We start from the raw sequence: 55,918 nt of genomic DNA on the forward strand, positions 1-55,918 counted from the left end.
TGTTTTTTTACAAATAATCTAGTAATCCCAATGGTTTGCGGGCAATTTTATGGTGCGAAGTTTGAGTTAGTCAGATTTATCAAAGCTTTGTTACCCAAATTGAACATTGCTGTTTCACTCACTTATTGAAAGTTTAGAAGCAGCCCTCGTTTTTTTACTAGAAGCAAATTTGAGTAGCATCAAAACTATTGGATGACTACTGTTTGCTGAAGTATCTCGAACAGGTACATCATACGTATAATAAAGAACACTCTAAATGTTCGAACCTGCCGCAATTTTATCAAGATATTGACTTAAAACGAATGAACAGCTATCGCGCATTTAGTGGCGGCCTTATGTAGTGGCAAAATTGTATTCATAACTGGTGAGTCATTGTGATCAAGAAACCCGTGATCGACCATCCTTAAAATCAACTTTGGTTACCTACATGTTCTTAGCTCATTACTATGTGGTAAGTTTCCACAAGAGATCAATAACACACCTTTTCTTTACAGAAGTGACTTATATCGGACAATCAAATAACCAAAAAAAGGAGTATTAAGAATATGCTTTTATCTTACTTAGGACTTGTTTTAGGACTAGGATCGATGCTTTATCTTACCGTTCAGAAACGCTGGTTCATCCTTATGGCTGCATGGGTGGCTACTGTAGTAATCGCAATATTTAATGGAGCATATACACCAACTGCAATGTGGGCTTTCTTCACGCAATTCGGTAGTGGAATGGGAGTTGCTGCGAATTATCTTATGATTATGCCACTTGGAGCTCTATTCGGACGAGTCATGCAGGTTTCAGGATTTGCTGAATCGATAGCAATAAAGTTTTCGAATGCATTCGGTCCAAAATATGCTGGCATCGGACTTTTTGTTGTAACTGCACTTCTAACATGGGGCGGTATCAGTGTTGTTGTAGCAATATTCACAATTTATCCAATAGTTATGGCAATTGGTAAAAAGCTAGATTTACCAAGACCCTATCTTCTTGGCACCTATATTGCTGGATCCTGTACATTTACTACAGGAATGATACCAGGTGTACCTTCCGCTCACAATCTGATTCCTACAACCTTTCTAGGAACTACAGCAACTGCTGGTGCTTTTCAGGGTATAGTTGCATCATTGATTACAGTTGTTTTAAGCGTCCTTTGGCTCCTATATGATTTGAAGCGTATCCGGGAGAAGGGATTGCACTTTACACCGAATCCAAACGATAAGATAGAAAATTTTGAATCAATAATTGATAAAAAGCTGCCACCTTGGCAAATTGCAGTAATTCCACTCGTGATTTGCATCCTTTCGGTATTATTGTTCAACCATATCGTAAATGCTTTTGCTCTTGTAAGTATAGGTATCTCGATTGCCGTTATTCTCACCTGGATATATTCCAGAAAAACATACCCAGAATCAATGAGGGATACGATATCCATTGGTTTTACAAACGGATTTACTGGATTGCTGAGTTTTGTAGCAATCGTGGGATTAGGCAAAGCTATGGCAAACACCATTGCCTATAAAGATGTAATTGCACGTGTTATTAACCTAGACATGAACCCCTACGTTCTTGTTGCAGTTGGTGTCTCAATCATATGTTTAGTGACTGGTTCCTCATCAGGAGGACTTACCTTGGCTATGCAAGGCCTTTCAGAGAAGTTTCTACAATTATCCGGTGCTGGTGCGAATCTTGGTGCAATACATCGTATAGCTGCTACAGCCGGAGTCGGTTTTGATGCAATGCCTTGGAACCTTGGTGTCTGTCTCTTCCTAAGTATATTTAACCTTAGTTATAAAGAGGGTTATTCTTACTTTGTGAAATACGCAATAGTTATTCCTGTCATATCACTAATTGCTATTACTGCGCTTTCATATGTCGGTATTGGTGTGTAATACCAAACGCACTCCAATTGCATTCTACATGAAGTACTCATTGGTTAATCCTGCCAAATAGATTGATTTTTATGTGATCCTTAGAGGTTTAAGCCATGTAATAACTGGGTTTAAATCTCTCTTTTATTTAAGTGTTAGAGCCTTTCACGACTGATAATCAATCCACATCAAATTAGTTTATTTGCTCAATCACAATAAGTCTTAACTTAATCGATAGAGAAGCCAAAATCTTATAAGAAACTTCAAGGAAAGGCGATATTGCCTGCAATTTGGTGAAAACAATGTGTTTGTACTATATGAATTTCCAATGATGTGTTACTCAATTCAGATCAGTCATATTATGGAAACTTATATATAGTTACATTCAATATTTAATATATATAATTCCCCATTTATGTACCGCCGCTTTATACTTCAAATTACTCAAAATGATTACATTAGTGTACTTACTTATTACAAACAAAAGTAAAAAATCTGAGCCGTCTAGCTCAGATTTTATTAGATTATGTTTCTATACTCGATTCAAAGTAATACACATTTGGTAACCATGTCATTTTTAGGCCGTCTATTCATGGCTTTCAAGATGATTGGAAATACGTGTCAAGTATTTTTTAAACTGGACCTGTTCATGGGGTGAAAGGCATGATAGCGTTTCAATATTGCTCTGTTCTATCACCTCAAGAATGTCCGGAACTATCATCTCTCCTGATTTTGTAATGCAGATGTCAACTTGACGCCGATCCTCGGTACTATGCTGACGCTCCAGGAGATTTTTCTTCTCCATACGTGTAAGAATACCTGTCATGGTAGAGGCATCCATTTTGCACAGTTGCGAAAGGCCTGACGGAGTCAGTCTGCCCTGTGACTTGAGAAAATATAGAACCATATATTGTGCTGGTGTCACATCAAATTGCTTTAGCATCTCCTTAAAATAGAGATTCACAGAATTCTGCGCATCGGTGAGTAGAAAATTGATACATTGGGTTGGATCCATTTGGTTACCTCATTATTTAGTCATATTTATTTTATCAATTATACTCCATTTTATTTGCAAGATTAAAATATGTCAACAAATAGTACGTATACAAAATATTAACTTATAAATAATTTGATAAATAATTATTTATCTTCAAATATCTATTGTGCTCAAATAATTCATGCGCTATAGTGTACACATCAGATAAACCTAACAGGAGTGAAAAGCTTATGGATTTTATGTTGTCACCATCCCACCAGTTACTCAAAGACCTTTATCATGATTTTACAGAAACGAAAATCAAACCGCTATCGCATGAAATGGATGAAGCTGAGATGCTTTCCATGGGATTGCTGAATGAGATGCAGAAAAGCGGTTTTTTTGGAATACCATTCTCAGAAAAATACGGAGGAGCCGGAGCAGACTACCTTGCATATGCGCTTTGCATGGAAGAAGTTTCAAAGGCAGACGCCAGCTGTGGAATTACAATCTCTGTTCACACCTCACTATGTTGTGGCAGTATAAACGAATTTGGAACCGAAGCACAGAAACAGGAGTTTCTCCGACCTTTGGTTAATGGCAGCAAATTCGGTTGCTACTCACTGACTGAGCCTAATGCAGGTTCTGATGCTGCTGGGATCCAGACGTTTGCCCAACGCATTGGAGACGAATACGTGCTGAACGGCACCAAGGTATTTACGACTAACTCCGGTTTCGCTGATACTTTTGTAGTGTTTGCCTATACTGACAAAGCAATGGGAATCGAAGGGATGTCTGCCTTTATTCTGGATTCCAAAACTGAAGGAATACATGTCAGCGCAAATATACCCCGCATGGGCATTCGTGCGTCCTCGAACTGTGAAGTTGTATACGAAAATGTGCGCATACCTGCTTCAAATTTACTGGGTAAGGAAGGAAAAGGATTTGATATCGCAATGGCAGCACTTGATGGCGGACGTATCGGTATCGGTGCCCAGGCCGTTGGGATTGCTCAAGGAGCACTGAACGAAGTCATTAAGTATGTGAAAGAACGCAAACAGTTCGGCAAAGCGATCGGCTCGTTCCAAAACACCAAGTTTAAAATCGCTGAAATGCAAACGAAAATAGATGCTGCCAGACTCATGGTTTGGAGGGCAGCTTTGGAAAAAGATGCTCATAAGGATTACACTACATATGCTGCGATGTGTAAGTTATTTGCATCCGATGTAGCAAACGAAGTGACACGTGACTGCGTGCAACTTTTCGGAGGTTATGGTTATTGCCGTGAATACCCGGTGGAGCGAATGATGCGTGATGCCAAAATCACTGAGATTTACGAAGGTACTTCTGAAGTTATGAAGATGGTCATTTCCAGTAATATTAAGGTTCGTTGAGGTGAAGTTAATGAAAATCATTGTCTGTATAAAGCAAGTACCTGATACTAGTGAGGTAGAAATTGATCCTGTTACAAATACCCTGGTCAGAGTCGGTATCCCAGTAATTATGAATCCAGATGATAAAGCAGGAATTGAATTGGCACTCACCATTCGTGATGCCGTTGAAGGTTGTACAGTATCTGTTATTACGATGGGGCCTCCACATGCAGATATGGTCCTGTTAGAAGCTCTGGCAATGGGGTGTGACGAGGCTTATCACCTCAGCGGCAGAGAGTTCGGCGGCTCTGATACATTGGCGACATCTTCAGCATTGGCAGCTGCGCTTAAGAAAATCGGTTATGATGTCATTGTTACAGGGCGTCAGGCTATTGATGGTGATACAGCACAGGTTGGCCCTCAGATTGCAGAGCATCTGGAAATTCCACAAGTCAGTTATGTTGAGAAGATTGAATATGAATATGAAAATACCTTTTTGGTGAACCGCCGTTATGAGGATAGGATTCACAAGCTCAGAATCAATACACCTTGCCTTTTTACCGCAATTGCGCAAGCTTCTGAACCCAGATTCATGACAGTCTCAGGTGTAATCAATGCCAGCAAGAAGACAATCACCAAGATGGGGTTTAGCGACCTAGCTGACGTATTAGATATTGCCACAGTCGGATTAAAGGGTTCACCAACAAATGTTGTACGCTCTTTTACCAAAGAACCTAAGGGTCAAGGGCTGTTGTTGGATGGATTAACCGCTGATCAGGCTGTAAGCGCCATCATGTCACGATTGCACGAAAGTCATATAATATGAGGAGAATCAAATCATGAGCAAGAATGTATATGTGGTTATTGAGCAGCGAGATGGCAGAGTCCAGAACATAGGATATGAACTGTTAGGAGAAGCATCCTCGTTAGCATTTGACTTGAAACAAGAAGTTGTAGCAGTACTAATCGGCGGCGTTGGAATCAGTAAGATTGCACAGGAACTTATCTATTGGGGTGCAAACCATGTAATTGTAGCAGAGGATTCCCGACTTCAGGAATATTCCACTCTTCCCTATTCAAGGGTGTTGACACAGATTATACTGACAGACGAGCCTGAGATTGTTCTTTTTGGAGCTTCATCCATTGGACGTGATCTTGCACCTCGAGTATCGGCAAGGTTGAAAACTGGTTTGACAGCAGACTGCACAGGTCTTAGCATTAATTTGGACAATCAGCTTCTGATGATGACAAGGCCTGCCTTTGGAGGCAATCTGATGGCTACAATCTGCTGTAAGCATCACAAGCCTCAAATGGCTACAGTACGTACTGGTGTCATGCAGCCAATTGAAAGAGATGACAATAGAACAGGCACTATTCGTTCCATAGAAATTGCCTTCCAGAGAAAAGACTTTGCTGTTGAGCTTGTTGAAGTGATACCGAATGATAACATATCTGCAGATATTACAAAAGCAAAGTATCTGGTCGGTGGTGGTCGAGGCGTTGGTGGACCTGAAGGATTTAAAATTGTACGAGAACTGGCTAATACCCTAAATGGAGAAGTTGCTGCCTCAAGAGCAGCTGTGGAATCAGGATGGATTGGAAATGACCACCAAGTCGGTCAGACAGGAAAAACAGTTCGTCCCGATTTGTATATTGCCTGTGGTATTTCAGGTGCCATTCAGCATCTGACTGGCATGGAAAACTCCGGAACGATAATCGCAATCAATAAAAATGCCAGTGCGCCGATTTTCAATGTAGCAGATCTTGGAATTGTAGGAGACCTGCATGTTATTCTACCTAAGCTTAATGATGCTCTAAAGGAAGCGAAAACCTCTGAAGGAATTTATCACTCACCTAAAGAAGCGAATGATTTTGTAAGCATGCGCAACATCATGTTCCATATCGAAAACAATATCGCATATATGACAGTAAACAGACCTAATGCCCTAAACGCACTTAACCAGGACACTCTGATTGAGATTGGAGCTGTGGCCGACATACTAGCACATGATAAATCAGTGAAGGTCGTGATTGTCCGTGGAACTGGTGATCGTGCATTTGTTGCAGGCGCTGATATCGCAGCCATGCAGGAAATGAATGAGGTTGAAGCTCGAAGGATTTCTGAATTGGCTCAAACTGTATTCAGCAAATTAAAAAATCTACCGCAAATAGTAATAGCTGCAATCAATGGATTTACATTGGGGGGAGGAAACGAACTCGCTATGGCTTGTGATATCCGCGTTGCAACCTCACGTTCCAAATTCGGTCAACCAGAAACAAATCTGGGTCTGATACCTGGATTTACGGGCACACAGCGACTTCCACGTCTAGTAGGCGAGAGTTCAGCAAAAATGATGATTTTCACATCAGAAATGATTAGTGCCGATGAAGCTTTGCGTATCGGATTAGTGAATAAAGTTGTGGCGCCTGAAGCTCTGATGCGTACAGTTCTGAGCTTAGCGATGCAGATTACCAGCAAGAGCATGTTCGCTGTTCAGCAAGCAAAAAAATGCATTAATGATGGTTGTGCTGTAGATTTTGAACGAGGTCTGCAGATAGAACAAGATTCCTGGACTAAATGTTTTACCGCTGAAGGCGAAGGTCGTGAGGGCATGACCGCTTTTGTGGAAAAACGGAAACCAAATTTTATGACTTAATAGTTGGAGGTTAAAATGGAATTTACGAAATGTGTTAGCGGAAGAAGAAGTATTCGTATATATAAGAAAAATACAGTAGACCGTGAGATTCTGGAGAAAATTGTTGCTACTGCAATCTTTTCCCCTTCCTGGAAAAACTGTCAGGCTATTCGGTATACTGTCATTGATAATTTAGATTTAAAGAATCAAATCGCTGATCAATGTATTTTGGGATTTGCTCCGAACCAAAATGTTATTAAAAGTGCACCAGTATTGGTTATCCAAACTATCATTGCATCACGTTCCGGCTTCGAAAGGGATGGTTCTTACTCAACTGTCAAAGGTGATGGTTGGGAGATGTTCGACGCAGGAATATCAGCACAGACATTCTGTCTTTCAGCGTACAATGAAGGTCTTGGCACCTTGATTATGGGACTTTTCGACGAATCCAGGCTAATCGAGCTGGTCAACATTCCCGAAGGTCAGAAGGTAATATCATTGATTGCACTAGGGTACCCGGACGAAACACCCACAATGCCAAAACGAAAAGATGTTAGCCAAATTCTAACTTTTGTGTGACTCAAATCCAATTAAATAAGCTTGCGCAATAAAAATAAAGGAGCTGATGCAACTCGTATTTTGAGATGCATCAGCTCCTTCAATTTTACACAAGCTATCTCACTGGTTTGTACCTCTTCATTATGCTTTCAGCTGCCTTAATGCCGTCAACTGCAGCTGAAACTATGCCGCCCGCATAGCCTGCACCTTCCCCTGCAAGGTAAAGGCCTTCGCAGGATATGCTCTGAAGCTCATGGCTTCTTATGATCCTTACAGGTGCTGAGGTCCTTGTCTCCACTCCAGTGAGCACAGCGCCGTTTTCAGCGAAGCCCCTGACCTTTACGTTGAAGTCGGTTAGAGCCTCCCTCAGTCCCCTTGTAACCGGGGCCGGGAGGATGCCCCCAATGTCAGCGAAGCTCACAGAAGGCACATATGTGGGTGTCACCGCACCAAGGGCTGCTGAGACCTTCCCCTCTATGAAGTCTGTAACAAGCTGCACTGGTGCGGTATAATTTCCGCCGCCTGCCCTGAAGGCTTTCTCCTCTATCATCCTCTGGAACCTTATACCGTCAAGAGGATGGCTTCCGTAGTCGTCAGGAGTTACAGAAACAACAATTGCGGAATTGGCATTCCTGCCATCCCTCGCATGGTAGCTCATGCCATTCACAACCAGCCTTCCATCCTCGCTGGCAGCGGGTACCACGAAGCCGCCGGGGCACATGCAGAAGCTGTAGGCCCCCCTGCCGTCAGAAAGCTTCCTTGTCAGCTTGTATTCTGAAGCCCTGAGCCTTTCATGGCCTGCCCATTTCCCATACTGGTTACTGTCTATGAGTTCCTGCAGGTTCTCCACCCTGGCACCCACTGCCATGGACTTGGCTTCCATCTCTATCCCCTTATTGAACAGCATCTCATAGGTATCCCTGGCGCTGTGTCCTATGGCAAGGACAAGCGCCTCTACCGGCAAATCCTTTCCTGATACCCTTGCTGACCTGACTCTTCCGCCTTCCATACCGATATCTTCAAGCTTCTGCCTGAAGGTTATCTCCCCACCGAGGGACTCGATCTTCTTCCTCATGTTCCTTACCACATTCTTAAGGATATCTGTGCCCACATGCGGCTTTGACAGGTATGCTATCTCAGCAGGCGCGCCTGCTTCGATCAGTTCCGAAAGGACTTCCTTCACCCTCTGGTCCTTTATCCTCGTGGTAAGCTTTCCGTCAGAGAATGCACCGGCTCCGCCTTCACCGAACTGGATGTTGGATTCAGTGTCCAGCGGTCCCCCTGCCATGAATTCATCCACAGCCGCAGTCCTCTTGTCCACATCATCTCCACGCTCACATACAGACGGCTCGTATCCGTGCTTTGCAAGGGTCAGTGCGCAGAATATCCCGGCAGGCCCGAATCCCACTATAACCGGTCTTTCATCAAGGACCTCCGTCCCGTAGACTGCAGGAACCCTTGTTTCCTCGACATAAAGTGAAGCATCCCTGTTCCTTGCCCTCTGCAGCACCCTCTCATCATCATCTGTCTCAACCATGACACTGTAGGAAAGCCTGACCTCGCTTCCCCTTGCATCAATGGATTCCTTGAGTATCCGAAATGACAAGATATCCTGAGGTGACAGCCTCAGGGCCTTTGCCGCCTTTGACCTTAACGCCTCCCATGGCTCATCCAGGGAAAGCCCGATTGAATTGATCCTGATCATATTTCCTCCACAGAAAAAGCCCTCACGGGCTTCTTCTTCAGTTTTCTGCTATTCTTATCGTAACACTCACATTTTCAGGGTCGATCTTCTCAAGTACGATACCCTGCGGGAGCTTCACCTTTGGAACAAGCTCATGCCCCCCCTCTTCAAGACCTGCAAGGTCAAGCTCTGCGAACAGGCTTCCCTCTGTAATGGCATCAAGCGCGCTCTGCGGTCCCCTCAAGGATAAGTTTATGCTTTCCGGCGTTACTTCGGCCTCGAGGCCTTCGCCCAGGTTGATCGTCCTTACCTCTGCCTTGAGGTCCTTTGTTCCCTGAACCTCAACAACCGCTGTAACCTCAACACCTGATTCTCCATCCACCACATAGATGCCATCCGGAACTGAAATTGGTACAATGAAGCTTCCGCTTGCTGTTATCCCCCTAAGGTTTATCTTATCGGTGTCAATCCTTGCTATTGTCCCAAGAAGGTCAGAAGGCCCTGCTATGACAATTGACTGCTTGACAGGAGTTAGGGATATGAGGCTTAATCCTTCGCTTATGGTACCTGTTGTTACAGGATTAAGGGTTACGCTCTTTGTCTCGTACACTTTTGCTGAAAACTGCACAGACCTTGGAGTCGCCTCCACATACTGGACAATGCTTCCACCTTCATCCACAGGGATAAGGTCAACAGGCAGATTAAGCTCTTCTGTCAGGCCTTCGCTGGTTCCCCTGACTATCATCTTCATTACCTTCTCAACGTACTCAGAAGGGCCCTTGATCTTTACCGTCGAAGGATTGACCGATGACGGTGCAGCAAAGTAGCCTCCAGCTGCCTTGACAATGTACTCGCTGCTTACCTGGACTTCCTTCTCAACCAGGTCATCGAGCCGGATAGTTGCCTTAAGGCCCCTGCTCTTGGTTATGTCCACATTTTGCGGATAAAGTGTAATATCTATGGGAAGCTCATTGATTCCCTTGACAAGGTCATATCCGCCCATGTCCACCTCCACCCTGAAGTCAGTGGGAAGCGCCCGGTATACTGTAGATGCAGGTCCTGTGATCGACAGGTTTACTGTTACTGTCTGTCCCGGCACGAGCACAAGTGACTGGTCAGCGAGACTTTCCGTATTAACGAGCCTGACACCAACATTGTTTATCCTGACTGTCTTGGTGGGATTCTCAACGTTAGTCAGATATATCCAGAGGGCGAATGACATGATGAGGGAAATCACTTTGATCAGGATGTCGTTTTCTTTGTTCTTAGCCATTCCCTGACCCTCCCTCTTATCGATTCGTCCTTTCCTTCCTCCTTCTTCAATATCTTGGTGAGTATGGCCTGAAGCCTCTCCCTGTCGTAGTTCCTTACAAGCTTTCCATTGACCGCGAGACTTATGGTCCCTGTTTCCTCAGACACTACCAGCACCACTGCATCAGATACCTCACTTAGGCCTATTGCAGCCCTGTGCCTTGTCCCCAGCTTCTTGCTGATCTCCTGGCTTCCTGTAAGCGGCAGCACACATCCTGAGGCCAGTATCCTGTTCATCCTTATGATCGTGGCTCCGTCATGGAGCGGAGTATTGGGTACGAATATGTTCTCCAGAAGGCTTGCAGAAACAACTGCATCGACTATTGTGCCAGAGCCGAGTATCTCACCTAGGCCTGTGGTCCTTTCGATGACTATGAGCGCTCCTGTCTTCGATTCTGACATGTTGTCCACAGCAGTGGTGATTTCCCTGATTACCTTCTCAATGGATTCATCCTGCCTGGGGACTCCCCTTTCCGTGAAGGTTGACCTTCCGATATGCTCGAGTACCCTCCTTATTTCAGGCTGGAATATTATGATTATCGACAGTACGCCGATTGTAATGGTCTTCGAGATAATGGTGTATACCATGGTAAGGTTAAGTATGAAGCTGACGGGTATCAGGAGAAGTATGAGAAGGATGCCCTTAAGCAGCTGCTCAGCCCTGGTCTCCTTGATTATCTTATATGCCCTATATATCAGGTAGGCAACCACAAGGATGTCTATTGCCGATGTAACATTGATGTTCTTTACAGTATTAAGTATCACATTCAGATTTTCCAAGCTGCCACCTCCCCGGTAAAAAAGTATACAAATAAATTATACATTATTTGATTCCCGTTTGCTCCATTTTGGAAGAAAGTTAAGGCAATGATTAGAAAATTAAGGTAAAAAAACAAGCTGCGCATCTTACGCAGCCTGTTAGATTCCATATCCTATCTGTTCCTTGTTATGAATCCCTCAAGGTCTGACTTTGGCCTGAAGCCTATCATCTGGTCCACAAGGTCTCCGTTTCTGAAGGCAAGGAGCGTCGGTATGCTTCCGACCCTATACCTTGAAGCCAGCTGCGGGTTGTTGTCAACATTGACCTTAAGGAACTTCACATCGTCGTTCTCCCTGTCAAGCTCTTCAAAAAGAGGTGCCAGCATCTTGCAGGGCCCGCACCACGGTGCCCAGAAATCAACAAGAACCAGGTCCTCTGTGCTTGAAAGCTCATCAGCGAATTCTACATGGCTTACATCATTTATCATCATACTACCTCCGGATTTTTCTCATGTCATCATTATACATGACTTGATAACTTTGTGAACCCCAAAGATTTTTCCAAAGTACCATCACTTTCCCTCAGGAGCCCTCTACATCAACGATTAGAATATTTCCGCCCCTTGACCCCACTGTAAAGTCGAGCCTGAACTCACGGTTACCCAGAAGCTCCCCAGAAGTCCTGAATATGGCAGCACCTGTCACACCCTGGTAATCACGGAATTCCCTGAACATAATACCAGTGATCCTTGAGACTGGCTCGCCTTCCGTAAGCATTAGAAACTTGTCATAAGCCTCAGGAGTCATATGACCGCTTATTGTCTCGAGACTCCCGCCCTTCCATCGGACTATGAAATCGCTTAGGAAATCCTGCCTTGATGATACGAGCTCCCTTCTCGACATGCCTGTCATTACAAGTGGTACCGTAACCAGTAGCAGGAATGCCGCAATGATAAGCAATGTCCTGGTGTTCTTCGACAATCCCGGACTTTTCCTGCCGTTTTCAAGGAGTCCCGACATCATTTCCTCGCGGGATAAATACTCCCTGCAGGACGGGCAGGCTTCGGTGTGCTTAAGCACAGCCTCTTTTTCGGTCTTGCTGAGGTCCGCTCCCCTGTATGCAGTTATTTGCTGTCTGGCTGACACGCAATCCACAAGATCACCTCAAAATCATTCATCATTATGATGATAAGTCATATTTAGACAACATTCAACAAACGGCGCGAATTTTGTCAGGCCATAAAACATAAAAAATAGACACTGCAATCCTAAAATCGCACCGCCTTCATAAAACGTTTTCATAATATGCGTGGAACCGATCGAGTCGGTTCACTGTCAGCCTAGTTAATGTCAAGCCATTTCAACGCGTCAGCCTTCATGATCATGTCAATGGATTCTCCCGGGCAGTGACTTCTTTCGCCACCCTTTCTTACAAGCACATACCTGTTGTTCTTTGTCCTCATGAGAATCTCTTCATATCCGCAAGGATCACCGAAGGTTCCTGACGTCACCTTTTTAATAAGTGTCGCGTTGTCAAGGTTTGGTATCTTCTTTTCCGCCATAGTTCATCCCTCCTTTCAATCATAGCGATGCCCCTATTATACCATCAACATCAAAAAAACGAAAGCACCTTATATTGCAGCACTTGTAAACGTATACTACATGTATATGGAAAAGAGGTTTCTGCTATGAGAAACCTCCCTTCAAAGTCATACTATTCTTCGTTCATTATGAGCTGCTTGGCCCTCAGTATTGACGATGCGGACATCGAGAATTCATCAAGTCCGTACCTTACGAGCGTTGATATTGCAGTTTCATCCCCTGCCATCTCGCCGCACATTCCACACCACTTGCCCTGTGAATGAGCGCCGTCTATTGTCATCTTAATGAGCCTCAGCACTGCCGGATGCATCGGGTCGTAGAGGTAGGAGACCTTTTCGCTCATCCTGTCAGCTGCAAGAGTGTACTGTATGAGGTCGTTAGTTCCTATAGAGAAGAAATCAACATACTTTGCCAGTTCATCAGCCATTACAGCAGCGGCAGGTATCTCGATCATTATTCCCCACTCAACGTTTTCGCTGTATTCCTTGCCTTCAGCCTTGAGCTCGGCCTTGCATTCATCAACTATCTTCTTGGAATCAAGGAATTCGTCAAGTGACGAGATCATCGGGAACATTACCTTGAGGTTTCCGAATACGGATGCCCTAAGGAGCGCCCTGAGCTGTATCTTGAATATGTCGGTCCTGTCCAGGCATAGCCTTATTGCCCTGTAGCCAAGGAAAGGATTCATCTCCTCAGGCATCACGAGGTAAGGAAGCTTCTTGTCACCACCGATGTCAAGTGTCCTTATGACAACAGGCTTCTCTCCCATTTTCTCAAGGACGAACTTGTAGGACTCATACTGTTCATCCTCTGTCGGCATCTCTTCACGGTCCATATAGAGGAACTCAGTCCTGAAAAGACCTATTCCGTCTCCGCCGTTCTCGATAACCTTCAGGACATCCTCAGGCTTTCCAATGTTTCCTGCAACCTCTACCCTCTTTCCTGATTTGGTCCTGGTCTTGATATCCCTGAGCTTCATCAGCTCCTCTTTTTCCTTCTCGAATACAAGCTTGAGAGCCTTGTATTTCTCGATAGTCGCATCATCCGGATCTATTATGACAGTTCCTTCTATTCCGTCCACTATCAGCAGGTCTCCAGACCTGACAGCCTCGGTGATGTCTCCAAGCCCGACTACTGCAGGGATTTCAAGAGTCCTTGCCATAATTGCGCTGTGGGAGGTCTTTCCCCCGATGTTGGTAAGGAAGGCTGTAACCTTTGTCCTGTCAAGCTGAGCCGTATCGGATGGTGTGAGGTCATGTGCAATGACTATGGTATCAGGCTCGTCTATCTCAATCGTCTCATCGATTCCCGCCAGATTGTTCATGAGCCTCTTTGCTACGTCCTTGATGTCCGCTGCCCTCTCCCTCATGTACTCGTCTTCCATTGATTCGAATATGGCCACATATCCTGAAGTAACGTCATGTGTTGCCTTAAGTGAGTTTATGGAGTTGTTTTCGATTTCGCTTTCTATGGCTCCGATGAATTCAGGGTCATCAAACAGCATCAGATGGGCATCGAATACCTGTGCCTTCTCCTCGCCCAGATCAATAAGAGCTTTCTCCTTTATCTTGTGCAGCTGGTGCTTCGATTTGTCACAAGCTCTCCTAAGGATTTCCTTTTCAAGCGGTATGTCGCTAACTCTGGAATCACTGATTTTAAGCTCCACATGTTTCTTGATGTATGCTTTGCCGATTGCGTACCCCTTTGATGCGGCAATTCCTGTCTTCATCGATATTCCTCCTAATATTTTTCTGTTGTTGTATTGCATGGATTGAAAATCCAATCCATTTTACCATAAAAGCATATTGTTTGATACTGTGCCGTTTCAGCTGTTTCCCGTAAGATACCTGTCGATCTCCTGCCTTATGTAAGAGGCGACATCAGCATCCTTGTGCCTCTTCTCAGTGCTGCATCTGGAACGCTCAGAACCACAAATACAGCATTCCCTTGGAGCATATCCCATCTCAAGCCTTGATATCGGAAATTCCTCCTGACACTCATAGATGTCAATATCCGCGAAACGTCCAAGAGGATGACTCTCTTCAGTGAAAACAGCATTCTCCTTGTAGATGTGGGCATCACCCCTGACAACGAAAAGTATTTCCCGGGTAACCCCGGACTCGTAGGTCTCTTCAAATAGCAGCCTGCTTCCTAAAGTCCTCTTAAATGCCTTCTCAAGCTCTGAAAGGATGACCCCTTCCTCCGGGCTTCCCTTCATGGAAACTGGCAGGTCAGCCCTGAGTGCCACCACAGGCATCTGAAACATTTCATTCAGGCTTTCGATCCTTTTATCCTTGACCTTCCTGATGTAGATTAGTGGCGAGGCTGAACCTTCCATGACCTTCATGCTTCTCTTTTCATTTTCCAAATTAGCTCTTTCCCTTCTTCGCTCTCCAGGTATTTGACCGTATTCTCAGGTATCATCCCATAGGCTTCCACGATCCTGTCCTCAGTGAGGAACTTCCTCACCACCGACGCGCTGACGGGAACGCCGTTTAGCTCCAGCCTTTCTACAGTCCTTGATTCCAATGAGCTTTTTTTCATAAGTTCCCTGAGTTTGCTGTTGTAGACTTCAGTGACTTCATCCGTAGGCTCGGATCCGAAGAATCTGACATCTATTTCCAGGTCTCTGGCTATCTTGTCTATGAAAAGGCCACCGTCCAATCCGGTATAGACATCCAGCATTTCATCACGCTTCTTGATGAAGTACGTCGGGAAAGTCGCCTTTGATATGATGTAGGGTCCTCCCATGAGGACATGGACATTTGGAAATTCCTTGAGCTCGTTCTTTACTATCCTGTACCTGTCCTCGAATGGGAACAGCGAACTGTCCTCCTGGACCACGAATACAAGCAGGTCGGAAACCTCTTTTGATGCGGTCTCGACAAGATACCTGTGACCGTTCGTCATAGGGTTGCAGTTCATGACCACGGCGCCTCTTTTGCCTTCCTTTTTCGGAATCTTCTTCTGGATCCTTGAAATCCAGTTGGAATAGCTTCCGAAACCACCCTCCATGAGGCACGCCCTCTCGGTGTTGTACACAAGTACCATACCCAGAGCCGCAAATATCAGGATGTTCTCAGGAGTTGTGAACGCAAAGTAGGATACATATCCCTTATCAGAAAGATACTGCACAAGCCCGTTGAAGATAAGGCGTGCAAGCCCTTCATGCTGATGGTCAGCATGCACGAAGAAATACTTCAGCGTATTGCCCTCCGCCGATCCGGTCGCCACTATGGCACCTTCGTGCCTTACAACCATCGTAAGGTCGCACCTTGAGTAGACCACATCGAAAGACTTCAGGAAATCGCTGACTTCCTCAAATTCAGTTTTGTCATTGATGTTGACTTCTTCTGCGAAATAAATCATTTTCACCACCAGATTTGCAGCAGTTTGATCGGAAATGAGTTCAGCCCTTTCCAACTAAAAAAGCAGGAATACGGACTTCATCCCTCTAATTATATCACAGCAGCCGTACAATGTTGCAAAAAGGAAATGTAACTAAACTGCTAACACTGCAAATTTTCAAAGCCTGCAAATGAAACATAGAAACCACTCCATGAATTTAAGTAATGCCAATCATCAGGATACCTTGTCCCAGATAAATGTCAATTCATCTGACTCATGCACAACAGACAATCAGGATATCATCGCCCTAAAATTATCACATAATCATAATTAAGTATATCGTAATTAAGTATATTATGATTTACTTAATCAGTCACATGTTACCGCGCTATCCTCATGGATGCCAACTGCATTTAGTTCTTCATAAATTCAAAAGTGCTGGCTATCATCCACCAGCACCCTCATCCTATTCCATACAATTATCCTTCAATGCCACTTTACTCTGAGCAAAACCGCCTTGAATCCAGAAATTTCTATTAACGTGAAAATTTAAGTTCCATCAGTTCCTATTCCAGAGACTTGAGGTAAGCAGCCCTTCCGGTCTCATAAAGGTCTTCGCCCCTAGAATCTATTATTACAGTAGCTGGGAAATCAACGACCTCGAACTCCCTTATTGCTTCGGGTCCCAGTTCCTCGTAGGCTATGACCCTTGAAGCTGCTATGGTCTTCTTGATAAGTGCTCCAGCTCCTCCAATGGCAGCAAAGTACACTGCACCATGCTCCCTTATCTTGGCCTTTACCTCTTCGTTCCTCTCGCCCTTCCCTATCATACCGAGAAGGCCAAGGTCAAGAAGCCTTGGAGTGTAGGCATCCATCCTGAGGCTTGTGGTTGGTCCTGCTGAGCCTACAGGCTCGCCTGGCCGTTCCGGTGTCGGTCCCACATAGTATATCGCAGCCCCTTTGATGTCAAACGGAAGCTCTCCGCCATTGTCAAGAAGCTCAATCATCTTCTTGTGAGCAGCATCCCTTGCGGCATACAGCTTTCCTGATATCAGGACATTGTCTCCGGGCTTCAGGCTTTCAAGCGACTCCCTTGTGAATGGGGCAGTAATCCTTATGTCCATTACAGGATCACCTCCTTGTGCCTTGTGGCATGGCAGTTTATGTTCACAGCCACCGGAAGCCCTGCTATATGGGTCGGGAAGGTCTCGATAGCTACCTTAAGCGCCGTTGTCCTTCCTCCGAAGCCCTGTGGGCCTATACCGAGGCTGTTAATCTTCTCAAGGAGCTCGTTCTCCAGGTCACAGTAGAAAGGTTCAGGATTGCACTCATCAAGGCTCCTCATGAGGGCTTTCTTTGCAATATAGGTCACCTTATCGAATGAACCGCCAATTCCGACACCGACAACCAGCGGAGGGCATGCATTAGGACCTGCCAGCTCGACTGTCTCGATGACGAAGTCCTTGACACCCTGAAGCCCGTCAGATGGCTTCAGCATCTTTAACCTCGACATGTTCTCAGAGCCAAAGCCCTTTGGAGCCACCATGATCCTTAGCCTGTCTCCAGGTACTATGCTGTAGTGTATTATCCCAGGTGTGTTGTCACCTGTGTTCTTTCTCGCAAGAGGGTCCCCTACAACTGATTTCCTGAGAAGTCCGTCCTTGTAGCCTTCCCTTATGCCCTGGTTTATGGCGTCATCGAGGCCTCCGCCTGCTATATGGACCTCCTGACCTATCTCCACGAATACCACCGCCATTCCCGTATCCTGGCACATGGGCACATTCTCGGTATCCGCAATCTCAGCATTTTCTATTATCCTGCCCAAAGTGTCAGTTGCAAGCAGCCACTTCTCATTCTCCTTGCTCTTCCTAAGTGCATCAGCGACATCCTTTGGCAGATGGTAGTTAGCTTCCATTACAAGCCTTCTGACCTCAGACGTGACCAGACCGGCATCAATTTCCTTCATAAGGCACCTCCTGATTTCTCCCATGATTATACTATAACGCTTCCTGTTTTTACACAGGACAGAGTAAAGCCGGCTGCAAAATCTGCAGCCGGCTTGAACTATCTTCTTCTTCCAGCCAGGGCAAGAACCCTGTTCATCTCGTTGTTGACTATCATATAGCCCTCGTCGAAGCCCATGCCGGGCTTAGCCAGAGTCTGCCTTGCACCGCAGGCCATGGCTATGTTCACGCATATTTCAGCGCTCCTGTTGGTCTCGTTGCAGGTGCCTCCCAGATATGCTCCTATACCCTTTTCCTTGCAGTAGAGGATCGCCTTGATGGAGTTGTTTACGCCGCCAAGGTCGGGAGTCTTCACCTGAATCATGTGCCCCGCACGGTTATCAGCGAAATAGATAACATCCTCATAGGTATTGCACCATTCATCAGCTACCAGCTCCACGTTTATGCCACGCTGGTCAAGGAGCGCGGTGAGGTCCCTTAAGGCCTCCATCTGTTCCTTCCTGCCGCCTCTGTCCATCGGACCTTCGATCCTGAGCTTGAATGGGCTTGCAGCCTCCTCAAGGGTCTTCAGGTAGTCAGCCATCTTATCCATATCCTGGTTGAAGAGCATCCCTATCGTGCCATAGACATCAATGTGGAATATGGGGCTGTACTCTTCCTCCTCCCTGTGCAGGAGAACCCTGTCCCTCAGCCACTCTATGTAGGCCTTTAGTATTTCACCATGCCTTCCGAGCTTCTCGTCAATGTTGTTTATTAGTGCATGGGGCATGACGTCAGCACCCTTGATTATCATCTTATCGGCATTGGTGTATCTGTCGTCTCCGCTCTGGGCAAATATGGGTATCCTTCTCAGCTCGACGCCAGTGGAATATTCTTCCTTTACCACCTCTGCCATTGTGATCCTTCTGCTCCTTGAGGCAGCATCAAGAAGCGCCTGGGTGACACCGTACCTTACAGCGGTATGGAGTCTCTTCCCATCGATCTCAATGGAGTCTATCTCGTCCGCAAGCTCCCTGAATGATGAGGCATCCCTGTGCAGCAGCCTTTCCCTAACCTGGCCTTCAATTATGGGTATGAAGTCCTGTGCGATGAACAACGGGTCCCTTCCGCCGGCCCCTGAATACTGGACCGCAGCGCAGTCTCCGTAGGCAACCTCACCATTTTCTAGTATCAGCATCACTGATATGCTTTCCCCCGGGACCCTTATGCTTCTGAATCCATCTGTTGCAGGATCCCCTGTATATATGAACCCATCATGTCCGGCTCCGCTGACAATAGCCTTCTGGTCATCGAAATAGAATCCGGTCTTTCCTTCTGAACATATTAAGTCTGCGATCCTCATTTTTCTCCATCCTCCGGTCTTCCTATCAGCATTCCCTTACCCACTGCAAATATGTCATCCACAGTCATCTGGAATCCGACCTTCCTGTGTTCATAGTTTCCCCTCTCCTCAAGCTTCGCCTTGTTGAAGTCCAGAAGCTCCTTGGTGAGAGGAACGTTCCCGGCATTCAGGTACCTGACTGCCCCTGTATTGTCCCTTGCAGGCATCATCTTGCCATAATTGTACTTTGATGGCGCAAACGGTACATCTATAAGGCCGAGCCTGAAGCCTTCCACGGTCCCTCTAGCAAGGTCACCCTTCCCCACTTCGAGTACCTTCTCTATCATGCAGGCAGTCTCAGCCTTTATGATCGTAATCTCATCAGCAAGCTCCGTGCTCATGGGCATCCTCTGCCCCTTCAGCATGTTGAGGGTCATCTTCGTATCCCTTATCCCCTGTGCGTTTGCTTCCTTGGTGGGTATTCCGAGAGCCTCATGGGGAGTCTTTACTATGACCTTGGTCGCACCGGCAAGCGCAGCAGCAGTTGAACCCAGTGATATGACTCCGAATGCCTTGGCTTCATCCTCCGGGAATCCACCCATCCATTGATGGAACACAGTCGTGACGTACACCCCTTCATACCCGAACCTCTTCAGGTACTCATCGGTCTGGCTCTCCAGTGCCCTTATTGCAGCTATGTCCTGAAGAAGGTTACCACACTGGCCATAGCCTACTGTGATGTTCTTCACTCCCTGCTCCGCAGCGAGAAGAGCCTCGATGACCGCCACCGCATTTGATGTTGATGGTGGTACCAGCGTCCCTGTAAGGGGTCCGAAGGGTTCCCTGTTGAGCTCAATCCCTCTCTCCTCGTAGTACCCGACAAGCCTGTCGCAATACTGCCAGTCAGTTATGGTCTTCTCCATTGAAACGCTCTTGGCATAGGGTATGTTGTAGCTTATGCCGCCGCCTTCGTTCGAGGTCCAGCCCGAAGCATGGATTATCTCGGAAAGGAGCCTCGCATCCGGAGTACCATGCCTTGCCTGAAGCGGCACGTGGATTGCCTCGAACACCCTCCTGCAGCCTGCCACTCCGTGGTTCACCGCAGGGAATCCATTAAGCATGGACCTTCCGAGCCTTATGGATTCCTCGATACCCACCTGGCATTCAGCATATCTGTTCTGCCTGGTATAGGAATCTATGGTTGATGGCAGAAGGTCAGCTCCCCCTTCCTTCTCAAGATGCAGGAGAAGCTCTATGTGGTCTTCGATAAGGGCGACTCCGGCCCTTGGCTGAGCCAGTGTTACCCCTTCTTCTTTGGCTTTCCTCAGCTTTTTAGCCACGTTCTTTTCGTCAGGCACCTTTTTGAGGTATTCCACAGCCTCATCCAGGTCCACATCTTTTCCGGTCGGCCAGTGCGTCAGCACATCCGACCTTATACCCATGAATTCTTCCTCTGTAAGTTTCCTGTTCCTTAGATTCATATCCCACTCCTAACAGCTGACCATATATTTCTTCAGCATCCTTAACGCTTTTTCACTGTCTATCATTGCAAGCAGGCCCATGGCTGACAGGATGTATTCCCTGTCATAGAGGAATTTGGGATGCCTCGGTTTGAGCGAATCAGGGTCATCCATCGTAAATACCGAAGATTTGAGGATCTCTCCTGGATTCCTGCTGTATACGATGATCCCTCCGGTCCCGATGACATAGGGAAGTTCTGAAAGGTCCTTCCCCTCCTGGGCGAACATCATCCCAAGAGGCGAATATATGGCGGTGACCGTTCCCGCATGTCTCTTCATTGACATGTCGCAGCATATCCTGGCCATTCCCTCGTCAAACAGGATATCAGACTCTTCAACCGATACGAAGGCCGTATTGTCATGCCGCCTTGAAAATTCCTTTTCAAAGTCGTACTTCCCCTCGTCAAGATATTTCCTGACAAGCCTTCTTCCAGCGGCTTCGTAAAGCGACATGGCAGAATATCTCATCCCCAGGTCACCCTCAACCGTCCTTTTTGACATAGGCTCCTCAAGTCCGCGCAAAATAACAGAGGGCTTGCTCGGCGCCCCTTCGGCAATGGTGTGGACGTCTGTCGTCGCACCGCCAATGTCGATTATCGCAAGGTCGCCTATACCCTCCATATCCCTGGTACCCATGGAAAGGACCTCCGCTGCCTTTAGGACCGCAGCCGGAGTCGGCATCAGTATGCCGCTTATCATGCCTTCCATTCCTGACATCCCCTTGGCCTTCACTATCCTCTTCATGAAGATGGTCCTGATGGTCTCCCTGGCAGGAAGAACATTGATGTCGTTAAGGCTCGGCATGACATTTTCCGTTATATGGTAATCTATGGCATCTTCAAAGATATCCCTTATCTCATCCACCGCGCTCTTGTTGCCTGCTACAACAACCGGTACATCTATTTCAAACTCCCTGATCATCTTCGCGTTATGGAGGATGACCTCAGAATTTCCACCGTTGGTGCCGCCAGCAAGCAGTATCATGTCAGCATTGGACCCTTTGATCTCCCGCATCTCGTCCTTGTTGAGCCTGAAGCTGTAGACCCTTGTGACCCTGGCACCTGCGCCGAGTGCCGCCCTCTTGGCAGCTTCAGCCGTAAGCTCAGGCACCAGCCCTATGGCGATTATCTTCAGTCCTCCGGCCGCAGATGAGCATGCAAGCCTCTTTATGTAGTTAAGCTCCCCTGTCTTACCCTCAAGTTCCTTCATCGCATTGAGATAGCCTTCCCGGACATCTGTCTCAACCGTGGTATATGCCTTTCCGGTTGCAATCACCTCGTCGGCATTCGCATCAACAGCAGTGAGCTTTGTGTATGTGCTTCCAAAATCGATGAAGAGATACGCATCCCTCATGCTATGCCCCTATCGCTTCTTCTGTAACTCCCAGGTCCTCCCTGAGGTCATGGATAGCTGTATCGACAGTCGTTCCGGGAGGATATACCCTGTCGAAGCCCATGGCCTCAAACCTTGCCTTTACCTCGCTGAAGTCCTGCTTTCCAACCACTATGTTCCCTCCGACATACAGGAGGATATCCTTAAGGCCTGCCTCGTCGCATTTCTCCCTCATTCCCCTGCAGTCGATCTCGCCATGGCCATAAAGCGATGACACCATGATAACCTGCGCGTCCGTTTCGATTGCAGCATTGATGAAATCCTCCTGAGGTGAAAGGACACCAATGTTGACAACATTGAACCCTGCCTCCGTAAGGGAATAATCAAGGATCTTGTTACCGACTGCATGACAGTCAGAGCCTATTACTCCAAGTACTATTGTCTTCTTTTCCATTTCAATCGCTCCTTCTGCCTACATCAGGCTCTGTTCTGTAAGTCTGCTCTTCAGGGCCTTTACCGAGCCCTCATCCAGGTTATACTGGAACTCTATGATTTCCTTGCCATCTGCGTTGTATTTTTCAATGTCCTTCATCCTGCCCGGAGATACTATGAGAACCTCATTCTCTTCCACTAGCCTCTTAACCTCTTCCTCGTCCCTGGTGTTTGAAAATTCTATGGAGAGGTACCCGAGTCCTGCAGACTCAAGGGCCTGCCTGGTCTTCTGCATGAACTGGTCAGATATGCAGAGGAATCCGAATCTCATGCTGTCCGGGTATCTCGCTATCCTGACTATGGTCTCGAGGTCAGGATTTATAGCTATCCCAAGGACTTCCTTCCCGAAATCTCCAACAAGCTCCACCACTTCCCTTACATGGTTGAAGGTGGCTATCACCACGCTCGCTTCCCGGAGTTTCCTTGCAGTATCTTCGTCCATGGACTCCAGGTCTGAGATAGTAAGTGGCTGACATGGGATCCTTGTAAGCTCCGTGAGCTCCTTCGCGAAGAATTTCGCCTGCTCGATGTTGCACTCCAGGAACACTGACCTCGCTCCGGACAATCCGCTTGCCCTTACCCTGATCCTGTCCTCAAGCATACCTGAAAGGCTCTTGTCGTCTACACCCAGGGCGGCAGCCTCATCTATCGCCTGGTCAAGCAGCCTGTGAAGGTTCAAGTACCTGTCCCTTCCATATCCTGCGGCATCATCGGACACGAAGGTCCCCTTGCCCTGCCTGGATGTCAGAAGGCCTGAAGCCTCAAGCTCCCTGTATGCCGAGCTGACGGTATTCCTGCTAACACCAAGCTCCAGTGAAAGGTCCCTTTCAGCCGGCATCCTGTAGCCTGCTTCAAGCTCCCTCTTCCTTATCAGCTCGGAAACCTGGTCGTATAGCTGCTTATAAAGCGGTTTGCCATTGTTCTTGTTCAGGGTAATGTCCAAATCATTCACCTATTTCCTGACAGTCTTCGTCTCTATTCACCATAATATTAACACATTGGACGCATGTTGCAAGTGTTTTTTAGTCCATTAGAGTCCAATTTCATAATATCTACCTGTTATTCTGTGAATATTATGAGTCCATTAGAGTCCAATTTGATCATTTTTGAATATTAGGAAAAGGCATCCTTCATAATGTAATCGTATTTATTGAAAAACAAAGAAAAAGCTGCAGGAAATGAAATTTCCTGCAGCCATATATTCATGCGCTATTTTTACAAATTTAACATATTTATAAGCAAACTCTCATAATTATCCATCTTTCTTATGAGCTTCACTGACCCGTCTGCCTTGATAAGGACCTCGGCAGGCTTAAGCCTGTTGTTGTAGTTTGAGCTCATTGAGAATCCATAGGCTCCTGCATCCATCACTCCAAGGGTATCACCGGTCTTGATCTCCGGCAGAAGCCTTCCCTTTGCCATGATGTCCCCTGATTCACAGATATTTCCGACAACAGTCTGCTCGAACACCTCACCCAGGGCCCTTCCGTCATTGGGATATACCTCAATGTCGTGATGGCTGTCATACATCATCGGCCTTGCCAGTACGTTGAAGCCAAGGTCAGTACCTACATAGGTTGTACCTGCATTATCCTTTACTGCATGGACAGTTCCAAGCAGTATGGAAGATTCAGCCACGACATACCTGCCAGGCTCTATCTTGAACAGAGGAGTCTCGCCGGTCTCTGCCATCCATGCCTTCAGCACCTCTGTGAATTCATCCTTTAATGACGCTATGTCTAGAGGCTCCTGTCCGCTTTGCTTCTTGTAGGGTATTCCGAAGCCGCCGCCGAAGTCAATTATCTTCAGTCCCTTGAAGCTCTTTGCAATCTCAAGCAGATTCTTTACCGCAGCTATGAACGGGTCCTTCTCCATATAGAGAGAGCCTATGTGCTGGTTGATTCCTATGAGGGTGGTCTTGTTCCTGGCAAGGATCTCCTTGACCTTGTCAATGTCATCCATGGAAACGCCGAACTTGGTCTTCTTTCCGCCGGTCACTACCTTCTCGCTGTGTCCTGCTCCGACACCCGGATTGAACCTGATGGCAACTTCAAGGCCGTCAGCGATCCTTCCGAACTGGTCAAGCTGGTCAAGTGAGTCAACACTCACTATAATCCCCCTGTCCAGTGCAAACTTCATCTCTTCAGAGCTTACATTGTTTGCCACATAGAATATCTTCTCATGCTCAAAACCTGCAGCCTCGAGTGCAAGTATCTCCCCTGGCGACATGGCATCAGCGTAGAGTCCCTCCTCGTGGATGATCCGAAGAAGGCTGACATTCGAATTTGCCTTGACTGAATAGTTGGACTGGAAGTTCGGAAGGTCAGCAAGGTTCTTCATGTCCCTTGCCTTCTGCCTGAGGATCTCCTCACTGTATACGTAAAGGGGGCTTCCGAACTTAGCCAGAAGCTCCTTAGGGTCATTCCCCTTATAAAAACCTGTTGTCTGTGAATAATATGCCATATTCTACCTCCTGGCCACGATACCCGACTACAGGGCGTAAAGCCCCTGTTCCCGTTGAAACTTAATGTATTTGATTTTATCATGATTTTTTCCGCATGAAAAGCATATTGGATATTTTCAGGAAAAAAATCAGTAAATATGCACACAAAGTGATTAGCTGATTTTTCCCGCTGCCATGGGCAACCCACACGGTTGTGATATATAATTTAGGTATTGATGACAGTAGATAAGGGAGTGATTGGGTTGAAGGAAATAGATATACGGGAATTGGGCTTCAGGATAGGAAATGCGGAGGACAGGGATGCAGGTACAGGAGTCACAGTTATCATCTGCGAGGATGGTGCGGTACCGGGTGTCGATGTCAGGGGAGGTGCCCCGGGAACAAGGGAAACAGACCTCATAGATTCCCGTGAAATGGTGGAGAAGGTCCACAGCGTAGTGCTTGCAGGAGGCAGCGCCTTCGGACTTGACGCCTCCTCCGGCGTCATGAGGTTCCTGGAGGAAAAGGGCATAGGCTTCGACACCGGTGTCGTAAAGGTCCCGATAGTAACGTCTGCAGTACTTTTCGACCTTGCGTACAGGTCAGCTGTAAAAAGGCCTGACCTCGCGATGGGGTATGAGGCTTGCCTTAATGCATATCCAGGCAACTACGAGGACGGCTCCAGAGGCGCCGGAACCGGTGCAACGGTAGGCAAGGTCATGGGACCTCAGAACGCCATGAAGAGCGGCATAGGCTCAGCAGCCTATGAGGTTGGAAGCGTAAGGCTAGGGGCTATCGTAGCTGTCAATGCCTTCGGGAGCGTATATGACGATGGCAAGCTCATGGCAGGGCCAAGGGTCGCAGGATTCCCGGTATCCACCGAAGACCTTATGATAAGGGGTATGGAAGCGAAGTTCAGGGGAAATACCACAATTGGCTGCATACTGACCAATGCGAAGCTTACAAAATCACAGGCGAACAAGCTTGCAACAATGGGCCAGGACGGCTTTGCCAGGGCCATAAGGCCAGTCCATACCATGGTTGACGGCGATACCCTGTTCGTCATGGCAAACGGCAGCGAGGAAACTGACCTCAGCTTTCTCGGTACCCTTGCCGCAAAGGCTGTGGAGAAGGCCATAGTCGAAGCGGTAAGGAAGGCAGACAACCTCGGTGACGACATTCTGACCTGTTCGCAGGTCAATTCAGTAAAACTTAAGCATGGTCTTGATACGTTCTAGAACTGAAAGGACGCAGCCGAATTTCCATAGGGCTGCGTCCTCTTTCTATCTTATCTTTATGTATTTCCACTTTCCGGTCCTGAACCTGGTTATCACGAAGAACCATCTGACAAGCTGGTCCACAAGGACAGCCGCCCAGGCACCTGTCAGTCCCATGCCTAAATTGTTCACAAGCACATAGGCTATTATCAGCCTGAAAGGGAGTGCGCCTATGAAGGTAGCAAGCAGCGGCCAGAACGTGTCGCCTGCGCCTCTCAGTGCTCCGGCTAGGATAAGCTGTGAAGACTGGAAAGGCTGCACAAGCGCGATTATCCTCAGAGCGCCTGAGGCATTCCTGATGATCTCAGGGTCAGCCGAATAAAGTGACACGATCTGCTCAGCGAAGAAGAAAAATGCAGCCGCAATCAGTGATGATACTATAGAACCCATTCTTCTGGTCTCTTTGGCATATTCCTCCGCCTTGGAAGGATTTCCTGCACCCAGTGACCTTCCTACGAGCGATGATGCGGCGATACCGAAGCCCTGACCCGGTTGGAACGAAAGCCCCAGGATACTTAAGGCTATCTGATGGGCTGCATATACCACAGTGCCAAGTCCGGTAACAATCTTAACAAATATCAGTATGGCAACCCTTAAGGCCAGCGATTCAAGCGAAGCCGGAACCCCTATCTTGACAAGGTTAGTCATTATGTCACGGTTGAACCTGAACCTGTTCCTGAAGTTGAGTCTCACCACACTATCACCCTTCAGGACAAATGCCAGGAGCAGCATGCTTGCTATGATATTTGAGAGCGCTGTGGAAATCCCGGCTCCTGTGATGCCAAGCCTTGGCGCCCCAAAAAGTCCGTAGATCAGTGTTGCGTTTCCTATGACATTAAGGAAATTGACCAGGATGTTGATCTTCATGGGAACCTTAGTCTGCCCCACTCCGCGAAGAGCCGCGGTTATCGACATGTTGAAGGACTGGAAGATGAAACCGACCATTATGATCCTGAAATACAGGTTGCCTATGCCGATGACATCCTGCCCAGCGCCCATGAACTGCATGATCTGATTCGAAAATACTATTCCAAGAGCTCCCAAGGGTATTCCAAGTCCCAGAAGGTTCAGTATTATGGTGTGCTTAAGCGTGCTCTCGATCCTGTCCTTCCTGCCTGATCCCAGATACCTAGCAATCATGGCCGTCCCGCCTACGTTCAGAGCCTGTACGAGGGAAAGCCCAACGAACATCGGCTGGTTGGTTATTCCGACAGCAGCCACCGATGCCGCAGCCTCTCCCAGGTTCGAAAGCCTCCCCAGCATGATCATGTCCACCATACCGAAAAGTGTCCCCATGATGAGTTCCAGAACTATAGGCCATGACAGCCTTATTATATCGGCCTTCACTGGATTCTTGATGTACGCGTATATATTGAATTTTCCTCTGCCCTTACTTTTGGTCTCTTCCATCTCTACTAACCATCACTTTCTTATCACATAACAAAAATTATAACATAAATTAAACCTGACAAAAAAATAACTTAACTTAAAAGAGGCCTTGCGGCCTCTGCGGATCATGTTCCAATCCTACTCTGCAACTTTTACAGCAGGATATCCAAATTCCGGATAAAGGAACAGAAGTTCATTGATTTTTTCCCTGTCTGCCTTGTACCATGTTTTCCCTACCCTTATCATGTCATCCTGGACAAGGATGTCCAACGGCTCATCAGCTTTGACCCGGACCTTCATCGCCCACTCCTCGGGATTTCCTCCCAGCGGGGAATATCTCAGGTCTATTGAATTGAAGACCTTGATGAATCTCCTAAGGTCATCCGCACCGGTGACATGCTTCTCCACATCACCGGAAGCACTGATTGTCATTGTCAAGGAAGCTGCTTCTTCAGCCTTCAGCTCCGGAGTGACGATGTTTCTGAACATGACATAAGCGACAGCTATCAGCGAGACAAGAAGAAAAGAATTGATAATATTCAGCTGCCATCTCTTCAAATACATCACCCCCAATATTTATATATGTATATAGCATATACCAGCTTTGTTACCTGGACCTTAATTTTCTTTGAACATTCTGCCAAAAAAATGGACCGCTTCCAGCGGCCCTTGGTATCATCTATTCTTCATATCTTCCCAATACAGCCTCAGCTACATTGTTCGCATGGTCTCCTACCCTTTCCATGTTGGATATCAGGTCAAGGAAGAGTATTCCTGCTATTGGTGTGCATTTCCCATGGTTAAGCCTTCTGATATGAGTTTCCCTGTACTCCTTCTCAAGCTCGTCAATGCGCTTCTCGACCCTTATCATTGTCTCAGCACGCTTCTTGTCATTGTTCTTGTAGCTTTCGATTGCAATGTTCAGGGCGTCTATGCAATACGTGAACATGGATTTGAGCTCTTCGACCGCATCCTCAGTCATTTCGACTCCCTTCCTGATCTTTTCCTGGGCAAGCTCCATTATGTTCTCAGAATGGTCGCCTATCCTTTCGATATCGTTCAGGACATGGTAGGTAGATGCAATCCTTCCGAACTCATTGATGTCAATATCGCTTGATGAGAGCTCCACGAGGAAGTTCGTGATACCTTCATTAAGCTCGTTGATGGTCCTCTCGTTGCCGAATATCCTCTCAGCGTTCGATTCGTCGCTCTCAAGGAATGCCTCGAAGGAAAGCTTGAAGTTTTCCTTTGCGATCTCAGCCATCCTTACAGTCTCGTTGATTACCTGCCCTTCAGCAATGGAAGGTGTCTGGAGAAGTCTCTTGTCCAGTCTGTCAGTAACTGAAACCCTTACCTCGTCCGGTCCGATGATCTTGTTGGCGGCTGCTATGAGAATGTTCGAGAACGGCAGAAGGATTATTGTATTCAGCACATTGAACATGATATGCAGATCTGCGATCTGCATCATTATATTATCAGGCGCAGTGAAGCTTCTTACAAAGCTTATCATAAGAGGCCCAAGCGGCAGGAATATTATTGATCCGATGGTATTGAACATCAGATGGATCACAGCTGCTTTCCTTGCTATCTTGTTGGCTCCTATTGAAGAAAGGAGAGCTGTGGCACAGGTTCCGATATTAGCTCCGAGAAGGATTGGGAATGCAATCTCCATGGTGATCTTGCCCGTTGAAGTCATTGCCAGCAGTATACCAGTCGTTGCAGAGCTTGACTGGATTACAGCAGTTGCAACTACACCAAGCAGGATTCCAAAGTACCACTGGGTACCGATGGCAAGGATGATCTGCTCGAAGGCTGGTGATGACTTCAGAGGAGACATGGCAACCTTCATCAGTTCCATACCTTCCATGAGGAGACCGAAGCCAAGAAGGATGCTCGCAAGGTCCCTGCGCTTCTTTGCCTTGGAGAACATGAACATGACCGCTCCGAAGAATATGGCAACCGGAACTATCATTCCCATGTCAAGAGAAATTATGAACGCAGTGACTGTTGTACCAATATTGGCTCCCATTATGATACCGGTAGCCTGAGCCAGGTTCATCAGACCGGCATTCACAAATCCGACAACCATTACTGTGGTTGCTGAGCTTGACTGCACAATTCCAGTGACTATAGTACCTACAAGGACTGCACTAATAGGGTTTGCAGTTACCTTTTCGAGAATGAACTTGAGCTTGGAACCTGCTGCATTTTCAAGTCCGTCTCCCATCATCTTCATACCATAGAAGAACAGACCAAGACCCCCGAGTAGACCTAGTATCATTTCAAAATCCACAATTATTCCTCCGTTTACAGAAAACTACACATGTAAGTCCAGTTAACATGATACAGGAATCTTCTCCAATTGTTAATGGAGTGTAATGTGAATTAACATAGAATTAACGTTCATTTTCTTCGTAAACATTTGCAAAGGCAGGGTCAGACCTATAAGGACCTTGACTTTGCAAATATTATTATCAGATATGTTTATCCCAGGATTTCACCATCACTGTCGAAAACCGCGATCGCAGAAAGTGCAGCCTCATGTACATCATAGCTTTGAGTATCGCAAGTGGTACTGTACAGGTATGCGCGCCAGCAACCAATGCATCTGTCACCTGTGACGGCTCCTCTAAGCTTGCTGCAAGTATCCTGGTCTTTAATCCCCTGTAGTCAATGAATGAACGCATTTCCCTGATTTCAAGGCACGGGTCGCTTCTGCAGTTCTTCATCCTGTTCACGTAAGGCGCCAGATAATCGTATCCGGCAATTGAGCTTAATATACCCTGGTCCGCGGAATATTTGGCCGTACCCGGAACAGGGACAGCGCTGTCATGTTCCTTTATCCTCTTCACAAGCTCAAGGCCGATGAAGCTCATCGGAGTATTGATTACAATTTCCCTGCCAGACGATATGCCGTACTCACTTAACCTCAGGTAATCTTCTTAGAGCTCCTCTACATCACGGCATACTGTCTGAACGAAGATCATGCCTGGTCCCAGCGCAAGGATGTCATCAAGCTGCCCATTTCGTATCCTTCATTCCCTTTTCAGTATTGTGGGATTTGTCATTACGCCCTTTATTATTCCAGTACCAAGCGCTTCCCTGATTTCATTTATGTTTGCGGTATCTATGAACATGCGATCCTTACCTTCCTCTTATCATAGTTTTCATCAGATTGTCTGTTCTGTCCTGTCGCTTATGTCATACTGTGTCTTCCTCGACAGCACATTGAATAATGCCGAATAACCGGCTACCCTGACAATGAGGTCCCTGCGACTTTCAGGATGAAGCTGCGCATCCCTCAGTGTATACCTTGAAACCACATTGTACTGCACATGGAACCCACCGAGCCTGTTGAAGAAGGTCCTGAGCATCATGACTTATCCAAAATCAGTGCTATTATAACCTGTATTGCCGGGAAACATAACAATGAATTTTAGAAAAAATCGCTGAAAACCAATGGATTTAGCGATTTTTCATTGGCTTTAAACTCGTTATGCCACTCAAGTGCTCTGATTAAGCCTCGTTAGTCTTATGATAAAAAAGAGCCATTGAATATTTACCTCACTATCTCTGTAAATATCAAGGTAAAAAAATATCATAGACTTTCTGCTTGAGTAATTATTAGCCCCTTGATCGGGGCTTTTTAAGGAATAACTCCTCCATCGTTATAATTTTCGGGAATCCAGGTTATAAAGTTCTCGAATCATAAATGCATAATAAAAAACCTTCCAGGCAAATCCTGGAAGGTTCTGTAACTTTTCTTGCAATACGTGACAGGATAGTAATCCTTATCTCTTTGAGAACTGAGGGCTTCTCCTCGCCTTCTTCAAACCGTACTTCTTTCTTTCCTTCATTCTTGGGTCTCTTGTAAGGAATCCTGCTTTCTTGAGGTCTCCTCTGAGAGATACGTCAGCCTTGAGCAGGGCTCTGGAAATTCCGTGTCTTATTGCTCCTGCCTGTCCTGTGAATCCACCACCGTGAACATTTACGAGAACATCGTAGCTGTCCTTTGTGGAAGTGAGTACAAGCGGCTGATTAACTATTGTCCTGAGAGTCTCAAGTCCGAAATAGTTCTCGATGTCTCTCTTGTTTATCGTTACCTTGCCTTCGCCTGGTACGAGTCTGACTCTTGCAACTGACTTCTTTCTTCTGCCAGTTCCTATGTACTGTACTTTTGCCATAATTTTTATCCTCCCTCAGTCCTTCTAGTACTTAAGCTCAAGAACTTCAGGGTTCTGAGCCTCATGAGGATGGCTAGATCCTCTGTAAACCTTCAGCTTGAGCAGCTGGGCTCTTCCAAGGACTCCAGTCGGGAGCATCCTTCTTACCGCTTCAGTGAAAGCGAGCTCCGGCTTCTTCTCCATTACTTCCCTGTAAGGAGTCTCTTTGAGTCCTCCCGGGTAGTTGGAGTGGTGCCTCATCATCTTCTGGTCAAGCTTCTTGCCTGTAAGCACAGCCTTCTCAGCATTGATTATGATTACGAAATCTCCTGTGTCCACGTTAGGTGTGAACTCCGGCTTGTTCTTTCCTCTAAGTATGGTAGCGACCTGGCTTGCCACTCTACCGAGAGGCTTTCCAGCTGCATCAACCACATACCATTTTCTTTCTACTTCACCTGGTTTTGCCAAATATGACTTCATTTCTTTCCTCCCGAAACTCTACAATTAAGTTCCTATTGTATTTAGGTAATCCTCGACTGTAGGATCCGGGGCTAGTGGATCCTTACAGGAAATTAACAAACACGATTATTATATTTCATGTTCCACTTCATGTCAATAAAAATCGCGGTGACACTCGTGTGCCAATATATTATACTTCAAAACGGATTTGTTTTGAAGGTATAAACAACAAAAAAATCTAAAAAAATCAGGTTTATTTTCGGAATTTGCCCGGTACGGGTGTACCAAAGCAATTCCTATGGTCAATAATATACTTTTTCAAGGTAAAGTCCGCATGATGGAGCAGGCTTAGACCTTCCCCTTATGCCAGACCCAATTATTCTTGCGATTTCAGCCTCATCCATCTTCCCCATTCCGGCATCGATCAGAGTCCCTGCTATTATCCTTGCCATGTTGTATAGGAAGCCTGAGGCTGTGACAGTAAGGATTATGAAGTTTCCTTCCTCACTGAGGCTTATGTCCCTTATTTCCTTTACAGTGTTCATGTCGCTTGAGCCTGTGCTCATGAATCCGCGGAAATCGTGTGACCCCCTGAACAGTTCCGCTGCAGAGGTCATCTTCTCAAGGTCAATTGATTCCTCCACCATACAGGCGTAATTCCTGTATATGGCAGAAGGAAGGTTTCGCCTCAGCATCCTGTAGGAATAAGTCTTCCCGTCGGAGCTGTACCTCGCATGGAAGCCTTCAGGCATCTCAACGGAGGAGAGTGCCCGGATGTCATCTGGAAGCTTTGCGTTGACGGCCAGGGCTATCCTTTCAGGAGGTATCCTTCCGTTTGTCTGGAATGACACGGGATACTCCCTGGCATGGACGCCGCTGTCGGTCCTGGATGACCCATTGACTTTGATATCCTCCATGAGGAGGTCCGAAAGCGCCCTTTCAAGGTCACCCTGAACAGTCCTTGCATGCGGCTGTCTCTGCCATCCTGAAAATGCAGTTCCATCATATTCTATGAGAAGCTTAATGGTCATATCAGCTTCGTGAGTCCCAGCGCAAAGGTTGCGGCAAAAAGGACTGCAAAGGATGCGAACGCCACTCCGTCACGTTTTGTGTACTTAAGCTGCTTCATCCTTGTCCTTCCCTCTCCGCCTCTGTAGCTCCTGGCCTCCATCGCCATTGCAAGCTCCTCGGCTCTCCTGAAGGAGGATATGAAGAGGGGTACGAGAAGAGGAATGAGGCTTTGCGCCTTCTTTATGAGGTTCCTTGATTCGAAGTCAGCTCCCCTTGCCATCTGAGCCTTCATTATCTTGTCGGTCTCATCCATAAGGGTTGGAATGAACCTCAAGGCTATACTCATCATCATGGCAAGCTCGTGGGCAGGCACACCGATCCTCTTGAAGGGCTTCAGAAGGCTCTCTATCCCGTCTGTAAGCTCAATAGGTGATGTGGTAAGCGTCAGCACCGAAGTACCCATTATGAGAAACATGAGCCTGCAGGTCATGTACATGGCCTGATAGACGCCTTCCCTGTATATCTTGAAGATACTGAACTGTGCAATGAGCGTCTCGCTTGTTCCCTGGGTCACGAACAGGTTCAATGCCGCAGTGAATAGTATCAGCACGAACACAGGCCTGATTCCCTTGTACAGGTACTTTGGCGAAAGCTTAGCGACCTTGACCATGAGGACTATGAATGCGAATACCGCAACGTAGCCTACGAAGTTCCTGACCAGGAACAGGTTGATTATGAACAGCAATGAAATCAGGATCTTTGACCTCGGGTCCAGCTTGTGTATGAAGGATTCGCCCGGTATGTACTGTCCTATTGTGATATTCTTTATCATGACGAGCTTCCTCCCTTCCTTAGCAGCCTGAGAAGCTCCTTCTTCGCGTCCTTGACCGTGAATATATCTGTGGATACATCAAAGCCCTTCTGCTTCAGAGCCTTCATGAGGTAGGTTATCTGCGGTGCACCGAGTCCCACGCTTTCAAGCAGCTCAGCCTTGGTAAACACCTCGCTTGGCAGCCCCTTCATTATGACCCTGGAATCACTCATGACTATTACCTCGTCTGCGATCTCAGCTACATCCTCCATGGAGTGTGTTACAAGGATCACTGTTGATTTATAGTATTCATGAAGCCTTATTATCTGTGCAAGTATCTCATCCCTGCCCTTGGGGTCAAGGCCGGCTGTAGGCTCATCAAGTATGAGCACCTTAGGCTCCATGGCAATTACTCCCGCAATGGCAACCCTTCTCTTCTGCCCGCCTGAAAGCTCGAAGGGAGAGAGGTTCCTGTACTTCTCGAAGTCGAGTCCGACTATCTCCATTGCCTTCCTGACCCTTGACTGTATCTCCTCATCGGAAAGCCCCAGGTTCTTCGGTCCGAAAGCGATATCCTTCTCGATGGTCTCTTCAAAAAGCTGGTACTCAGGATACTGGAAAACCAGTCCAACCCTTTTCCTGACCTCGCTCATGACGGTCTTCTTGTCCGTTATGTCGACGTCGCCGATGACTATCCTTCCTGAGGTCGGCTTTAGAAGTCCGTTGAGATGCTGAATGAATGTGGATTTTCCAGAGCCTGTATGGCCTATTATCGCGTAGAACTTCCCTTCCTCCAGATCAAGGCTGATGTCATCAAGTGCTGTCATCTCAAAGGGGGTTCCCGGCATATATATGTGAGTCAGATTCTCTACTTTAATCGACATAACGCCTCCACCATTTCCTCAATGTTGAGGATGCCCTCTTCGAGTGGGATCCCTTCCTTGATCAGCTCATGGGCCAGCTCTGTCACCTGAGGGACATCAAGCCCCACTGACTTCAGGAGCTCCACATTCTTGAACACGTTCCTGGGAATATCATCAGTTATGACCTTGCCTTCCTCCATGACGATTATCCTGTCACCCTGGACAGCCTCTTCCATGAAGTGTGTTATATGGACAACGGTTATCCCGAAGTCCTGGTTGAGCTTCCTGACGGTCCTCATGACCTCCTGCCTGCCCGACGGGTCAAGCATCGCGGTGGGCTCGTCAAGTATTATGCACTTAGGCCTCATGGCAAGGATGCCTGCAATGGCAACCCTCTGCTTCTGTCCACCTGAAAGGAGGTGCGGCTCATGCCGCCTGTACTCGTACATGTTGACTTCCTTCAGTGATTCATCGACCCTCTTCCTTATCTCCATTGGAGGAACTCCAAGGTTCTCAGGTCCGAAGGCGACATCCTCTTCGACAATGGTCGCGACCATCTGGTTATCAGGGTTCTGGAACACCATTCCAGCCCTTCTCCTTACCTCCCAGGTATTCTCAATGTCTGTGGCATCGATGCCGTCAACATATATCTTGCCCCCTGTAGGCAGAAGAAGCGCATTCATGTGCTTCGCAAGGGTTGATTTACCTGAACCGTTGTGACCGAGGACAACAACGAATTCCCCCTGCTTTATAGTAAGGTCGACGCCATTCAGGGAATACACCTTCTCGGCATCCTCCCTGTCGTCATAGTAATGAGTAAGGCCTTCAGCCCTTATCATGTCTTTCTTTTCATCTATATCAGTCATTTACTTCCTCCTCATGGATAGGCACTGGAATCCTATTCCCATGGATTCCACTACTTATCCTGATATTTGGAAAAAAGGGACTAAGCGCGCTTAGTCCCTTTTGTTTCAACCAGGAACCTAAGTTCCCGGGACAATTAGACGAGCTCGAGTATCGCTACTTCTGCGCCGTCGCCTCTCCTTGGTCCTACCTTGTAGATCCTGGTGTAGCCGCCGTTTCTCTCGGCGTACTTTGGAGCGATGTTTTCAAAAAGATCACTTACTACAGCAGGCTCCTGAACGAAGGCAGCCACCTGTCTCCTCGCGTGAAGGTCTCCCCTCTTGGCGAGGGTTATCATCTTCTCTGCGATGTTCTTGGTCTCCTTAGCCCTGGTTACTGTAGTCTCTATCTTGCCATACTTGAGGAAGCTTGTTACAAGTCCTCTCAGCATGGCCCTTCTCTGGTCGGACGGACGTCCGAGCTTTCTCTGCTGAGCCATTTTTATACCTCCTTACTCGTCGCTGGATCTTAGATTCAAATCCAGATCCTTGAGCTTTCTTTCAACCTCTTCAAGAGACTTCTTTCCGAGATTCCTTACCTTCATCATGTCTTCCATGGACTTCATGGTAAGCTCATGAACGGTGTTGATTCCTGCCCTCTTCAGGCAGTTGTACGACCTTACGGACAGGTCAAGCTCTTCGATGGTCATCTCGAGGACCTTTTCCTTCTTGTCGTCTTCCTTCTCTATCATGATCTCAACATCATTCGCATGGTCTGTCAGAGTCATGAACAGCTTGAAGTGCTCTATGAGTATCTTCGCTGCGAGGCTTATTGCCTCCTCAGTCTTGATGGTTCCATTGGTCCAGATCTCAAGAGTCAGCTTGTCGTAGTCAGTAATCTGTCCTACTCTCGTGTTGTCCACTGAGAAATTGACTCTCTTCACCGGTGTGTATATGGAGTCAACTGCTATTGTCGACAGGCTCAGGTCATCGGACTTGTTCCTCTGCTGTGAAACGTATCCCCTTCCCCTGTTGATTGTGATTTCCATATATAGCTTCGCTTCTTCATCAAGGGTAGCGATATGAAGGTCCTTGTTTATGATCTCCACATCCCCGTCGGTCTTGATATCCCCGGCGGTAACTACTCCCGGTCCCTTGGCATCGATATATATCTGCCTTGGTCCGTCCCCGTTCATCTTGAGGAACAGGTTCTTGAGGTTCAGGATAAGCTCTGTGACATCTTCCTTGACTCCGGGTACCACTGAGAACTCATGCAGCACGCCGTCGATCTTTACTGATGTTGGAGCCACTCCAGGAAGAGAAGACAGAAGCATTCTCCTCAATGCGTTACCTAAAGTAATTCCATAGCCTCTTTCAAGAGGTTCCACTACGAACTTACCATAGGTGCCATCTTCATTTGTCTCTACACATTGGATTTTTGGTTTTTCAATCTCAAACATTTTGACCCTCCTTGGATAATGCAGTCTTCAAAGGTCAACTGATTCCATGATCCCCGGATCTATACGCCTGGTTTTGCCTGCGCTGTGTGCCCGGGTAATAGTGCAATCCAAGAGGATAACTAGACTCTTCTTCTCTTGGGAGGTCTGCATCCGTTATGTGGAATTGGTGTTACGTCCTTGATAAGAGTAACTTCAAGTCCTGCTGCCTGAAGTGACCTTATTGCCGCTTCTCTGCCTGATCCAGGTCCCTTGACATATACTTCTACACTCTTCAGACCGTGCTCCATTGCAGCCTTTGCCGCAGTTTCTGCAGCTATCTGTGCAGCATATGGTGTGCTCTTCCTTGATCCTTTGAAGCCATGGGCTCCTGAGCTGGACCATGAGAGGGCGTTTCCTGCCGCGTCAGTGATGGTTACTATTGAGTTGTTGAAAGTAGACTGTATGTGAGCCTGTCCGTGCTCAATATTCTTTCTTTCTTTTTTTCTTCTTACAACCTTCTTGGTGTTTTTAGCCGCTGCCATTATCTTCCCTCCTTACTTCTTCTTGTTAGCTATGGTCTTTCTCGGACCCTTTCTTGTTCTTGCGTTTGTCTTCGTCTTCTGTCCTCTTACCGGGAGACCCTTTCTATGTCTGATACCTCTGTAGCATCCGATTTCGACAAGTCTCTTTATGTTGAGGGCAACCTCTCTTCTGAGGTCTCCTTCTACTTTGAGGTTCTTGTTGACGTAGTCCCTTATCGCATTGACTTCAGCTTCGGAAAGGTCCTTGACCCTCGTGTCAGGATTCACGCCTGTAGCTTCTATTATCTTCTTTGAAGTAGAAAGGCCGATTCCATATATGTAGGTAAGTCCAATCTCGACTCTCTTGCCCTTAGGTAGGTCTATGCCTGATATTCTTGCCATATTATTTTTTACACCTCCTGTTTATACTCTTCCTATTAGCCCTGTTTCTGCTTGTGCTTAGGGTTCTCGCAGATAACCATTACGTTACCTTTTCTCTTGATGACCTTGCACTTTTCACAGATAGGCTTAACTGACGGTCTTACTTTCATCTCGTTAACCCTCCTTTATTACTTGGCTCTCCAGGTGATACGCCCTCTTGTGAGATCGTATGGTGACAGTTCTACAGTCACCCTGTCGCCTGGAAGAATCCTTATGAAATTCATTCTCAACTTTCCTGACAGATGAGCAAGAATTGTATGCCCACTTTCAAGTTCAACTTCGAACATCGCGTTCGGAAGTGATTCCTTGACGGTGCCCTGCATTTCTATAACATCTTCTTTTGACATAAGGTACTTATACCTCCTTAGCCTGAAGCCCTATGAGCTTCGCAATTTTTACCATGCACTCCTGATCTCTTGCCCTTAAGCCTTCGATCGTCCATTCCTCTGCTCCAGCTGCAACAAAAAGATGCTTTTTGTTCTTTCTCTTAGGGTTGTCAAAAGAATGCTTGTTTCCATCCACCAGAGTGACGAAATACCGGTCGGTATCTTCGAATACTATATAGTATTTTCCAAGGTCTCTGCCCTTTCTGGAAACCACCAGGCATCCCTTCATTCCATTGTCTTCCACAAACTCACCTCTTGATTACCATAGCTATAAATCAAAATCCATAACTAAGCAGCATTTTTTCAAATGCCCCGCATCAGTGTCAGGATCTCGGGTTCGCCATCTGTAATGGCCACGGTGTTCTCATAGTGGGCGGAAAGTTTTCCGTCTTCTGTAACCGTAGTCCAGTTGTCGTCTAAGATCCTTACATTGTACCTGCCAACATTTACCATAGGTTCGATGGCAAGCACCATGCCTTTGTTTAGCCTGGGTCCCCTGCCCTCTTTGCCGTAATTCGGTATCTGAGGGTCCTCATGCAGATTCCGTCCGATTCCATGGCCGGTAAAATCCCTGACCACCGTGAATCCATTGTCCTCCACATGCTTCTGTATGGCATGGGATATGTCCCCAAGCCTCCTGCCTTCATAGGCATGCTCTATTCCCTTGAAGAAGCTCTCTTCGGTAACCCTTATGAGCTTCCTTGCTTCCTCTGAAACATCACCTACTGGAAAGGTCCTTGCCGCGTCTCCATGGAACCCGTTAAGGTATGCTCCAACGTCGACGCTTATGATGTCCCCTTCCTTAAGGATGTTCTTCCGGGATGGTATGCCATGGATCACCACTTCATTTACAGAAGCGCATATGGATCCTGTAAATCCGTGGTAATTCTTGAAAGATGGTTTAGCTCCGTGCCTAGTTATAAATTCCTCACACAGCGCATCCAGCTCCTGTGTGGATATCCCCGGCCTGATATGGTCAGCGATCATCTCCAGTGTCATTCCTGTGAGCTGTCCGGCCTTCTTCATCAGGTCCAGTTCGATCCGGTTCTTAATTATTATCATTATTCCTTGCTCCCAAGCAGCTTTACTATGCTTTCGAAGACCACAGGTATTGCCTGGGTCCCATCAACCACCCTGAGTATTCCCTTTGCAAGGTAGTACTCTATGAGCGGCTCCGTCTGCCTGTCATAAATATCAAGTCTGTCCACTACTGTATCAATGGAGTCGTCCTTCCTTTGTATGACCTTCGTTCCGCATACGTCGCAGGTATCCTTTACCATCGGCGGGTTATAGACCAGGTGGTAGCTTGCTCCGCATGACGGACATACCCTTCTCCCTGTCATCCTGTCGATTATGAAATCTCTCGGCACCTGTATCAGCAATGCCGTATCAACGGCTTCGCCTTCAGCTGCGAGCATCTTTCCGAGCTCGTCAGCCTGGTATACGGTTCTCGGGAATCCATCAAGCAGATAGCCGTTTTCACAGTCAGGCTCACTGAGCCTTCCCTTGACCATTCTGATGGTAACCTCATCCGGCACAAGCAAGCCTTTGTCCATGTACCCTTTTGCAAGGGTACCCAGCTCCGTTCCGTCAGCAATGTTCTTCCTGAAAATATCTCCTGTGGAGATATGCGGTATCTGGAACCTCTTGCTTATTGACTGCGCCTGTGTGCCTTTCCCTGCTCCGGGGGGACCTAACAATATAATCTTCACGGGCTTCATCTCCAATATTCTTATTTAAGAAATCCTTGATAATGCCTCATCACGAGCTGTGATTCGAGCTGCTTCATTGTGTCCATTGCCACGCCAATCATGATGAACAGCATTGTTCCTCCGAAGGCGAGCCCCTTGAACGAAGTGTAGCCTTCAAGGACTATTGGGAATATGGCTATGGCTGCAGCGAATATTCCACCAACTATTGAAACCCTGTCGAGTATCCTCTCCAGGTATTTTGCAGTTGCCACTCCAGGCCTTATGCCTGCCACGTACCCGCCTGACTTTGCCATGTTCTCGGCCATCTCATCAGGTTTGAACGTAATGTTCGTATAGAACCATGAGAAGAACAGCACGAGCACAGCATAAACCAGTGCATATATTATCGTATTTGTCTTGAATGGGCTGTACGCACCTTCAGTCAGCCACTTTATCCAAGCCACGTTCGGGAAGAACTGGGCGAGGGTTGCAGGGAACTGCATGACGGACATCGCGAAAATTATCGAAATTACCGCTGAGCTGCTTATCCCTACAGGTATATGGGTGGACTGGCCTTTGTACTGCTTGGTCCCTACTACTCTTCCGGCATACTGGACAGGTATTCTTCTCTCTCCGAGTGAGAATCCGGTCACACCGACGAACATGAGAGCCACTACAATTACAAAGAGCGCAAGCATGACTATGTCGATGTTTCCGCCCGTATAGAGCGCAAATACCTGATACATCAGGGTTGGGAATCTGGACAATATGTTCACGAATATCAGTACGGAAACTCCGCTTCCTATTCCCTTTTCAGTGATCTGGTCACCCAGCCACATGAGGAAGGTCGAGGATGCGATAAGAGTCACTATGATGAGCACCGTGTTAAGCGGCGTATCATTTTCAACTGCCCCCGCATTGTATATTATGACATAGGTTCCATAAGCCTGAACCGCACCGATAGCTATAGCCGCATACCTCGTTATGTTCTGTATCTTTGCCCTTCCGTCCTGGCCTTCCTTGGAAAGCTGCTCCAGATAAGGGATGATGACAGTCATAAGCTGCATTATGATGGATGCATTGATGTACGGGACTACACCCATTGCAAATATGCTGAAGTTTCCGAAGGCTCCTCCTGATATGAGGTCATAGAACCCAATCAGTGTTTGGGAGTTCGCCAGACTTTTCAGTGCATCCGCATTGATGTTCGGGACCGGTATGAAGTGGCCCATCCTGAATATGAAGACAACGAACGCCGTAAAAAGAATCTTTTTTCTCAGGTCCTTTATCTTCCAGGCATTCTTAAGGGTTTGCAGCATGCTAAATCACCTCAACTTTTCCTCCGGCAGCTTCTATCTTTTCCATCGCTGATTTAGAGAACTTTGTAGCCTTTACTGTAAGTGACTTTTCAAGCGTACCGTTACCGAGTATCTTTACGCCGTCAATGATCTTTGATACTACGCCCCTCTCAAGAAGGACTGCTTCTGTTATCTCTGTGCCATTCTCAAATATATTGAGCCTGTCCACATTTACCTCTACATACTCCTTAGCGAATATGTTAGTGAATCCTCTCTTCGGGATCCTTCTATAAAGAGGCATCTGACCTCCTTCAAATCCTGGCCTGACTCCTCCGCCTGACCTGGACTTCTGGCCTTTCATACCTTTACCGGCCTGCTTTCCGAGGCCTGATCCAGTACCTCTTCCGACTCTCTTGGGAGCCTTCCTGCTGCCAGCCGCTGGCTTCAACTCATGAAGTTTCATTTAGTTTGCACCTCCTCTTTATTATGCTTCTTCCACGCTGAGAAGATATTCTATTTTCTTGATCATTCCCCTAACCTGAGGAGTGTCGTTATGCTCTACTGTCTTGCCAATCTTGGACAATCCGAGGGCCTTGGCAGTAGCAATGTGGTCTTTCTTCCTCGCGATGAGGCTTTTCTTAAGTGTTACCTTCAATGTTGCCACGATGATCCCTCCTATCCTAATATTTCTTCTACAGTCTTGCCTCTGAGCTTAGCTATCTGCTCTGCAGACCTAAGGCTCGCAAGTCCGTTGATGGTTGCCTTTACCATGTTGCTTGGATTGTTTGATCCAAGTGACTTGGCTCTGACGTCCTTTATTCCTGCAAGCTCTAGGACTGCTCTCGCCGGTCCGCCTGCAAGTACTCCTGTTCCTTCTTCAGCTGGCATTATTAGAACCTGGCCGGTTCCGAACATGCCCTTTGTCGAATGAGGAACTGTGGTTCCCTTTATCTCAACATGCACAAGGTTCTTCTTTGCATTCTCGATGCCTTTTCTGATGGCTTCAGGAATTTCTATGGACTTGCCCATGCCGACTCCGACATGACCATTCTCATCGCCTACAACAACAAGTGCTGCAAACCTGAAATTTCTACCACCCTTGACGACCTTTGTGACTCTGCCGATGTTGACTACTTTCTCTTTAAGGTCCAGTGTGCTGGGATCTATTCTCACTATTTGTTTCCTCCTTCTTAGAAATCAAGTCCGGCTTCTCTTGCTGCCTCGGCCAGAGTCTGGACCCTTCCGTGGTAAATGTAGCCGCCCCTGTCGAAAACGACTGACTTTATTCCCTTCTCGAGCGCCTTCTTGGCTACGGCTTCTCCGACCTTCTTCGCTGCCTCAAGATTGCTTCCTGCTCCGTCGAAGTCCTTCTCGACTGATGAAGCGGAAACAAGTGTAACTCCCTGTACATCATCGATGATCTGGGCATATATGTTCTTTTCGCTTCTGTAAACAGAGAGTCTTGGTCTCTCAGCAGTACCGCTGATCTTTGTTCTAACCCTTATGTGACGTCTTACTCTTGACGCTTTCTTGTCACCTTTATTGAACATTAAAGTCTCACTCCTTTCTTTTACTTCTTACCAGTCTTTCCGACCTTACGTCTTACGACTTCGCCTTCAAACTTGATTCCCTTGCCCTTGTACGGCTCAGGCTTTCTCCACTTCCTTATGTCGGCAGCGGTATCTCCTACGAGCTCCTTGTCAGTTCCCCTGATTATTATCTTGGTCTGAGTCGGAAGTTCGAAGGTAATGCCTTCTGCTGCTTCGATCTCTACCGGATGTGAATATCCGAGAGCGAGCACAAGCTTCTTGCCCTGCAGAGTCGCTCTGTATCCTACACCAACAAGTTCAAGTGTCTTTGTGAATCCAGTTGAAACTCCGACAACCATGTTGTTCACAAGTGCCCTTACAAGTCCGTGGAGTGCTCTGTTCTGCTTGTCATCGTTCGGTCTTGTAACAAGTACATTACCGTCTTCAAGCTTTATTGTTATATTCTTATGCATAGCCTTGACCAGCTCGCCTTTAGGTCCCTTTACAGTAACAACATTATCCGGTGTCACATCAAAGGATACTCCAGCAGGTATGGCTATTGGCATTCTACCAATTCTTGACATTTCTTAACCTCCTGTTTTTTGGAAATCCATCAGCTATTCTTACCAGATGTAGCAGATGACCTCTCCGCCTAATCCGAGTTTCCTTGCCTCTCTGTCGGCAACCATGCCCTTTGAAGTGGATACTATTGCTACTCCGAGTCCGTTCAATACCTTTGGAACTTCGTCAGCTTTGCAGTACACTCTGAGTCCTGGCTTCGATATCCTCTTGAGACCAGTGATAACCCTTTCCTTGTTGGCTCCGTACTTAAGGGCGATTCTCATCATCGGAACAACTCCATCGTTGTATTCCTCGATGCCCTTAACGTATCCTTCTTCGAGCAGTATATTAGCAACCGCCTTCTTCACCTTGGAAGAGGGGACTTCTACGACCTCATGTCTTGCAGAGTTTGCGTTCCTTACCCTGGTGAGCAAATCTGCGATAGGATCAGTCATAACCATTATTTGTGCCTCCTTTCAATTAATTGAGATTACCAGCTTGCTTTTCTAACGCCGGGGATCTCGCCCTTGTATGCTAGGTTTCTAAAACATATTCTGCATATTCCGTACTTCTTGAGTACTGAATGCGGTCTTCCGCACAGCCTGCACCTGGTGTAAGCCTGTGTAGAATATTTAGGTTCTTTGCTCCACTTTTCCAAAATAGCCTTACGTGCCACTTTATTCCCTCCTCTTTACTGAACGAAAGGCATGCCAAGGAATCTCAAGAGTTCTCTTGCTTCCTCGTCTGTCTTCGCGGTTGTAACGAATACGATGTCCATGCCTCTGATTGCATCTATCTTGTCGTACTCTATCTCGGGGAATATGAGCTGCTCCTTTATTCCAAGGGAGTAGTTGCCCCTGCCGTCAAAGGACTTGTCTGAGACTCCTCTGAAGTCCCTGACTCTTGGAAGCGCTACGTTCATCAGCTTGTCAGCAAACTGGAACATATGCAGCTTTCTAAGAGTTACCTTGCATCCTATTGGCATGTTCTCTCTTATCTTGAAGTTCGCAACTGACTTTCTAGCCCTTGTTATTATAGGCTTCTGTCCAGCGATTATTGTAAGCTCGGCTACTGCCGCCTCAAGTATCTTTGCGTTGTCTTTAGCTTCTCCAACGCCCATGTTGATGACTATCTTCTCCAGCCTCGGAACTTCCATTACGTTCTTGTAAGAGAACTTCTCCATCATAGCCGGTACTACTTCATTCAAGTACTTTTCCTGTAATCTTGGAACCATATCCATGAGTCCTCCTTTCTTCTATCTTATAATACTGCGTTGCAATGCTTGCAGACTCTTACCTTGGATCCGTCTTCCATTATTTTCTTGGAGATCCTGGTCACGGACTTGCACTTTTCGCAATACAGCATCACCTTGGAGCTGTTTATCGGTGCCTCAGTGTTTATTATTCCGCCCTGCATGTTTGTCCTGCTTGGCTTCTTGTGCTTTGACACCATGTTCACGTCCTTCACCAGGACCTTGCCTACCTTGGGCATAACCGCGAGGACTTCGCTTATCTTGCCTTTGTCCTTGCCGGAAATCACCATTACCTTGTCATTCTTTCTAACATGTACCTTCATTTCTGCCACCTCTCCTTCTTAAAGAACTTCAGGCGCCAGCGATAGGATCTTGGAGAATTCCTTATCCCTCAGCTCTCTGGCTACTGGCCCGAAAATACGGGTACCCTTGGGGTTCTTGTCGTCCTTTATTATTACCGCTGCGTTCTCGTCGAATCTGATATAGGATCCGTCCGGCCTTCTGACAGAGTTGACTGTCCTGACTACAACGGCCTTTACTACGTCACCCTTTTTAACAACTCCGCCTGGTGTTGCATTCTTGACGCTAGCAACTATTATATCTCCTACATGGGCATATTTCCTCTTGGATCCGCCCAGCACTCTTATACACATGATTTCTTTCGCACCTGAATTGTCAGCGACCCTCAGGATGCTCTGCTGCTGTATCATGATTATCCTCCTTTCAGGTTCTATTACTTGGCTTTCTCAACTATCTCCACAAGTCTCCATCTCTTGTCCTTGGACAATGGCCTTGTTTCCATAATGAGGACCTTATCGTTCATGCCCGCTTCATTGTTTTCGTCGTGAGCCTTGAACTTAGTAGTTACATTTACAGTCTTACCATAAAGCGGATGTCTGATCTTAGTTGCGACAGCAACCACGATTGTCTTATCCATCTTGTCAGATACAACTACTCCGATTCTGGTCTTTCTATTGTTACGTTCCACGGATTGGCCTCCTTTCACTGATTACTGCTGTATCGCCTTTATCTCTTCTTCACGGATGATTGTCTTGATCTGGGCGATGGATTTCTTTACTTCCTTGATTCTCATTGGGTTCTCTAGCTGCCCTGTAGCAAGCTGGAATCTTAAGTTGAACAGTTCCTCCTTAAGATCATGAAGCTTCTCAACTAGATCTGCCGAACCAGAGGTTCTAAGATTATTCAGGTCTCTAGCCTTCATTATTCTTCACCACCCATTTCTTCAAAATCTTTCTTAGTGACGAACTTAGCTGATATAGGAAGCTTGTGTGAAGCAAGTCTCATTGCCTCCCTGGCCTTTTCTTCGTCTACTCCTGAAAGCTCAAACAGAACTCTGCCTGGCTTTACTACTGCTACCCAGTGGTCAACAGCTCCCTTACCGGAACCCATTCTCGTCTCAGCTGGCTTAGCTGTTACAGGCTTGTCAGGGAATATCTTTATCCAGAGCTGTCCGCCCCTCTTTATGTATCTGTTTATTGCTATTCTGGCTGCCTCTATCTGGTTGGAAGTTATCCATCCGCATTCTGTAGCCTGAATTCCAAAATCTCCATATGCAAGGAAGTTACCTCTGGTAGCCTTTCCCTTCATCCTGCCTCTCTGCACCTTACGATGTTTTACTCTCTTAGGCATTAACATGTCGAAATTCCTCCTTTCTTCGTCTATTGACTATGCGTTCTTCTCTTCTGCCTTTACTTTCTTGGTTGGGAGAACTTCGCCCTTATAGACCCATACCTTAACACCTATTTTTCCATAGGTAGTGTTGGCTTCTGCAAATCCGTACTGTATGTCCGCCCTAAGTGTCTGAAGCGGAATGGTTCCTTCATGGTAAGTCTCGCTTCTTGCGATTTCTGCTCCGCCAAGTCTTCCGGCACACATGGTCTTGACACCCTTTGCGCCTACTCTCATGGCTCTCTGTATTGTCTGCTTCATAGCCCTTCTGAAGGATATCCTCTTCTCGAGCTGTGCTGCTATGTTCTCAGCCATAAGCTGTGCGTCCTGGTCAGTGTTCCTTACCTCAACGATGTTGAGAAGGAGTGTCTTGTCCTTGACGAGTGGCTGCATTTCCTTCTTGAGCGCTTCAATTCCTGAACCACCCCTGCCGATGATCACTCCCGGCTTTGCAGTGTGGATGTTGAGCTTTACTCTCTTGGCTGCTCTTTCTATCTCAACACTGGATATTCCGGCATTGAAAAGTCTAGCCTTGACGAACTTTCTTATTGCCTGGTCTTCTACAAGGTTGTCTGCAAATATCTTCTTGTCTGCATACCATCTTGCATTCCAGTCTTTTATCACGCCGACCCTGAGACCGTGTGGATTAACTTTCTGTCCCACTATTCTTTCCTCCTTCTACTAAGCTCTTTCCTTGACAACCACTGTTACGTGTGTGGTCCTCTTGAGAATCCTGAACGCCCTGCCCTGTGCATGGGGCCTGAATCTCTTAAGTGATGGGCCGGGTCCTGCGAAGGCCTCTGAAACAAACAGGTTGTCCCTTGAAAGGTCCATGTTGTTCTCAGCGTTTGCTACTGCAGACTTAAGAACCTTTGAAACCACTTCAGCGGCGTCCTTTGGAGTATATTCAAGCACTGCAAGTGCTTCAGTCACATTCTTTCCTCTGATTATGTCAAGAACTATTCCAATCTTCATCGGTGACATTCTGACATATTTTGCTATGGCTCTAGCTTCCATTAATGATCCTCCTTTCGATAACCTCTCTGATTATCTAACCTTTGACTTCTTCTCGCTGACATGTCCCCTGTAGGTTCTGGTAAGCGCGAACTCGCCAAGCTTGTGTCCAACCATGTCCTCTGATATGTAAACCGGTACGTGCTTTCTTCCGTCGTGGACAGCTATCGTATGCCCGATCATCTCCGGGAATATTGTTGAACTTCTTGACCAGGTCTTAACAACCTTCTTTTCACCGGTTTTGTTCATGTCTACTATCTTCTTCATCAGGCTTTCTGCTACGAAAGGTCCCTTTTTGATTGATCTACTCACTATTTGTTATCCTCCCTTCGAGAATTGTCTGGATCAAACAGGATAATGGGGCTCTTCCCGCAAGGGAAGAGGCCTTTATTCCTACTTTGTCCTGCCCTTTATGATAAGTCTGTCGGAATACTTCTTGTGCTTCCTGGTCTTGTATCCAAGAGCAGGCTTGCCCCATGGAGTAAGCGGAGCAGGTCTTCCTATCGGGGACTTTCCTTCTCCACCACCGTGTGGATGGTCTACAGGGTTCATGACAGAACCTCTGACTGTAGGTCTGATTCCAAGATGCCTTGTTCTTCCTGCCTTACCGAGGTTTATGATTCCATGTGTGGAGTTCGATACAGTTCCTATTGTAGCCCTGCACTCTATCCTTACATATCTCATCTCTCCCGATGGGAGTCTCAGTGTAGCGTAGTTTCCTTCCTTAGCCATAAGCTGTGCGGAAGTACCTGCTGACCTTACCATCTGTGCTCCCTTGCCGGCAGCAAGCTCGATGTTGTGGATCACGGTACCGACTGGGATGTTCTTGAGAGGAAGCGCATTACCGATCTTGATGTCGGCATTTACTCCAGACTCTATTACATCTCCAACCTTTATACCCTGTGGAGCGATGATGTATCTCTTGTCTCCATCAAGATAAACTACAAGAGCTATATAAGCGGACCTGTTCGGATCGTACTCAATTGTCGCGATCCTTCCCTTGACTCCGTCCTTGCTTCTCTTGAAGTCGATTATTCTGTAGTTCTGCTTAGCTCCACCACCGTGGTGCCTAACAGTTATCTTACCCTGAGCGTTCCTTCCTCCAGATCTCTTCTTCGGTTCGAGAAGGGATTTCTGAGGCACGTTGGTCGTGATCTCTTCAAAAGTGCTCACGGTCATGTGTCTTCTTGAAGGGGTGGTAGGTTTGTAACCCTTAATTGCCATTTGTGATTATCCTCCTTGTTTAACTTATCTGGCCGGACGATTCCGGCCAATATGGGACCATAGGTCTTAGTTCATGTTGTCGAAGAACTCTATGGTCTTGCTTGATTCGGTGAGTGTGACGATGGCTTTCTTTGTGTCAGCCCTCTTACCTATGTGCACTCCGACCCTCTTCACTTTTCCAAGTGATTTGATGGTCCTGACTTCTGCAACTTCGACACCGAATACTTCCTCAACGGCCCTCTTTATCTGGACCTTGTTGGCAAGCGGATGGACTATGAAGGTGTACTTCTTTTCCCCCATTGCTGCCATTGACTTTTCGGTTATTACCGGCTTTCTCAATATGTCATAAGCTTCGAGTTTCATTATGCGTACACCTCCTCAATCTTGGATACTGCATCCTTTGTGATTATGAGCTTCTCGTACTTGAGAAGGTCATATACGTTTATGTTGTTTACAGGCATAACTGAAACACCTTCGATGTTCCTTGCTGACTTATAAACATTCTGGTTTGACTCAAGAGTCACTATGAGGGCCTTCTTTGCTTCGAAAGCTCCAAGCATCTTGACTATGGTCTTTGTCTTTGGAGCATCAAGAGCCAGGCTCTCGAGAACCACGATGTTGTTGTCCTGTACCTTTACGGTGAGGGCTGACTTCATCGCTACCCTTCTCATGCTCTTCGGAAGGGACATCCTGTACTCCCTTGGCTTAGGTGCGAATACTACTCCACCCTTTACCCACTGCGGAGATCTTGTTGAACCCTGCCTTGCTCTTCCTGTTCCCTTCTGTCTCCACGGCTTCTTTCCGCCGCCCCTTACTTCTGCCCTGGTCTTCGATGACTGTGTGCCCTGCCTCTTGTTGGCGAGCTGTGCAACGACTACCTGGTGAAGAACTGATGTGTTGACCTCAACGTTGAATACTGACTCATTGAGAGCGAGTTCTCCAACCTTGTTACCTTCCATATTGAATAATCCTACTGTAGGCATTATGTATCCTCCTTTCTCCTAAAGATCCTTATGCCTTGACACTATTTCTGATTACAACGACGCCCTTGTTTGGTCCTGGCACGCCGCCCTTTATCAGAATAACGTTCTTCTCTGGCATAACTTTGACAACCTCAAGATTTAGAACAGTCGTATTGACATGTCCCATGTGTCCTGGCATCTTCTTGTTCTTGAATGTCCTGGACGGTGACGATGACGCACCCATGGAGCCAACGGCCCTGTGGAACTTTGAACCGTGTGTCTCAGGTCCTCTGTGGAAGTTCCATTTCTTGATTACGCCTGCGAATCCCTTACCCTTTGAAAGACCGGATACATCAACCTTCTCGCCTGCGGCGAAAGTGTCAACCTTTATTTCGGAACCAACTTCCAATGAGCTGTTTTCGAGCCTGAGCTCCTTAAGAAGTCTCTTTACAGGCACTCCTGCCTTCTTGAACTGGCCCTGTCTTGGCTTGTTCACGAGCTTCTCCCTTATTTCTCCGAAGCCTACCTGCACTGCAGCATAGCCTTCCTTTTCAACTGTCTTAACCTGGACTACCACATTCGGGATAGCTTCGATGACAGTTACTGGAACGACTTTTCCATTCTCATCGAATATCTGGGTCATTCCGATCTTCTTACCGATGATCGCTTTCTTCATTTTCTTACCTCCAAACTAATTAGCGGATCGCAACAACTTGTGCGGTCATAACAGTCCATAGAGTCATCTACAAACCATTCCTACAGCTTTATCTCGATGTCGACTCCTGCCGGCAGGTCAAGTCTCATGAGGGCGTCAACTGTCTTCGGTGAAGGATTGACGATGTCGATGAGTCTCTTGTGGGTCCTGAGCTCAAACTGCTCTCTGGAATCCTTGTACTTGTGTACTGCCCTGAGTATTGTGATGATCTCCTTCTCCGTAGGAAGGGGAACTGGTCCGACTACCTTGGCTCCTGTGTTCTTTGCAGTCTCCACAATCCTCTCGGCCGACTGGTCGAGTACGCTGTGATCAAATGCCTTGAGTCTGATTCTGATCTTCTGCTTTGCCATTTTTTTACCTCCTTTGTCTTGTACGATATACTTCTAACGCACAACAGCTGGTATCCATACACTCTTCCGGGTGTTTCATGCAATCATGGCGCACCTTAAGACATGACGATACCATCGCCCAGGTTCTCGACCCGGACATGCTCATCAAGAATTAACCTGTAAAGTCCAGCAACCTCTTGAATCATCGCTGTTCGCCTTAACCATAACATTATATGATATTACGGCTATGGATTCAATAGAATTTTTATGAATTATGGCTTTTTCATAAAAAATATACTATGGCGCATCTTTTCTATTGTACAAAAAAATATTTGACCATGCAACAAAATTTTAATTTATTTTATTAGGACTATTAAACCACACCCAACCGGTTTCCCGCCCCCTCAAATCCTGATAAACGGAGTAAAAAATCCCTGCAGCCTTCTGCAGGGAAACCTAAGTACATCTTTATCCGTTATTTTAGATCATTGCAGGACTCCAGCCCTCTCAAGCAGTGATGAGGCTCCCTTTCCTGATATCCTTATGATGTCGTCGTAAAGAGATTTGTTTTCATCAATAACCACATGGCTGACATTTATGACAGTAAGGTCCTCTATCATGAGGATGGTCCTTTCGATATCCCTCGCAGTGTTGTAGTCAAGGCTTGCAAATGCCTCATCAAGCAGAAGTATGTCAGATTTGGACAGCAGCGCCCTTGCAAGGGCTATCCTGCCCTTCTCTCCTCCAGAAATGTTCCTTCCGTTGTCTTCAAGCACCGTGTCAAGGCCCTCAGGAAGATTCACAATGAAGTCAGTGAGCCCTGCAGCACTCGCGGCTGACTCGATCGCATCAGAGTCCGCCTCACGGTATAGTGTCAGATTGTTCCTCAATGAATCGTCAAATATGAATATCCTCTGCTCCACATTTGCAATACGCCTGAACCAGCTGTCCTTGCGTATTGACTTGAGCTTCATTCCATCCACAAGTATATCTCCGCCATCCACATAGAAGTACTTCCTCAGAAGTCTCAGGAGGGTTGATTTGCCGCCGCCGCTTGGACCAACGACAAGGTACTTCCCGCCTTTCCTGAATGAAAGGTCAAGGTCCATGAAGACCTCATTTTCACCATATGAGAAGCTTGCCTTCTCTATTTCAATCGTTCCCTTGAATTCATCGATCTCATCAGTCTCAATATTTTCACTGGTGTTCTTCAGTGATTCCTCAAGCGACCTGAAAAGAGGCTTTGAAGATATTATCTTAGGATACAGCTCTCCTGCCATCTGAAGCGGCCTCATCATCCTCTCTGAATTGTTGACTATAAGGATGACTCCTCCCAGCGTTATCTCACCCTTGATGGCGTAATAGACTGACGTCGCGATTATTCCCATGAACACGAGTGTCATCGTACCGTTCTGGAATGCATATATGTAAGTTGAGTACTTGTCTATCTGGAAGCTCTTTTCCTGAAGCTTCCTGGACCTTTTACCGAAATCCTCAGTGACCTTCTCATAGAGGTTGTTTGCCCTGACTATCCTGAATGCATTGAGTACCTCGCTGGTGTATGTGGTATAGGCCTCATAAAGCTTGCTCCTTTCACCGAACAGCTTTTTCAAAGGCTTTGATACGACACTTGAAAGTATACCCATGACTAGTGTCAGTCCGATTATAAGGAACAGTATCCTTCCGCTCACCCCTGCAATGATCACTGCAAAAACAAAGAACGATGCAAATGCAAGGGAAAGCTCAAACAATGCATCTATGAAATTCGTATCTATAGTGTTCATGTCATTGGTTATATTCGAAACATACCGTGCGCTGCTCTCATTGTTGAATTCGTTGATGTTCTTCCTGAAGACCCTCTGAAGGTAATCCTTCTTCAACCTCAGGTTGGCGTCTCTCCTGTAAAAGCCCTTGAGCACGGAAAGGATCGTGTTTGTCACAAGAACCCCTGTGGCTAGTAATGATATTATTACAACTTCGCCCATGAAGCCTTCTCCGTTCCTGTAGAAGGCGACGTCTATGATGTCCTTGATATGGAGGTTAAGCAAGCCCTCGACAACGGCAGTCGCTATTCCCGACAGCAGCGCTATGGCCATGAGTGGCAAGGCCTTTAGGTATGACTTCTTCATGACTCCACCCCCGACAGGTACTCGGACGTTGTCATCTCCCTGACCTTCCCGTTGACTATTTCAATTACATGGTCGTACTTCTCCGTAACTCCCGGATAGAACCTGTGCGATACCGCGACTACAGTCGTGTCAAGTGAAAGCATGGTATCTTCCACGAGCCTTCCAAGGGTTTCATCAAGCGCTGATGTTATCTCATCAGCGAAGAGTATGTCAGGCTTCCTTATTATGGCCCTTGCTATGGAGATCCTCTGCCTCTCCCCTCCTGATATGTTCTTTCCGTTCTCCTCTATGACCTCGTCAAGTCCGTTTGCCTTTGATGAGATGAATGATTCGAGCCCTGCTCCCCTTGCCGCCTCCATTATCTCCTCGTCAGTGTATGGCTTGTAGAGTGCTATGTTGTTCCTTATGGTATCCTCGAACAGGAATACATCCTGATACACGAAGCTTGCCTTTTCATTGAAGCTCTTCTCGGAAATCTCACAAAGGTCGGTTCCGTCCACAAGCACCACTCCCTCCGATGGCTCCGCCACCTTGGGCAGGAGGTTCATCAGCGTTGACTTGCCCGCACCGCTAGCACCTTTAATAAGATACTTCCTGCCTTTCATGAGCTTGAACGACGCATCCTTTAGTATCATCCTGTCGCCATAGTAGAAGGACAGGCTGTTCGCTTCAATCGCATTACAGAAATTGAAGGGTTCAGTACCAGAAGTTCCATCCTCCACATCCTTTGACAGTATCCTTTCCACGACCTTGGCATGCGATTCAGCCTCGTTCATCAGCGGCATTGCCTCGGTGATAGGCCATATCATGGAATTCGCTATGGTCACTGTGAAGAATATCCTTGCAAGGTCAGCCCCTTCCATCATGAATGAAAGCACATAGACAAGCAGCAATATGAATACTATGGTTCCGATAAGGAACGAGAACTTCCTCTGCCAGTATGTGAATACAGCGAACCTGAACTTCTTCTTTTCAACCATGTCAACCTCCCTCATGGTGTTATGAAGGAACCTGTCCTCGATCCTGTTGAGCTTCAGTATCTCAAGTCCGGAGAAGGTGTTTGATACGCTTACAGTGAAATGCTCGCTGCTCTTCTGTACCTCTGCCTGCATTGCTACAGTCTTCTTCTGGAACAGCCTGTTGATCCAGTATACTGCAACTGACAAAGCCAGCATCATGAGAGCCAGTCTCCAGTCCATGAACAGCAGTATGAGCAATGCGGCGAAGTAAGTAGTCATGAGGAAAATGATGTTAAGTATTGAATAGAAGAATCCGTTCTCGAAGTTGTTTATGTCATTGACAAGGTTCGAAATATACTCGCTCCTGAGTTTCCTGTTGAATGACCTGTAGGATTTCGTGATTATGGTATCGAATGCTGCGTTCCTAATATAGAGTATGGTATCCTTCATGAATCCGATCCTCTTGAACCTGGAGAACACGAAGAGGACCTGGCCTAACACAGCCTGACCTGCCATAAGCCCGATAAGCAGATAGAACCTTCCCATATTCTTTGTCTGCACAAGGCCTACCAGATTGGAGAAGATGATATTGCTAACTATGACATCCTCCACAAAAAGTGTTGATGCCAGCACATATATTATGAACGCCTTCTTGTTCCTCAGCAGTATCTCCTTCATAAGTCACCCCCAGAAGAATTGTCTTTCACTATTACACCATGCATGATATCAGATTCGAGCCCGAAAATGATTACATTCCAATTTCTATTGTACATATATATCCTGCAATGTCACTCGATTCATCAGATTTTAATCTGGAAAAGAAAAAAGACAGGTTTCCCTGTCCATTAAAGAATCTCTCCCAGGAGCTCAAGTTCCTCCCTCAGGTAGTCTAGCACATACTCCTTGGACCTTGGCTCGTCATGTCCATGCAGCGCGAGTTCAAAATCCATCCATTCAAGCGCTTCAATAAGCATTCCAAGTTTTTCCCTGTGGTGGCTGCCAGTACCGTTGTGGAAATCCTCAGAGGTTATGTCTCCCAGGAACACCACCTTCTCCTCCGGTACATAGGCTACTACGCTGTCCTCAGAATGGGAGTTAGGAAGCTTCATCAGTATGCACGTAACTCCCCCGAGGTCGATCTGAAGCAATCCGTCAAACACAATGTCAGCTGTCTTTACATCAATCAGTGAGCGATCCGGATATTCCTTTCTTATGTTCTCATCACAGAAGAGGATATCTTCACCTGTCTCTATCCTCCTTGACATGGCCCTGTCGGTCCATTCCCATTCCGACATCTCTATAAGCTTGAGATTGGTTTCCAGGCTTGCAACAGAGACCGCACCGATTCCGCTCAATCCGTAACAATGGTCCCAGTGCCAGTGTGTTATTGCCACATACCTAGGATAAGCCAATCCCTTCGCAACGACTCCATCCGTAAGAATTGCAGCATGTTGCCTGGAGTTGCCTGCGTCTACCATGAGTGACGCCATATCCCCTGAAACATATCCCAGAACAGGCCTGTCAGTCCTCTCGTCTGCATCTGTATACCAAATTCTTTCTGTAAGCCTCTTCACCTTATCCATGCTGCAACCTCGAGTATTTTCGGCACCTCGGCGAGGCTCTCGACTATCCTGTACGCTGTTCTGCTTATCTCATCATCCGGCTCGGTGAAGTCAGGTATGAAAATACACCTCATGCCCGCATTGTTGGCACCATGAAGCCCGGACCTCGAATCTTCGAGAACTATCGAGTTTTCGCTCATTGTTCCAGCCATTTCTGCGGC

69 protein-coding genes and 3 pseudogenes (1 of these 72 cut by a window edge) are annotated in these 55,918 nt (G+C 46.8%); 7 read left to right on the forward strand and 65 right to left on the reverse strand.

All coding sequences use genetic code 11. From position 1 onward, the window contains the following. Window positions 1-545 precede the first annotated feature (545 nt). Window positions 546-1,883, forward strand: a complete 1,338-nt coding sequence (locus T472_RS07855) for a GntP family permease (RefSeq protein WP_023386400.1) — start codon at window positions 546-548, stop codon at window positions 1,881-1,883. Between the two features lie 565 nt (window positions 1,884-2,448). On the opposite strand, the gene T472_RS07860 is transcribed toward T472_RS07855, so the two are convergent. Next, the gene (locus T472_RS07860) at window positions 2,449-2,877 is read right to left on the reverse strand and encodes a MarR family winged helix-turn-helix transcriptional regulator (protein ID WP_023386399.1); all 429 of its coding nucleotides are present in this window, start codon (window positions 2,875-2,877) and stop codon (window positions 2,449-2,451) included. Window positions 2,878-3,089: 212 nt separating this feature from the next. On the opposite strand from T472_RS07860, the gene T472_RS07865 reads away from it, so the two are divergent. The 5 genes and pseudogenes from T472_RS07865 (at window position 3,090) to T472_RS07880 (ending at window position 7,426) form a co-directional block, all read left to right on the forward strand. Then, window positions 3,090-4,232, forward strand: a complete 1,143-nt coding sequence (locus tag T472_RS07865; protein ID WP_023386398.1) for an acyl-CoA dehydrogenase family protein — start codon at window positions 3,090-3,092, stop codon at window positions 4,230-4,232. A gap of 10 nt (window positions 4,233-4,242) precedes the next feature. Further along, complete coding sequence (locus tag T472_RS07870; RefSeq protein WP_023386397.1) at window positions 4,243-5,037, forward strand: electron transfer flavoprotein subunit beta/FixA family protein; 795 nt, start codon at window positions 4,243-4,245, stop codon at window positions 5,035-5,037. 13 nt (window positions 5,038-5,050) lie between these two features. Next, window positions 5,051-6,034: pseudogene (locus tag T472_RS20270) on the forward strand (electron transfer flavoprotein subunit alpha/FixB family protein); the annotation flags it as partial. A gap of 90 nt (window positions 6,035-6,124) precedes the next feature. Further along, window positions 6,125-6,868, forward strand: a pseudogene (locus T472_RS20275) (enoyl-CoA hydratase-related protein); the annotation flags it as partial. A 15-nt stretch (window positions 6,869-6,883) separates the two neighbouring features. Then, a complete protein-coding gene (locus T472_RS07880; protein WP_023386395.1) occupies window positions 6,884-7,426 on the forward strand; it encodes a nitroreductase family protein in 543 nt (180 codons plus the stop codon). 94 nt (window positions 7,427-7,520) lie between these two features. On the opposite strand, the gene T472_RS07885 is transcribed toward T472_RS07880, so the two are convergent. From T472_RS07885 to lysA, 17 genes are all read right to left on the reverse strand, one after another. Continuing rightward, window positions 7,521-9,110 (reverse strand): NAD(P)/FAD-dependent oxidoreductase, encoded by a 1,590-nt coding sequence (locus tag T472_RS07885; protein ID WP_023386394.1) that lies wholly within the window; start codon window positions 9,108-9,110, stop codon window positions 7,521-7,523. 37 nt (window positions 9,111-9,147) lie between these two features. Next, window positions 9,148-10,362, reverse strand: coding sequence for a CdaR family protein (locus T472_RS07890; RefSeq protein WP_023386393.1), 1,215 nt, complete (start codon window positions 10,360-10,362; stop codon window positions 9,148-9,150). After that, a complete protein-coding gene (cdaA, locus tag T472_RS07895; protein ID WP_023386392.1) occupies window positions 10,332-11,180 on the reverse strand; it encodes a diadenylate cyclase CdaA in 849 nt (282 codons plus the stop codon). Before cdaA ends, T472_RS07890 begins: the two co-directional genes overlap by 31 nt. Window positions 11,181-11,332: 152 nt before the next feature. Continuing rightward, a complete protein-coding gene (trxA, locus tag T472_RS07900; RefSeq protein WP_023386390.1) occupies window positions 11,333-11,647 on the reverse strand; it encodes a thioredoxin in 315 nt (104 codons plus the stop codon). Window positions 11,648-11,741: 94 nt separating this feature from the next. Next, a complete protein-coding gene (locus T472_RS07905; RefSeq protein WP_023386389.1) occupies window positions 11,742-12,314 on the reverse strand; it encodes an anti-sigma factor family protein in 573 nt (190 codons plus the stop codon). A gap of 185 nt (window positions 12,315-12,499) precedes the next feature. Further along, window positions 12,500-12,721, reverse strand: a complete 222-nt coding sequence (locus tag T472_RS07910) for a hypothetical protein (RefSeq protein ID WP_040907098.1) — start codon at window positions 12,719-12,721, stop codon at window positions 12,500-12,502. Between the two features lie 152 nt (window positions 12,722-12,873). Next, window positions 12,874-14,490, reverse strand: a complete 1,617-nt coding sequence (gene ptsP / locus T472_RS07915; protein ID WP_023386388.1) for a phosphoenolpyruvate--protein phosphotransferase — start codon at window positions 14,488-14,490, stop codon at window positions 12,874-12,876. 96 nt (window positions 14,491-14,586) lie between these two features. Beyond that, a complete protein-coding gene (locus T472_RS07920; protein WP_023386387.1) occupies window positions 14,587-15,129 on the reverse strand; it encodes a citrate lyase holo-[acyl-carrier protein] synthase in 543 nt (180 codons plus the stop codon). After that, window positions 15,105-16,130: a nucleotidyl transferase family protein gene (locus tag T472_RS07925; protein WP_023386386.1), complete on the reverse strand. Its 1,026-nt coding sequence runs from the start codon at window positions 16,128-16,130 to the stop codon at window positions 15,105-15,107. Before T472_RS07925 ends, T472_RS07920 begins: the two co-directional genes overlap by 25 nt. Before the next feature lie 545 nt (window positions 16,131-16,675). Further along, a complete protein-coding gene (locus tag T472_RS07930) occupies window positions 16,676-17,233 on the reverse strand; it encodes a Fe-S-containing hydro-lyase (protein WP_023386385.1) in 558 nt (185 codons plus the stop codon). Continuing rightward, the gene (locus T472_RS07935) at window positions 17,233-18,075 is read right to left on the reverse strand and encodes a fumarate hydratase (RefSeq protein WP_023386384.1); all 843 of its coding nucleotides are present in this window, start codon (window positions 18,073-18,075) and stop codon (window positions 17,233-17,235) included. Before T472_RS07935 ends, T472_RS07930 begins: the two co-directional genes overlap by 1 nt. Window positions 18,076-18,173: 98 nt before the next feature. After that, complete coding sequence (locus tag T472_RS07940) at window positions 18,174-19,415, reverse strand: methylaspartate ammonia-lyase (protein WP_023386383.1); 1,242 nt, start codon at window positions 19,413-19,415, stop codon at window positions 18,174-18,176. Further along, the gene (locus T472_RS07945; RefSeq protein ID WP_023386382.1) at window positions 19,412-20,875 is read right to left on the reverse strand and encodes a methylaspartate mutase subunit E; all 1,464 of its coding nucleotides are present in this window, start codon (window positions 20,873-20,875) and stop codon (window positions 19,412-19,414) included. Before T472_RS07945 ends, T472_RS07940 begins: the two co-directional genes overlap by 4 nt. Window positions 20,876-20,884: 9 nt before the next feature. After that, the gene (gene glmL / locus T472_RS07950; RefSeq protein ID WP_023386381.1) at window positions 20,885-22,267 is read right to left on the reverse strand and encodes a methylaspartate mutase accessory protein GlmL; all 1,383 of its coding nucleotides are present in this window, start codon (window positions 22,265-22,267) and stop codon (window positions 20,885-20,887) included. A gap of 1 nt (window position 22,268) precedes the next feature. Continuing rightward, the gene (gene glmS / locus T472_RS07955; protein WP_023386380.1) at window positions 22,269-22,700 is read right to left on the reverse strand and encodes a methylaspartate mutase subunit S; all 432 of its coding nucleotides are present in this window, start codon (window positions 22,698-22,700) and stop codon (window positions 22,269-22,271) included. Between the two features lie 18 nt (window positions 22,701-22,718). Next, on the reverse strand, window positions 22,719-23,681 hold the full coding sequence (locus T472_RS07960) for a GntR family transcriptional regulator (RefSeq protein ID WP_023386379.1): 963 nt from the start codon (window positions 23,679-23,681) through the stop codon (window positions 22,719-22,721). 272 nt (window positions 23,682-23,953) lie between these two features. After that, entirely contained in the window at window positions 23,954-25,201 is a 1,248-nt protein-coding gene (gene lysA / locus T472_RS07965) for a diaminopimelate decarboxylase (protein ID WP_023386378.1), read from the reverse strand. A 216-nt stretch (window positions 25,202-25,417) separates the two neighbouring features. On the opposite strand from lysA, the gene T472_RS07970 reads away from it, so the two are divergent. After that, window positions 25,418-26,419: a P1 family peptidase gene (locus tag T472_RS07970; RefSeq protein WP_023386377.1), complete on the forward strand. Its 1,002-nt coding sequence runs from the start codon at window positions 25,418-25,420 to the stop codon at window positions 26,417-26,419. Window positions 26,420-26,464: 45 nt separating this feature from the next. On the opposite strand, the gene T472_RS07975 is transcribed toward T472_RS07970, so the two are convergent. The 47 genes and pseudogenes from T472_RS07975 to T472_RS08195 form a co-directional block, all read right to left on the reverse strand. Next, complete coding sequence (locus T472_RS07975) at window positions 26,465-27,868, reverse strand: MATE family efflux transporter (protein ID WP_023386376.1); 1,404 nt, start codon at window positions 27,866-27,868, stop codon at window positions 26,465-26,467. Between the two features lie 117 nt (window positions 27,869-27,985). Next, window positions 27,986-28,405 (reverse strand): hypothetical protein, encoded by a 420-nt coding sequence (locus T472_RS07980; protein WP_023386375.1) that lies wholly within the window; start codon window positions 28,403-28,405, stop codon window positions 27,986-27,988. Window positions 28,406-28,526: 121 nt separating this feature from the next. Further along, complete coding sequence (locus tag T472_RS07985; protein WP_040907112.1) at window positions 28,527-30,128, reverse strand: Na/Pi cotransporter family protein; 1,602 nt, start codon at window positions 30,126-30,128, stop codon at window positions 28,527-28,529. A gap of 193 nt (window positions 30,129-30,321) precedes the next feature. Next, window positions 30,322-30,780, reverse strand: a complete 459-nt coding sequence (locus T472_RS07990; protein WP_341372045.1) for a transaldolase family protein — start codon at window positions 30,778-30,780, stop codon at window positions 30,322-30,324. A 102-nt stretch (window positions 30,781-30,882) separates the two neighbouring features. Beyond that, complete coding sequence (locus T472_RS20490) at window positions 30,883-30,984, reverse strand: transaldolase family protein (RefSeq protein ID WP_152975144.1); 102 nt, start codon at window positions 30,982-30,984, stop codon at window positions 30,883-30,885. Window positions 30,985-31,017: 33 nt separating this feature from the next. Further along, window positions 31,018-31,224, reverse strand: a pseudogene (locus T472_RS07995) (glycine radical domain-containing protein); the annotation flags it as partial. Between the two features lie 414 nt (window positions 31,225-31,638). Beyond that, window positions 31,639-32,031: a 30S ribosomal protein S9 gene (gene rpsI / locus T472_RS08000; RefSeq protein WP_023388352.1), complete on the reverse strand. Its 393-nt coding sequence runs from the start codon at window positions 32,029-32,031 to the stop codon at window positions 31,639-31,641. A gap of 24 nt (window positions 32,032-32,055) precedes the next feature. Further along, the gene (rplM, locus tag T472_RS08005; protein ID WP_023388351.1) at window positions 32,056-32,490 is read right to left on the reverse strand and encodes a 50S ribosomal protein L13; all 435 of its coding nucleotides are present in this window, start codon (window positions 32,488-32,490) and stop codon (window positions 32,056-32,058) included. 281 nt (window positions 32,491-32,771) lie between these two features. Further along, window positions 32,772-33,500, reverse strand: coding sequence for a tRNA pseudouridine(38-40) synthase TruA (gene truA, locus T472_RS08010; protein ID WP_023388350.1), 729 nt, complete (start codon window positions 33,498-33,500; stop codon window positions 32,772-32,774). Continuing rightward, window positions 33,497-34,312 (reverse strand): energy-coupling factor transporter transmembrane component T family protein, encoded by an 816-nt coding sequence (locus T472_RS08015; RefSeq protein ID WP_023388349.1) that lies wholly within the window; start codon window positions 34,310-34,312, stop codon window positions 33,497-33,499. Before T472_RS08015 ends, truA begins: the two co-directional genes overlap by 4 nt. Then, window positions 34,309-35,175, reverse strand: a complete 867-nt coding sequence (locus tag T472_RS08020) for an energy-coupling factor transporter ATPase (RefSeq protein WP_023388348.1) — start codon at window positions 35,173-35,175, stop codon at window positions 34,309-34,311. The genes T472_RS08015 and T472_RS08020 overlap by 4 nt, the downstream gene beginning before the upstream one ends. Next, on the reverse strand, window positions 35,160-36,020 hold the full coding sequence (locus tag T472_RS08025) for an energy-coupling factor transporter ATPase (protein ID WP_023388347.1): 861 nt from the start codon (window positions 36,018-36,020) through the stop codon (window positions 35,160-35,162). The genes T472_RS08020 and T472_RS08025 overlap by 16 nt, the downstream gene beginning before the upstream one ends. Before the next feature lie 134 nt (window positions 36,021-36,154). Continuing rightward, window positions 36,155-36,496, reverse strand: a complete 342-nt coding sequence (gene rplQ, locus T472_RS08030; protein ID WP_023388346.1) for a 50S ribosomal protein L17 — start codon at window positions 36,494-36,496, stop codon at window positions 36,155-36,157. 12 nt (window positions 36,497-36,508) lie between these two features. Next, on the reverse strand, window positions 36,509-37,456 hold the full coding sequence (locus T472_RS08035; RefSeq protein ID WP_023388345.1) for a DNA-directed RNA polymerase subunit alpha: 948 nt from the start codon (window positions 37,454-37,456) through the stop codon (window positions 36,509-36,511). A gap of 119 nt (window positions 37,457-37,575) precedes the next feature. After that, entirely contained in the window at window positions 37,576-37,977 is a 402-nt protein-coding gene (rpsK, locus tag T472_RS08040) for a 30S ribosomal protein S11 (RefSeq protein ID WP_023388344.1), read from the reverse strand. Window positions 37,978-37,989: 12 nt separating this feature from the next. After that, window positions 37,990-38,358: a 30S ribosomal protein S13 gene (gene rpsM, locus T472_RS08045; protein WP_023388343.1), complete on the reverse strand. Its 369-nt coding sequence runs from the start codon at window positions 38,356-38,358 to the stop codon at window positions 37,990-37,992. Window positions 38,359-38,393: 35 nt separating this feature from the next. Beyond that, window positions 38,394-38,507, reverse strand: coding sequence for a 50S ribosomal protein L36 (rpmJ, locus tag T472_RS08050; RefSeq protein ID WP_023388342.1), 114 nt, complete (start codon window positions 38,505-38,507; stop codon window positions 38,394-38,396). An 18-nt stretch (window positions 38,508-38,525) separates the two neighbouring features. Next, entirely contained in the window at window positions 38,526-38,744 is a 219-nt protein-coding gene (infA, locus tag T472_RS08055; protein WP_023388341.1) for a translation initiation factor IF-1, read from the reverse strand. 7 nt (window positions 38,745-38,751) lie between these two features. After that, the gene (locus tag T472_RS08060; RefSeq protein WP_023388340.1) at window positions 38,752-39,027 is read right to left on the reverse strand and encodes a KOW domain-containing RNA-binding protein; all 276 of its coding nucleotides are present in this window, start codon (window positions 39,025-39,027) and stop codon (window positions 38,752-38,754) included. A gap of 59 nt (window positions 39,028-39,086) precedes the next feature. Next, complete coding sequence (gene map, locus T472_RS08065; RefSeq protein WP_023388339.1) at window positions 39,087-39,845, reverse strand: type I methionyl aminopeptidase; 759 nt, start codon at window positions 39,843-39,845, stop codon at window positions 39,087-39,089. Next, complete coding sequence (locus T472_RS08070; protein ID WP_023388338.1) at window positions 39,845-40,495, reverse strand: adenylate kinase; 651 nt, start codon at window positions 40,493-40,495, stop codon at window positions 39,845-39,847. The genes map and T472_RS08070 overlap by 1 nt, the downstream gene beginning before the upstream one ends. Before the next feature lie 20 nt (window positions 40,496-40,515). Beyond that, window positions 40,516-41,793, reverse strand: coding sequence for a preprotein translocase subunit SecY (secY, locus tag T472_RS08075; RefSeq protein ID WP_023388337.1), 1,278 nt, complete (start codon window positions 41,791-41,793; stop codon window positions 40,516-40,518). Between the two features lies 1 nt (window position 41,794). Beyond that, window positions 41,795-42,235, reverse strand: coding sequence for a 50S ribosomal protein L15 (rplO, locus tag T472_RS08080; protein ID WP_023388336.1), 441 nt, complete (start codon window positions 42,233-42,235; stop codon window positions 41,795-41,797). Between the two features lie 21 nt (window positions 42,236-42,256). Next, complete coding sequence (gene rpmD / locus T472_RS08085; protein WP_023388335.1) at window positions 42,257-42,436, reverse strand: 50S ribosomal protein L30; 180 nt, start codon at window positions 42,434-42,436, stop codon at window positions 42,257-42,259. Between the two features lie 11 nt (window positions 42,437-42,447). After that, a complete protein-coding gene (rpsE, locus tag T472_RS08090; protein WP_023388334.1) occupies window positions 42,448-42,945 on the reverse strand; it encodes a 30S ribosomal protein S5 in 498 nt (165 codons plus the stop codon). Between the two features lie 17 nt (window positions 42,946-42,962). Then, window positions 42,963-43,322, reverse strand: a complete 360-nt coding sequence (rplR, locus tag T472_RS08095) for a 50S ribosomal protein L18 (protein WP_023388333.1) — start codon at window positions 43,320-43,322, stop codon at window positions 42,963-42,965. A gap of 20 nt (window positions 43,323-43,342) precedes the next feature. Then, the gene (gene rplF / locus T472_RS08100; protein ID WP_023388332.1) at window positions 43,343-43,885 is read right to left on the reverse strand and encodes a 50S ribosomal protein L6; all 543 of its coding nucleotides are present in this window, start codon (window positions 43,883-43,885) and stop codon (window positions 43,343-43,345) included. A gap of 39 nt (window positions 43,886-43,924) precedes the next feature. Beyond that, window positions 43,925-44,323, reverse strand: coding sequence for a 30S ribosomal protein S8 (rpsH, locus tag T472_RS08105; RefSeq protein WP_023388331.1), 399 nt, complete (start codon window positions 44,321-44,323; stop codon window positions 43,925-43,927). Window positions 44,324-44,352: 29 nt separating this feature from the next. Further along, a complete protein-coding gene (locus tag T472_RS19305; protein ID WP_082447616.1) occupies window positions 44,353-44,538 on the reverse strand; it encodes a type Z 30S ribosomal protein S14 in 186 nt (61 codons plus the stop codon). A gap of 15 nt (window positions 44,539-44,553) precedes the next feature. Then, window positions 44,554-45,096 carry a 50S ribosomal protein L5 gene (gene rplE, locus T472_RS08110; RefSeq protein WP_040907114.1) on the reverse strand — a complete coding sequence of 181 codons (543 nt, stop codon included), beginning with the start codon at window positions 45,094-45,096 and terminating at the stop codon, window positions 44,554-44,556. 26 nt (window positions 45,097-45,122) lie between these two features. Then, window positions 45,123-45,437 (reverse strand): 50S ribosomal protein L24, encoded by a 315-nt coding sequence (gene rplX, locus T472_RS08115; protein WP_023388329.1) that lies wholly within the window; start codon window positions 45,435-45,437, stop codon window positions 45,123-45,125. Window positions 45,438-45,455: 18 nt separating this feature from the next. Continuing rightward, window positions 45,456-45,824, reverse strand: a complete 369-nt coding sequence (rplN, locus tag T472_RS08120) for a 50S ribosomal protein L14 (protein ID WP_023388328.1) — start codon at window positions 45,822-45,824, stop codon at window positions 45,456-45,458. Window positions 45,825-45,847: 23 nt separating this feature from the next. Beyond that, the gene (gene rpsQ / locus T472_RS08125) at window positions 45,848-46,102 is read right to left on the reverse strand and encodes a 30S ribosomal protein S17 (protein ID WP_023388327.1); all 255 of its coding nucleotides are present in this window, start codon (window positions 46,100-46,102) and stop codon (window positions 45,848-45,850) included. A gap of 21 nt (window positions 46,103-46,123) precedes the next feature. After that, entirely contained in the window at window positions 46,124-46,336 is a 213-nt protein-coding gene (gene rpmC, locus T472_RS08130; RefSeq protein ID WP_023388326.1) for a 50S ribosomal protein L29, read from the reverse strand. Then, on the reverse strand, window positions 46,336-46,770 hold the full coding sequence (gene rplP, locus T472_RS08135; protein WP_023388325.1) for a 50S ribosomal protein L16: 435 nt from the start codon (window positions 46,768-46,770) through the stop codon (window positions 46,336-46,338). Before rplP ends, rpmC begins: the two co-directional genes overlap by 1 nt. 30 nt (window positions 46,771-46,800) lie before the next feature. After that, window positions 46,801-47,466, reverse strand: a complete 666-nt coding sequence (rpsC, locus tag T472_RS08140; protein WP_023388324.1) for a 30S ribosomal protein S3 — start codon at window positions 47,464-47,466, stop codon at window positions 46,801-46,803. Window positions 47,467-47,484: 18 nt separating this feature from the next. After that, a complete protein-coding gene (rplV, locus tag T472_RS08145) occupies window positions 47,485-47,820 on the reverse strand; it encodes a 50S ribosomal protein L22 (protein WP_023388323.1) in 336 nt (111 codons plus the stop codon). Between the two features lie 30 nt (window positions 47,821-47,850). Further along, window positions 47,851-48,129, reverse strand: a complete 279-nt coding sequence (gene rpsS / locus T472_RS08150; RefSeq protein WP_023388322.1) for a 30S ribosomal protein S19 — start codon at window positions 48,127-48,129, stop codon at window positions 47,851-47,853. 81 nt (window positions 48,130-48,210) lie between these two features. Beyond that, on the reverse strand, window positions 48,211-49,041 hold the full coding sequence (gene rplB, locus T472_RS08155) for a 50S ribosomal protein L2 (protein WP_023388321.1): 831 nt from the start codon (window positions 49,039-49,041) through the stop codon (window positions 48,211-48,213). A 66-nt stretch (window positions 49,042-49,107) separates the two neighbouring features. Next, a complete protein-coding gene (gene rplW, locus T472_RS08160; protein WP_023388320.1) occupies window positions 49,108-49,404 on the reverse strand; it encodes a 50S ribosomal protein L23 in 297 nt (98 codons plus the stop codon). Then, complete coding sequence (rplD, locus tag T472_RS08165) at window positions 49,404-50,024, reverse strand: 50S ribosomal protein L4 (RefSeq protein ID WP_023388319.1); 621 nt, start codon at window positions 50,022-50,024, stop codon at window positions 49,404-49,406. Before rplD ends, rplW begins: the two co-directional genes overlap by 1 nt. A 28-nt stretch (window positions 50,025-50,052) precedes the next feature. Further along, on the reverse strand, window positions 50,053-50,679 hold the full coding sequence (gene rplC, locus T472_RS08170) for a 50S ribosomal protein L3 (RefSeq protein ID WP_023388318.1): 627 nt from the start codon (window positions 50,677-50,679) through the stop codon (window positions 50,053-50,055). Between the two features lie 80 nt (window positions 50,680-50,759). Beyond that, window positions 50,760-51,068: a 30S ribosomal protein S10 gene (rpsJ, locus tag T472_RS08175; protein ID WP_023388317.1), complete on the reverse strand. Its 309-nt coding sequence runs from the start codon at window positions 51,066-51,068 to the stop codon at window positions 50,760-50,762. 464 nt (window positions 51,069-51,532) lie between these two features. Continuing rightward, window positions 51,533-53,176, reverse strand: a complete 1,644-nt coding sequence (locus T472_RS08180) for an ABC transporter ATP-binding protein (protein ID WP_023388316.1) — start codon at window positions 53,174-53,176, stop codon at window positions 51,533-51,535. Next, the gene (locus T472_RS08185) at window positions 53,173-54,813 is read right to left on the reverse strand and encodes an ABC transporter ATP-binding protein (protein WP_023388315.1); all 1,641 of its coding nucleotides are present in this window, start codon (window positions 54,811-54,813) and stop codon (window positions 53,173-53,175) included. The genes T472_RS08180 and T472_RS08185 overlap by 4 nt, the downstream gene beginning before the upstream one ends. A gap of 167 nt (window positions 54,814-54,980) precedes the next feature. Beyond that, a complete protein-coding gene (locus T472_RS08190) occupies window positions 54,981-55,718 on the reverse strand; it encodes an MBL fold metallo-hydrolase (RefSeq protein ID WP_023388314.1) in 738 nt (245 codons plus the stop codon). Then, window positions 55,706-55,918: the 3' end of an HAD family hydrolase gene (locus T472_RS08195; protein ID WP_023388313.1), read on the reverse strand. Its footprint extends 447 nt past the window's final position; 213 of the gene's 660 nt are visible here — the last part of the coding sequence; its start codon lies beyond the right edge, outside the window; it ends in the stop codon at window positions 55,706-55,708. Before T472_RS08195 ends, T472_RS08190 begins: the two co-directional genes overlap by 13 nt.

It is taken from the genome of Youngiibacter fragilis 232.1 (genome assembly GCF_000495435.3).
Lineage (GTDB): Bacteria > Bacillota > Clostridia > Clostridiales > Clostridiaceae > Youngiibacter > Youngiibacter fragilis.

Bases quoted from the DNA above. Each gene is read 5' to 3' on its own strand.
- T472_RS07985 (WP_040907112.1), bottom strand. From the start codon at position 30,128: ATGATACTAGGTCTACTCGGGGGTCTTGGTCTGTTCTTCTATGGTATG.
- T472_RS08190 (WP_023388314.1), bottom strand. From the start codon at position 55,718: ATGGATAAGGTGAAGAGGCTTACAGAAAGAATTTGGTATACAGATGCA.
- T472_RS08025 (WP_023388347.1), bottom strand. From the start codon at position 36,020: ATGACTGATATAGATGAAAAGAAAGACATGATAAGGGCTGAAGGCCTT.
- rplP (WP_023388325.1), bottom strand. From the start codon at position 46,770: ATGTTAATGCCTAAGAGAGTAAAACATCGTAAGGTGCAGAGAGGCAGG.
- T472_RS07910 (WP_040907098.1), bottom strand. From the start codon at position 12,721: ATGGCGGAAAAGAAGATACCAAACCTTGACAACGCGACACTTATTAAA.
- trxA (WP_023386390.1), bottom strand. From the start codon at position 11,647: ATGATAAATGATGTAAGCCATGTAGAATTCGCTGATGAGCTTTCAAGC.
- rplM (WP_023388351.1), bottom strand. From the start codon at position 32,490: ATGAAGTCATATTTGGCAAAACCAGGTGAAGTAGAAAGAAAATGGTAT.
- T472_RS07870 (WP_023386397.1), top strand. From the start codon at position 4,243: ATGAAAATCATTGTCTGTATAAAGCAAGTACCTGATACTAGTGAGGTA.
- T472_RS07970 (WP_023386377.1), top strand. From the start codon at position 25,418: ATGACAGTAGATAAGGGAGTGATTGGGTTGAAGGAAATAGATATACGG.
- infA (WP_023388341.1), bottom strand. From the start codon at position 38,744: ATGTCAAAAGAAGATGTTATAGAAATGCAGGGCACCGTCAAGGAATCA.
- rplV (WP_023388323.1), bottom strand. From the start codon at position 47,820: ATGGAAGCTAGAGCCATAGCAAAATATGTCAGAATGTCACCGATGAAG.
- rplN (WP_023388328.1), bottom strand. From the start codon at position 45,824: ATGATACAGCAGCAGAGCATCCTGAGGGTCGCTGACAATTCAGGTGCG.
- T472_RS08020 (WP_023388348.1), bottom strand. From the start codon at position 35,175: ATGTCGATTAAAGTAGAGAATCTGACTCACATATATATGCCGGGAACC.
- T472_RS20490 (WP_152975144.1), bottom strand. From the start codon at position 30,984: ATGTTCATAGATACCGCAAACATAAATGAAATCAGGGAAGCGCTTGGT.
- rpmJ (WP_023388342.1), bottom strand. From the start codon at position 38,507: ATGAAAGTAAGACCGTCAGTTAAGCCTATCTGTGAAAAGTGCAAGGTC.
- rplW (WP_023388320.1), bottom strand. From the start codon at position 49,404: ATGAAACTCGAAGCTTATGACATATTGAGAAAGCCGGTAATAACCGAA.
- T472_RS08180 (WP_023388316.1), bottom strand. From the start codon at position 53,176: ATGAAGAAGTCATACCTAAAGGCCTTGCCACTCATGGCCATAGCGCTG.
- rplD (WP_023388319.1), bottom strand. From the start codon at position 50,024: ATGCCTACAGTAGGATTATTCAATATGGAAGGTAACAAGGTTGGAGAA.
- T472_RS07930 (WP_023386385.1), bottom strand. From the start codon at position 17,233: ATGGACATAAGGATTACTGCCCCATTCACAAGGGAGTCGCTTGAAAGC.
- T472_RS08015 (WP_023388349.1), bottom strand. From the start codon at position 34,312: ATGATAAAGAATATCACAATAGGACAGTACATACCGGGCGAATCCTTC.
- T472_RS07925 (WP_023386386.1), bottom strand. From the start codon at position 16,130: ATGATTTATTTCGCAGAAGAAGTCAACATCAATGACAAAACTGAATTT.
- T472_RS08035 (WP_023388345.1), bottom strand. From the start codon at position 37,456: ATGTTTGAGATTGAAAAACCAAAAATCCAATGTGTAGAGACAAATGAA.
- T472_RS07935 (WP_023386384.1), bottom strand. From the start codon at position 18,075: ATGAAGGAAATTGATGCCGGTCTGGTCACGTCTGAGGTCAGAAGGCTT.
- T472_RS07865 (WP_023386398.1), top strand. From the start codon at position 3,090: ATGGATTTTATGTTGTCACCATCCCACCAGTTACTCAAAGACCTTTAT.
- T472_RS07940 (WP_023386383.1), bottom strand. From the start codon at position 19,415: ATGAGGATCGCAGACTTAATATGTTCAGAAGGAAAGACCGGATTCTAT.
- secY (WP_023388337.1), bottom strand. From the start codon at position 41,793: ATGCTGCAAACCCTTAAGAATGCCTGGAAGATAAAGGACCTGAGAAAA.
- rplO (WP_023388336.1), bottom strand. From the start codon at position 42,235: ATGAAACTTCATGAGTTGAAGCCAGCGGCTGGCAGCAGGAAGGCTCCC.
- T472_RS07890 (WP_023386393.1), bottom strand. From the start codon at position 10,362: ATGGCTAAGAACAAAGAAAACGACATCCTGATCAAAGTGATTTCCCTC.
- rplE (WP_040907114.1), bottom strand. From the start codon at position 45,096: ATGGTTCCAAGATTACAGGAAAAGTACTTGAATGAAGTAGTACCGGCT.
- lysA (WP_023386378.1), bottom strand. From the start codon at position 25,201: ATGGCATATTATTCACAGACAACAGGTTTTTATAAGGGGAATGACCCT.
- rpsK (WP_023388344.1), bottom strand. From the start codon at position 37,977: ATGGCAGCGGCTAAAAACACCAAGAAGGTTGTAAGAAGAAAAAAAGAA.
- rplX (WP_023388329.1), bottom strand. From the start codon at position 45,437: ATGAAGGTACATGTTAGAAAGAATGACAAGGTAATGGTGATTTCCGGC.
- rplF (WP_023388332.1), bottom strand. From the start codon at position 43,885: ATGTCAAGAATTGGTAGAATGCCAATAGCCATACCTGCTGGAGTATCC.
- rpsJ (WP_023388317.1), bottom strand. From the start codon at position 51,068: ATGGCAAAGCAGAAGATCAGAATCAGACTCAAGGCATTTGATCACAGC.
- glmL (WP_023386381.1), bottom strand. From the start codon at position 22,267: ATGAGGGATGCGTATCTCTTCATCGATTTTGGAAGCACATACACAAAG.
- rplB (WP_023388321.1), bottom strand. From the start codon at position 49,041: ATGGCAATTAAGGGTTACAAACCTACCACCCCTTCAAGAAGACACATG.
- T472_RS07855 (WP_023386400.1), top strand. From the start codon at position 546: ATGCTTTTATCTTACTTAGGACTTGTTTTAGGACTAGGATCGATGCTT.
- rplQ (WP_023388346.1), bottom strand. From the start codon at position 36,496: ATGGCTCAGCAGAGAAAGCTCGGACGTCCGTCCGACCAGAGAAGGGCC.
- ptsP (WP_023386388.1), bottom strand. From the start codon at position 14,490: ATGAAGACAGGAATTGCCGCATCAAAGGGGTACGCAATCGGCAAAGCA.
- rpsH (WP_023388331.1), bottom strand. From the start codon at position 44,323: ATGGTTATGACTGATCCTATCGCAGATTTGCTCACCAGGGTAAGGAAC.
- glmS (WP_023386380.1), bottom strand. From the start codon at position 22,700: ATGGAAAAGAAGACAATAGTACTTGGAGTAATAGGCTCTGACTGTCAT.
- T472_RS07975 (WP_023386376.1), bottom strand. From the start codon at position 27,868: ATGGAAGAGACCAAAAGTAAGGGCAGAGGAAAATTCAATATATACGCG.
- rplC (WP_023388318.1), bottom strand. From the start codon at position 50,679: ATGAAGAAAGCGATCATCGGTAAGAAGATCGGAATGACCCAGATATTC.
- truA (WP_023388350.1), bottom strand. From the start codon at position 33,500: ATGACCATTAAGCTTCTCATAGAATATGATGGAACTGCATTTTCAGGA.
- rpsI (WP_023388352.1), bottom strand. From the start codon at position 32,031: ATGGCAAAAGTACAGTACATAGGAACTGGCAGAAGAAAGAAGTCAGTT.
- rplR (WP_023388333.1), bottom strand. From the start codon at position 43,322: ATGTTCAATAAAGGTGACAAGAAAGCGTCAAGAGTAAGACGTCACATA.
- T472_RS07945 (WP_023386382.1), bottom strand. From the start codon at position 20,875: ATGAATCTAAGGAACAGGAAACTTACAGAGGAAGAATTCATGGGTATA.
- rpmC (WP_023388326.1), bottom strand. From the start codon at position 46,336: ATGAAGGCTAGAGACCTGAATAATCTTAGAACCTCTGGTTCGGCAGAT.
- rpsM (WP_023388343.1), bottom strand. From the start codon at position 38,358: ATGGCAAGAATATCAGGCATAGACCTACCTAAGGGCAAGAGAGTCGAG.
- T472_RS07880 (WP_023386395.1), top strand. From the start codon at position 6,884: ATGGAATTTACGAAATGTGTTAGCGGAAGAAGAAGTATTCGTATATAT.
- T472_RS08185 (WP_023388315.1), bottom strand. From the start codon at position 54,813: ATGAAGGAGATACTGCTGAGGAACAAGAAGGCGTTCATAATATATGTG.
- map (WP_023388339.1), bottom strand. From the start codon at position 39,845: ATGATAATAATTAAGAACCGGATCGAACTGGACCTGATGAAGAAGGCC.
- T472_RS07860 (WP_023386399.1), bottom strand. From the start codon at position 2,877: ATGGATCCAACCCAATGTATCAATTTTCTACTCACCGATGCGCAGAAT.
- T472_RS07885 (WP_023386394.1), bottom strand. From the start codon at position 9,110: ATGATCAGGATCAATTCAATCGGGCTTTCCCTGGATGAGCCATGGGAG.